Genomic DNA, 56520 nt, shown 5'->3' with positions numbered 1-56520 from the left:
ACCCTCGGCCAGAAGGCCTCGGGTCAGCCCGCCGGGGCCGGGGCCAATCTCAAGCACGTCGCAGGCCGTCAGGTCGCCGGCAAGGCGGGCGATCTTGGCCGTCAGGTTCAGGTCCAGCAGGAAGTTCTGCCCTAGCGCCTTCTTCGCGGCGAGGTCGTGTGTGCGGATCACCTCGCGCAGCGGCGGCAGGCTGTCGATACCGCTCATGCGCGCGCCGCCGCCATCCGCGCGGCCATCCGGATGGCGGCGATCATCGAGGTCGGATCGGCCCGGCCCTGACCGGCAATGTCGAACGCCGTGCCGTGGTCAGGCGAGGTGCGCACGAATGGCAGGCCCAGCGTGACGTTCACGCCGCCCGCGAAATCGAGCGTCTTGATCGGGATCAGCGCCTGATCGTGATAGGCACAGATGGCCACGTCGTAGCAGGCCCGCGCGGCCGGGTGGAACATGGTGTCGGCGGGCAGGGGGCCCGCGATCTCCAACCCCTCGGCGCGCAGCCGGTCAAGCGTGGGAATAATGAGGGCGATTTCTTCGCTGCCCATCCGGCCGCCTTCGCCGGCATGCGGGTTCAAACCCGCCACGGCAATGCGCGGCCGGACAAGGCCAAAATCGCGTTTCATAGCGGCGTCAGTGATGCGGATGGTGTCGGCGAGAAGCGTAGCTGTCAGTGCGGCAGGCACCTCGGCCAGCGGGATGTGGATGGTCGCGGGCACTACCCGCAGGCTGTCGCAGGCCAGCATCATCACCACCCTGTCGATCCCTGCCAGATGGGCGAGAAACTCGGTGTGTCCGGGAAAGGCGAAGTCGGCCCCATCGGCCAGGGCCTTCTTGTTGATCGGCGCGGTGCAGAGCGCTGAGGCCACCCCGCGTCGGACAAGGTCGACGCCCGTGGTGATCGCGTCGATCACGCCTTGCGCATGGGCCGGGTCGGGCTGCCCATGCACGGCTGAAGAGCCGAAATCGCGCAGCAGAACCGGTAATGCGCGCGCGGACAGGGCAGGGGCCTCGGATGGGTCGGCGATGGTCTGCCACGGCGTGTCCTGCGGCAGATGCGCGGGGTCGCCAATCCACAGAACCGGGATTTCATCCCGCAGGGCCGCCCAGGCCCGGGCCGCCACCTCGGGGCCGATGCCGGCCGGTTCGCCGCAGCTGATCGCGACAGTCATCGGCGGCTCATTCGCCGGTGATCACCGCCGCCGCGCGCAACTGCGCGACCATCTGGTCAGAGAATCCCGCCAGTTGCTGGCCGATCAACTGGTTCTTGACGGTGTCGCGGTCGATCGGCTGGGCGGTGGCAGGGGTGCGCTTGCACAGCATCAGGAACATCAGCGACTGGTCATCGGCCGTCGTCAGCGCTGTGGACACCTCGTTGTCGTCGAGATGGGCCAGTTCAAGCGCCACGTCGCGCGGAATTTGCGCAGGCGCAACATCGTTGCGGGTCAGCCTGTCGGCCGGCAGCCCACGGGCCTCGCCGTAAAGATCGTCGCACACTTGCACACGGGCGCGCAGTGCGGCGGCCTCGGCCTGCGTCTGGGGCGTGTTGCCGCCGGGGATGGTGAAGATTGCATAGTCTATGCTGGCGGGCGCGGCCATGGTCTGGGCCACCTCGCGCTTGGCCCGCATCTGGAACAGCGCCACGCCGTTGGTGATGTTGAGCGGCGGTGTCACCTCGCCGGGTTTCAGGCCCAGCAGGATTGCCTGGATCGGCGCGGGGTAATTGCTGACCGGGACCCAGTCCATCCGGCCGCCCTGATCGCGCGAGGGCAGCGCCGAGACCTGACGCGCGGCGGCCTCGAACTCGGCGGTGGTGGTCATCTTGGAAATCTGTTCGGCCGCGGCCATGGCGCGGTTGGCCATGTCGGGATTGTCGGCAGGGGCGGCGATGATGATCTCGTTCATCAGAACCTGCAGCGCGGTTGGGCTACTGCCCATCTGGGCGATGGCACGGTCGATGTCGGTCTCTGTCACCACGACGCGGTTGCGGAACCGGCTGCCGACATAGTCGCGCCAGCTGGCACCGATCGACACGAAATCGCGCAGCGCCTGTCGATCGACGCCCGCCGTCTGCAACTGGGCGTAAAGCTGGTCGAGGGTGACGTTACCACGCTGGGCAAAATCGTTGAGCGCCCTTGTCAGTCCGTCGGGCGTCATGCGCAGGCCGACGCGGTCCATCTCCTGCTTTTTCAGCCGCTCTTCGACAAGTTGCTGGCGTGCGATCTTTTCCAGGTCGCCCGGCGTCCGGAAGGCCTTCAGCAACTTGACCCGCTGGTCGATCTCATAACCGGTCACCGCGGAGTTGTTCACCGTGATCACTGGCGAGAACATGCCTTGCGCCGCGGCAAGGCCGGGCATGGCGAGCGTCATCATCAGGAACACAAGGCGGAGGATCAAGCGCATCGGGGCCTCACTGGCATTCGTCGTCTCAATTCGTGCAGCGGCTTCGAACCGTCTGACCCGACCGCCCGGCGGAAAAGCCGTTAAGCCCGACAGTCAGGCCGACATCGGTCGCTGGCTGCACAGTAGTGGAAGATGTATAGCGGCGCGAGACCGAAAGCTCGACAGTGACGCATTCGTTTTGCCAGCCGATGCCGAAACCCGCCGATGTCGGGCTGCGTGCGGCGATGTCGTATTGCCCGTTGACGTTGACGGACCAGATATCGTTGATCTTGTAATCGCCGTTGAACGTCCATTCCGAGACCGGCGCGCTGCGCGCTTCTGCCGGGTCGGTGGGCAGCCAGACATATGATCCGGTCAGATCGACCCGGCTGTTCTGCCAGTTGATGCGCGCCTCGCTCTTGCCGGGGGTGAACCCGTCATCGAAGAGCGCCCGCCCATCAAGTGCGAAGCCGCGCGGAAGGTCGAACTGACCCGCGACCAGCCAGTCCGAGCGGGTGCCGGACAGGCCCGAGCTGCTGCTGAGATCGGCATTGGCGTCCTGCCGGAAGACCCGCCCGAAGGTCAGCCGCGCGCCCCAGCCACCCGGCGCTTGCGTGCTCCATGCCAGCCCGGCAATGGCGCGCGCGCCTGTCTCAACCCGGTCGTCCCCGGGGAAATGGTTAAGGTCAAAAAGGTTACCCTCGTCGAATTCGACGCGCGTGCTGTCCTCGTTGGCGACATCGCCGCCGATCAGCCGCGACCAACCCAAGGCAAGAACGGGTTCAAGGATCTGGACCGCGCCGCCTGATTGCTGCCGCATCAGCGGCCAGCGCAGCGTCGCGCCAAGGCTGGGGGTCAGGCGGCCGGTCAGCCCGTCATAGGCCGGGTCTTGCGCAGTGCGATAGGCCGCAGCATCCAGCCCGCCATGCAATTCGACAAGCACGCCCGCAGGCAGCATCCAGCTGCGCCGCCAATCCGCACCAAGGCCCAGTCGCGCCACGTCTCGGCCGGCATCGCCGGGCGTGGTGGAGGTACGTACGAAGGCCTCGGCGCCCGCATCGAGCGTCAGCGTCCCGCCAATGGCACCGGGCGTCAGCCGCCTCTGGTAGTGCAAGCTTGTGACCACCGGGGGAAGCGAGGCGTTGACCTCGGTATCGCTCTGGGTCTGGAAATAAAGCGCTTCGGCGGTGAAAAAGCTGTGGTCGGTGACCCTTGTCAGGCCAAGATTGCTTTGCAGCCGATCCAGGTTCGCATAGCCGTAATCAAGCAGGTAGGCCTTGTCAGTCGCACTTTGCACGTCAAAGGACAGCTGCCAGCTGTCGCGCAGTTTGAACGCCCCGTTCGCGAAAAGGTAGCCACGCCAACGGTCCGACAAGATCTGGTCGCGGCTGATCGCGCCCTTCGCTTCCAGCGTGCCATTCGTGAAGGCCTGTCTGTATCGCGCCTCCAGCGTGGTGGTGCGCGGCGCAAGGTAAGGCGTCAGCGTCAGGTCGCGACTGTCGCCCAGCGTAATGAAATAGGGCAGCTTGATGCCGGTCCCGAAAGTGTCGTTGGAGCGGACGGAAGGCACCAGCAGGCCGGTTGCACGTTTCAGCGTCGGGTCCGGCAGGCGCATCCGCGGCACCCACAGCACGGGAATGCCAGCAATCCGGAACTGGGCATCTTCGAAGTAAAGCTGCTGTTCGGCCTGATCATGGGTGACGTGCCGCGCCCTGATCTCCCACAGTGGCGGCCCGCCATTGCAGACCTCGCAGGCTGTGGCGACGACACGGTAAAGGTCGGAATACCGTCCCTCGCTGCGCTCGATACGGTTCGCGGCCAGTTGCAGCTGTTGCTGCAGGATCAGCCGCGCCCCATCAAGGATGCCGTTCTGCAGTTGCGGGTCCAACGTGGCACTGTTTGCCGTCAGCACGGTCCCGTCCGGCTGGGCCACGTAAATCGGTCCCTCGATCAAAAGCCGGTCGGTCGCGGCGTCGTAGCGGATGGCCCCGGCCGACAGCCGCGTGCCCATGTAAAGCACCTCGACATTGCCCGTGGCGATAAGGCGCTGGCCCCCTTCGATACGCACGCTGTCGGCCACCATCGTTGCCGCGCCAGTTTGCGTCTGCGCCGCGGCCAAGCCGGGCAGCAGAGCCGCACAAAGGGCCAGAAGGGCGGCAAACCTGCGCATCAGCCGTCCTCCAGGTGCAGGATCAGGCCAAGCGACAAGCCGATTGCGGCAAGGGGAGGCGCCCAGGCGGCCAGCAGCACCGGCAGTTGTCCGTTCTCACCAAGAGCCTGCGCAAAGTTGCGGATGAAGTAGAGGCCAAAGCCCAGCAGGATGGCCGCCAGCACCATGACGCCGGTATTGCCGCCGCGCTGGTGTCGCATGGTGAATCCCGCCCCGATCAGCACCATCGCGATCAGGAAGGTGGGCAAGGTCAGCTCGCTTTGCAGCCAGACCTCGTGCCGCGTCACCGAAAAGCCGGCTCCGCGCAACTGCGCGATGAAGTTCGGCAGATCCCAGATGGAGATTGACGAGGGCGCGCCGAAGCTGTCGCGGATCTGGTCGGGTGTCAGCGTCGAGGCGATGCGATAGCTCGGGCTGGTGAGCGCGCCGGCCTCGGGGTTGCCGCCGGCCGACAGATCCCAGACCTTGGCGTCGCTTAGCGTCCAGCCGCCGTCGCGCAGGACTGCCGTCTTGGCCTCGACCCGTTCGCGCGGGGCGCCATCGGGGCCGAAGCCGAAAAAGGTCACCCCGCTCAGGCGCGTGCCGTCAAGGTTGGCGCCGGTGGCGCGGATCACCGTTTGCCCGGCTGCACCACCCTGCCGCAGCCACAGCCCGTCACGGCTTATCGACAGAACGTTGTCATGCCCGCTCAGCCGTCCCGCCCGCAGGTCGTACTGGCGCGAGGTGGCAGCGACGATGGGGTTCATCACGGCCACGGCCAGTGTGCCAAGGACCAGTGTCACACCGATCGGTGCGGTCAGCGCGCGAAGTGCCGAACGCCCCGCGGCCCGTGTCACCACCATTTCCGATGACCTTGCCAGTGACAGGAACATCGCAATGGTCGCGAGGATCATGATCAGCGGCAGGATCTTGTAGACCGCGCCGGGCAGGTTCAGCAGGCTGAGGCCGAGGATCGCATCAAAGCTCGCGCCGCTGCCACCGAAGCGGCGCAACTGGTCGATCAGGTCAAGAAATCCGGTCATCACCGAAAAGATCGCAAAGACCCCGGCGAAGGCGAAGAGAAAGCGGCGCGCGAAGTAACGGTGCAGGATCATGCCGCAACTCCGGTGCCGGCCACGGTCCGGCGGCGGCGCAGCAGCCCCGGCCGTGCCGCCAGCGCCAGCAGGGCCCAGACCAGCACGCCGCCCAGTACTGCAGGCAGGTAAACCACCGGCCAAAGTCGCGGATCGCCCGCCGCGACGGCCCCGCCCACCGTCTCGGCGGCCTTGACGAGGATCACCAGGCCGATCGCCGCAAGGATCTGCCGCCAGACGCCAAACCTGCTGAAGCCGCCGACCATCAACGTCGCATGGCCCAAGAGGGCCGCCACCAGCGTCAACAGCGCCTGGTCGGTGCGATCGTGCCCCTCTGCCACCAATTGGCCCGCGCTGCGCCCGGTCTCCTTCTGCAAGGCTGGGGTCGCGGCAAGCAGTTCGGCGGTCGACAGCTCACGGCTGGAGCGGCCACGCGGGCCGGGCGCGGGGACAAGCGCGCCGATGTCATAGGCGAAATCGGCGAAATGGGTCACCGACAAATGGCCGTCCTTCTGGTCGAAGATCTGTGCCATGCCGTTGCGCATCACCAGTTGCGGCCCGGCATCGGTGCGCGTCAGGTAGGCCTTGGCGGCGGTGTAGGTGATCGCCTGCGCAGGATTCCGGCTGTCCGACAGGAAGATATCGAGCAATTCGCCCGCCGGCGTGATCGCCCGGATGTAGAAAGTGATCCCGGCGGTGGGGTTCAGGAACTGCCCCTCGGTCAGCAGGTGCGCACTGGGGTTGCGGGCAATCTCGGCCTGCCGGTCGTTGTAGCTGACGGTCGCTGCGGGGACGAGGACATGGGTCAGCATCAGCATCAGGGCGCCTACGATCACCCCGAAGACCAGCACCGGCCGGGCAATGCGCCCGGGGGGCATGCCGGCCGCCTGCGCGGCGACCAGCTCTGATTCGGATGTCATCCGGTTGGTGACATAGACGCTGGCCGCGAAGGCCGCGATGGGAAGGACCACGCGGATCACGCCCGGCAGCGATAGTGCGGTGAATTCAAGGAAGACGCCGGCGGTCTGCCCTTCGGCGATGAGGTCATCAAACAGGCGCACCGCTTGGTTGATCCAGTAGACCAAAACCAGCACCAGTGCGAAGAATCCGAAAAGCATCAGCAATTGCGACAGCATGTACCTGTCGAATCGCGCCACCCCGTTGTCCCCCTGCGTTGCCCTCTGCGGACCTTGTCAGACCCTATCCCACCTTGGCAGCGGAATGAACAGCAAACTGGTCTTTCGGCGTTGCCCGGCCTAGGTAGAGGGCCTGTTCCAACACCCCAGGAGATCGTCGTCATGACCCAGCCCGTACCAATCGGATTTGCCACGTTCGACGCCGCCGCCCTTGCCGCGCTGCCCGGCCGTTTGGCGGTGTTCGTGACGCCCGAAGGCGGGTTCGACGCGGCGGGTCGGCGGCTGAACACCGCGACAAAACAGGCGCTGCGCCGACTGGTGGACAGCCCGCGCTTTGCCCGTGCCAAGGTTGGCGATGTGCTGGAGCTGGCATTCCCGGTGGGCCTGTCGGCTGAAGCGCTGAGCGTGATCAAGCTGCCGCGCCGGCCCAGCGTGGCAGAGGCACGCAAGGCCGGTGCGGCGCTGGCCCGCACGCTCGGCCCCGAAGGTGTGCAGGTGCTGGCGCCGGCCTTGCGCCGTCCCGAGGAGGTTGCGCTGGGCCTTGCCCTGCGCGCCTACGATTTTCGCGACCATCGCAGTGCCGCGGAGGATGACGCCGCCGAACCGCGCGCTGTCACCCTTCACCTGACCGATCCGGCTGCAGCGGAGGTGGCGTTTGCGCCGCTTGCTGCGCTGGCGCAAGGCGTCTTTTTCACCCGCGATCTCGTCAACGCGCCGGCCAACGTGTTGACGACCGAAAGCTTTGCCGCGTGTCTTCAGGACCTCTCGGCGCTAGGTGTCGAGGTGACGGTGCTGGACGAAACAGACCTTGCCGCGAAATCCATGCGCCTGCTTCTCAGTGTCGGGCAGGGGTCTGCCAGCCCCTCGAAGGTGGTGATGATGCGCTGGAACGGCGGCGAGCAGGCCGCGCCGCTGGCGCTGATCGGCAAGGGCGTGGTCTTTGATACCGGCGGCATCAGCCTGAAACCCGCCGGCGGCATGGAAGACATGACCATGGACATGGGCGGCGCGGGCACCGTGGCGGGCGTCATGAAGGCGCTGGCGCTGCGCAAGGCGCGCGCCAATGTCGTGGGTCTTGTCGGGCTGGTCGAGAACATGCCCTCGGGCACCGCCACGCGGCCGGGCGACGTGGTGACCTCGATGAAGGGCGACACCGTCGAGATCATCAATACCGATGCCGAGGGGCGGCTGGTGCTGGCCGATCTTCTGTGGTTCGCCCAGCAAGAGCTGCACCCCGCCGGAATGATCGACCTCGCCACGCTGACCGGCGCGATCATCGTCGCGCTGGGCCATGAAAACGCGGGCCTTTTCTCAAACGACGACACGCTGGCGGGCGGGCTCTTGCAGGCCGCGCAGACCGAGGGCGAAGGCCTGTGGCGCATGCCGATGGGCCCGGGGTACGACGCGCGGCTGAAAAGCCGGATCGCCGACATGATGAACGTTGGCGGGCGCGAGGGCGGATCGGTGACGGCTGCGCAGTTCCTGCGCCGCTTTGTCGATGATGCCGTGCCCTGGGCGCATCTCGACATCGCGGGCACAGCCTCGCTCAAGACCGAAAGTTCGCTGGCGCCGAAGGGGGCGACAGGCTGGGGCGTGTTGACGCTGAACCGGCTGATCGCCAGCCGCTACGAGGCGAAGGACTGAGGGCGCGATGGGGGCGGCCTTCTTCTATCACCTGACCGAGGCCAGCGCGGCGCAGACACTGGCGATGCTGTTGCCCAAGGCGCTGGCGGCCGGCTGGCGGGTCGAGGTGCGGGGGACCGACCCCGCACGGATCGAGGCCCTCGATATCGCGCTTTGGCAGGGGCCGGACGAGGGGTTCCTGCCGCATGGCCTTGCCGGCGGCCCGCATGACGCGGCGCAGCCGGTGCTGCTCTGCGCCGGGCAGCCCGCCGCGAACGATCCCACCTGCCTGATGGCCGTTGATGGCGCCGAGGTGGACCCGGCAGAGGCCGCCCGGGCCGAGCGCGTCTGCATCCTTTTCGACGGACAGGACGAAGGCGCCGTCGCCGCCGCGCGGGGCCAGTGGAAGCAGTTGACCGATGCCGGTCTGCCCGCGCAATACTGGGCGCAGGAAGGCGGACGCTGGGCGATGAAGGCGCAAAAGGGTGACGCGAATGGCTGAGGTGCGCACCGGCGGTTGCCAGTGCGGCGCGGTGCGGTTCCGCGCCACTGCGCTGGTCGACAATGCCCATGTCTGCCACTGTCGGATGTGCCAGAAGGCGGTGGGCGGTTTCTTTGCCGCGCTGGTGGGCGTGCCCAAGACCGACCTGACATGGACGCGCGGCGCGCCCGCTGTGTTTGAAAGTTCGGACGGGTACGAGCGTGGCTTCTGCGCCGCCTGCGGCACGCCGCTTTTCTATCACGACAAGGCCGGCGCGCATGTCTCGCTTTGTATCGCGGCCTTTGACCGGCCGGCGACCATTCCGCTGACCTTCGAGGCCGGGCTGGAGGCGCGTCTGCCGCAGATCGACCAGCTGGGCCGCATGGACAGCACCAGCACCACCGAAGGGTCGATGCCCGAGGCCGCCTGCGCGATCGCCGCCAGCAACCACCAGCACCCCGACCACGACACGGCAGATTGGCCGCGCTAGCGGGTCAGGATCAATTGGCCGTCCGAAATCTCGATCTTCGAGAAGCGGCCAAGATAACTCATTCCCAGAAGCGAGCCGTCCATCTGACCTGCGTTGACCACCGCGCGCACGTCGCGGTCGCGGATCTGGCCGATCTGGACGGTATCGAGTTTGACGGCTGCCGTCTGCACCTGCCCGTTGGCGGTGCTGGCCGAGCCGAGATAGCGCAGGCTGCCCACGTCGATACCGGCGCGGCGCGCGTCGTCTTGGGTCAGTACAACCTGGCTTGCGCCTGTATCGACGACGAAGTTGATCGGCACGCCATTGATCAGCGCGTTGACGTAGTAATGCCCGTCCGGTTGACGCGGCAGGGCGATGCGCGCGGCGTCCAGCACCTCTTGCCGGGGCATGACGCTACGCTGGATGTCGCCCCACATCCCCACGGCCGCGATTGTGCCAACGAAGATCAGGCCCCAGACCGCGGCATATTGCGCGACCCTGCCCATCTGGTGGCGATTGTTGACGAAAAACCAGCCCGCCACGGCGGCGCCGAGCAGGACGAGGTAGAGGAGGTTCGCGGTTTGGTCGCCTGTCATGCGGGTGGATATAGGACCTGTCCCGCCAGTCCGAAAGAGCGCAGCCCGTCGAGGATGAACTGTACCGCCAGCGCGGCCAGCAGCATCCCCAGAACCCGGGTGACGATGTTGATCCCGGTCTTGCCCAGCACCCGCTCCACGAAGGGGGCGGCCAGGAAGGTCAGCATCACCACGGCAAGGTTGGCGGCCATCACCAGCGCCACCGCGGCGAAATCGGTGGCGGTGCGGGCGTGGCCCGCCAGAAGGATGATCGTGGTGATCGCGCCGGGGCCGACGATCAGCGGAATCGCCAGCGGAAAAACCGACGGGTCGTCCTGATGCTCGGCAGCGCCGTCGGCGGCGTTTTCCTGCCGCCGCTGTTGACGGCGCTGGAACAGCATGTCGAGCGCGGTCAGAAACAGCAGCACGCCGCCCGCGATGCGGAAGGCGGGCATGGTGATGCCGATGAAGCCCAGCACCGCCTCGCCCAGAAAGAGGAAGGCCAGCATCAGCACGCCCGCGGTGATGCAGGCCCGCAGGCCGATGCGGTGGCGCTGCGCGGCGGGCATGCCTTGGGTCAGCGCGATATAGACCGGCGCGAGACCGGGCGGGTCGATCACGATGAAAAGCGTGGTGAAGGCGCTGATGACGGCGGCAAGGTCCATGCGCCATCTGGACTGTCCGCGCCGCGCTTGTCAAACGGCCGCCGGCGCATCCGGGGGCAGGATGAACGGGGTCAAACCATCTTGCGGGTCGGGGGCGGTCCGTCGAGGTGCCAGAACTCGACCGCGCCCGCGGGGAAGGTGGCTAGCAGCGCGTCAAGCGCTGCCTGGTCGACATGGTGGCGCAGGGCAAGCGCCGTGGCGGCGATGCAGTTGTCCGGCGTCAGGTTGTGATGCGGGCGCAGCGCTTGCGCCTCGGCCGTCAGCGCGGCACGGTCGGCAAAGGGCAGGGGCGGGGCGACTTGCCAGTCGGCCACGAAGATGGCCCTGACGACACTGGGCAGCAGCCCCGCGAAATCCAGCGCCTGTTGCACCGTCAGGCGGCGGCGGAAGCACAAAAGCACACCCTGCACCGCCGTATAGGCCGAGTTGTCGCTGACAAGCTCCATTTCCTCGCGCGCATCGGCAAGGAACGAGGCGAATTCGCGGCTGGCGTGGCGATAGGTCCATGGCATCGGCATGACGTCAGGTTAGGCGCCGGCCTGTAGCCTGCCAAGGCTCAGGCAGCCTCGGCCTTTTCCAGCTTGTCGAGTGCGGCCATCCACATCGCTTCGGCCCGTTCCAGCGCCTCCATCACCTCGGCATACTTGCGGTTCCAGGTCTCCAACTCGCCGCGCCGTGCCTCTTCATAGAGGGCGGGATCGGCCAGTTTTTTCGCCAGCCTGTCCCGCATGTCGTTGATCTTGTCGACACGTTCTTCGCATTTTCGCGCCTCGGCCCGCATCGCCAGCAGCACCTCGCGGGCGGGGCGGGCAGGTTTTGGCGCGCCGGATTTTTCGGTGGATTTGTCGGCCGGCCTATCGACCGACAGCAGCATCGCGCGGTAGGCCTGAAGGTCATCCTCGTAGGGTTTGACCCGGCCGCCCTTCACCAGCCACAGCCGGTCCGCCACCATCGACAGCAGATGCATGTCGTGGCTGACGAGGATCACCGCGCCGGTATAGGCGGTCAGCGCCTCGACCAGCGCCTCGCGGCTTTCGATGTCGAGGTGGTTGGTGGGTTCGTCGAGGATCAGCAGGTGCGGCGCGGGCAGGGTGGCCAGCAAAAGCGACAGCCGCGCCTTCTGGCCGCCCGACAGCCGCCCGACCTCGGTTTCCGCCTGCGCCGCCATCAGGCCAAAGCCCGCCAACCGCGCGCGCAGCTTCGCCTGCCCCTCTTCGGGACGTTCGCGCAGCAGGTGCTGCAGCGGGGTTTCCTCGACGCGCAACTCGTCCACCTGGTGCTGCGCGAAAAAGCCGATGCGCAGCTTCGAAGAGGCCACCAGATTGCCCCGCGCAGCATCAAGTCTGCCAGATAACAGCTTGGCAAGGGTGGATTTTCCCTCGCCGTTGCGGCCCAGCAGCGCGATCCGGTCGTCCTGATCGATGCGCAGGTTCAGATCGTGCAGCACGATGTGGTTGCCGTAGCCCACCGCGACGCCTTCGGTCGCGATGATCGGGGGTGATAGTTCCTCGGGTTCGGGGAAGGTGAAGACGGTGCGCGCGGCATCCTCGGGCACGCGGATCGTCTCCATCTTTTCCAGCATCTTGACCCGGCTTTGCGCCTGCTTGGCCTTGCTGGCCTTGGCCTTGAAGCGGTCGACGAAGGATTGCAGATGCGCGCGCCGCGCGTCCTGCTTCTTGGCCGCGTTGACCATGAGCGCCCGTTTTTCAGCACGTTGGCGGGCGAAGTTGTCGTAATTTCCGGTGTAGTAAGTCAGCTTCTTGTCTTCGAGGTGCAGGATGCCGCCGACCGACCGGTTCAGAAGCTCGCGATCGTGGCTTACGATGACCACGGTGTGCGGGTAGCGCACGAGGTAGGCTTCGAGCCAGAGCGCGCCTTCAAGATCGAGGTAGTTGGTAGGCTCGTCCAGCAGCAGCAGATCGGGTTGCGAGAACAGCACCGCCGCCAGCGCCACGCGCATCCGCCAGCCGCCCGAGAAGGCCGAGCAGGGCATGCGCATTTCCTCGTCGGTAAAGCCCAACCCCTTGAGGATGGTCGAGGCGCGCGCCTCGGCCGACCAGGCGTCGATATCGGCCAGCCGGGTCTGGATCTCGGCGATGCGGTGCGCGTCGGCGGCCTCCTGCGCCTCGGCCATCAGCGCGGCGCGCTCGGTGTCGGCGGCAAGCACGGTGTCGAGCAGGTTCACCTCGTTGCCCGGCACCTCCTGGCTGACGCCGCCGATCTTCCAGCCGCGCGGGATCGCGACATCGCCGGTATCAAGGTGCAACTCGCCCCGGATCAGCTTGAAGAGCGTTGTTTTGCCGGTGCCGTTGCGGCCGACAAGGCCCACCTTGTGCCCGGTCGGGATGACGGCCGTGGCGTGGTCGATCAACAGCCGTCCTTCGACGCTGTAAGAGATATCATTGATGCGCAGCATGGGGGGGCTTTGCCCGATCCCGCCCCCATCGTCAATGCTGGCGTCAATCGCGGCTTTTCACCGCGAGAGCGCCATGCTAGGGCACCGCCAATCCGTCAACCGGGGCCAAGACGCGCCCCTTCCAAGAAAGAGGCCCGCCATGGCGACCGAACGCACCCTGTCCATCATCAAGCCCGATGCCACCAACCGCAACCTGACCGGCAAGATCAATGCCAAGTTCGAAGATGCCGGCCTGCGCATCGTCGCGCAAAAGCGCATCCACCTGACCATGGCGCAGGCTGGTGCCTTCTATGCCGAGCACAAGGAGCGCGGGTTCTACGGTGAACTGTGCGAGTTTATGGCCTCGGCCCCGGTCGTGGTGCAGGTGCTGGAAGGCGAAAACGCCATCGCCAAGAACCGCGAAGTGATGGGCGCGACCAACCCCGCCAATGCCGACGCGGGCACCATCCGCAAGGAATTCGCCCTCTCGGTCGGCGAAAACTCGGTCCACGGCTCCGACAGCGCCGCCTCGGCCGCGCGCGAGATCTCGTTCTTCTTCTCGGGTCTCGAAATCGTCGGCTAAGCCGGTCTTTACGCCTGACTGCTGCCGCCCGCGCCATCTGGCCGCGGGCGGTTTGCTTTTCGGGGGGCGATCACCCCGATCTGGTCAAGCGCGCGCTCCAGCGCGGCGCGCCCGGAATCGAAACTGCCGGCCTTGAGCGCGTCGAAGCGGGCGCGCAACGCCTTCTTCTCCTCGCCCTTGCAATCGTTCCAGGGCCGGCCCTGCAACGCCATGTGCAACACGTAATAGCCGATGAAATGCGGCTGGGTGCCGGTTTCCATCAGCCGGGCATAGGCCGCGGCCGCGCCCATGTCGCGCAGCGTCTCGGCATCCGGAATACCCGCGCGGATCAGCGCGGCCTCGGTCGCGGGGCCAAGATTGGGGATGGTCGAGATCGCGGTCATGTGCCGAAGCCTAGCACGAGCACGAAAAAGGGCCAGTGGGCGCGGCGCCCGGGAGGAGGAGTGGCGCCGTCGCCCGCTGGCCTGCGAGGTCCGGCCGATGCGGCGAGGGAGGACGCCGCGGGGCCGGTCGTTCAGATGCTGGCGTAGTCCTTGAACACCGGTTGCGCCGGCGCGGGCTGCTGGCCCTGTTGCGGCGCCTTGACCGGCGGAGTTGATTGGGTTTGCTGCTGCGATGCCATGGGTCTGGTCCTTGGTCTTGGCCTGTGTCGATGCTGCCTGAGTGGCCTCTTTTCGGGCCTAACTTTCAATATAGCGGATGATTCCGTCCCTGCCGCGGCGCAATTATGTCGGAAACATGACGGGTTCAACGGTTCTTTGGGCCGCCCGGCCTGCGCGGCGGCTGATCTCCGCTTTTCGTGATCCGGGGACCGCCATGGCGCGCTGGTTTGGGTCCCGGTTTCTGGCCCGGCTTCTGCCCCGGAGGCGTGAAGCGACGCGACGTATCGGCGGCGTTGGGCGCAGTTTTCGGGGCGTGTTTGGTGTAAGGTTTGCCGGCTGGCTTGTCGCCGTTGTCGCGCGCAGGGCGGGCATCGCCGCGTCCATAGGCAGAGACCGCGCCGCCACGGGTCGGGTCCTGCGGCCTGCCGCTCTCTGCCCCTTTCGGCTTGCCGTGTGATTTGAAGCCCTCGGCGCGGCCCTTGCCGGCGCTGTCGGCTCCCTTGGGTTTGCCGTGGGACTTGAACCCGGCCGACTTCGGCCCGCCCCTTTTCGCGTCATCCTTGCTGAAGGAGCCGGCGCGCGGTTTGCGCGTTGTGTCGTTACGCGGGCGATTGGCCGGCGCGTCTGCCGCGTCCTTCGGGCCGTCCCATGCAGGGGTGCTTGCGGCGCGGGGCGGCTTGGCGTGGCGGGGTTTGTGCGGCGCCTCGGCGGGTTCGTCCGCCTGCGCCGGCACCACCGGCGCGGCTGCCGGCGGCAGGATGGCAGGCTCTTCCGGCGCAAGCGAGGGCGGCGGTGCGGCCTCGGCCTGCGGTGTCTTGCGATGGGGCTTGGGCGCGCGCTGCGGGCCGAGGTCGGGGGGCGTGTCCAGCGGGCTCAGCACCGCGCCGCCTTCCAGCTTCATCTCCGGGCCGAGTGCTGCGAGAAATCCGCTGGCTTGTGCCTCGGAGATTTCGACAAACGTCTCGCCCGCGCGGATGCGGATCGCGCCGATCGCGTCCTTGGATACATCGCCGGCCTTGCACAGAAGCGGCAGGAGCCAGCGCGCCTCGACCCGGTCATTCTTGCCCGCGTTCAGCCGGAACCAGCGCGACGGGCCGAATGTCGGGCGCGGCGGCGGCGGCGCGCCGGGATCGGCCAGATCCTCCGGCGCGGAATGGCGCCCGGCATGCAGCCGCAGATAGGCGGCGGCGATGACATCAGGCGAATAAAGCTCCAGCAGGCGGGCGGCAAAGCCGGTTTCGGCCTCGGTAAAATCGTCGGTCCAGACCGGATCGGTAAGCAGCCGTTCCTCGTCGCGGCGCAGCACCTCGTCGGCGGACGGGGGCGCCGCCCATTCGGCGGTCACGCGAGCGCCCTTCAGCAGCATCTCGGCCTTGCGGCGCATCTTCGGCGGCACGATCAGCGCCGACACACCCTTGCGCCCGGCCCGGCCCGTGCGGCCCGAGCGGTGCAGCAGCACCTCGGAATTCGACGGCAGGTCGGCATGGATGACCAGATCGAGGTTGGGCAGGTCGATGCCGCGCGCGGCCACGTCAGTGGCCACGCAAACCCGCGCGCGCCCGTCGCGCATCGCCTGCAGGGCATGGCTGCGCTCGGTCTGGCTAAGTTCCCCCGACAGCGCCACCACCTGAAATCCACGGTTCGACAGGCGCGTCGTCAGCCGGGTCACGGCGGCGCGGGTATTGGCAAAGACGATGGCATTGGGCGCCTCGTGAAAGCGCAGCACGTTGATCAGTGCGTTCTCGGCATCCTGCGGCGCGACGTTGAGCGCGCGATAGGCGATATCGGCATGCTGGCTGCGCTCGGCCACCGTTGAAATACGTTGCGCGTCTTTCTGATAGCTTTCGGCAAGCCGGGCGATGGCGGCAGGCACGGTGGCCGAGAACATCAGCGTGCGGCGGCTTTCAGGTGCGGCAGCAAGGATGAATTCGAGGTCTTCACGAAAGCCCAAGTCCAGCATCTCGTCGGCCTCGTCCAGCACCACCGCGCGGATGGCCGACATGTCCAGCGTGTTGCGCATGATGTGGTCGCGCAGGCGGCCCGGCGTGGCCACCACGATATGCGCGCCGCGTTCCAGCGTGCGGCGTTCGTCGCGCATGTCCATGCCGCCCACGGTCGAGGCCAGCACCGCGCCGGTCTGCGCGTAAAGCCAGGCCAGTTCGCGTTTCACCTGCATCGCCAGTTCGCGGGTCGGCGCCACGACCAGCGCCAGCGGCGCGGTGGCGGGACCGAAGACCGTGTCGTTGCCCAGCAGCGTCGGCGCGATGGCCAGACCGAACCCCACTGTTTTGCCAGAGCCGGTCTGCGCCGAGACCAGCAGGTCGGCGTCGCCCAGCGCGGGGTCGGTCACGGCCTCCTGCACGGGCGTCAGCTGGTCGTATCCGCGTTCGGCAAGGGCGGCGGCAAGGGTCGGGATCATCAGGATGGCTTTCGCGGGCGGGGTGGGGGGATCAAGCCCCGGCGCATAGGCGCTTCACCGGCGGAAGTATAGGGCGAATTGCGCGTTCAGGCCGCCGCGGCAAAGACCGGCCCAAGGCCCACGGGGCATAAATCATCCCCCTCGCGCAGGATCATGAGCGCGCTCAGCCCCAGACCCGCGGCCAGCGATCGGCCGCTTTCCGGCCCCAGCACCATAAGCGCCGTCGCCCATGCATCGGCGTCCATACAGGTCTCGGCCATCACCGTGGTCGATGCCACGCCGTTGTCCAGCGGCCCACCGCGCTGGGGGTCCATCGTATGCGCCAGCCGCTTCGGCCCGACCTGCACCCAGTGCCGGTAATCGCCCGAGGTTGCGACGGCCGCGTCCTGCAGTGTCACCGCGCCATAGGCCGCGCGGGCGGCATAGTCGGGCCGCTCGACGGCGACCGTCCAGGGCGCGCCGTCGGCATCCACGCCGCGCGCGCGCAACTCGCCGTCAAGACCCACCAGCGTGTTGCCAAAGCCCATCTCGCCCAGAATGTGATGCATCCGGTCCACGGCAAAACCCTTGGCGATGCCGGACAGGTCGAGGGCCACGGGCGCGGTCTTGCGTAACCGCGTGCCGTCCTCATGCAGTTCCAGCACCTCGTAGGCAGGTGGCGCGGGTTGGGCCAGCGCCGCCCTGATCCGGTCGGTATTTACCGCCTCTGGGCCAAAGCCCCATGCGTTGACGGTCTCACCTTGCCCGATATCGAAGGCGCCGCCCGAAATCCGGCCAACTTCCAGCCCGCGGCGGATCACCGTCATCAGGTCGGCGGGCAGGTCTACCCACTCGCCGGCCGGGGCGCGGTTGAACCGCATCAGGTCGCTGGTGTCCTTCCATGTCGACATCGCGGCATCGACGGCATCGACGGCCTTCTGCAGGGCCGGGCGGGCAGTCTCGGCGCCGGCGGCGTCCGTGATGACCACCGCGCTCCAGCGGGTGCCCATGGTGGCGCCGTCCAGCGTATGGCGGCTCGGATCAGTAGACATCTTCTGCATAACGTCCTTGTGCCTTCAGGGTTGCGGGGGCCAGCCCGACGGGGGCCAGCACATCGGCCAGCGCTTCCATCACGCCCGCCGCCATTTCCCGCCCGCCGCAGACCATGATCTGCGCGCCTTGCCCGATCAGGTCACGCAGGGCGGCGGCGTCTTCGCGAATGCGATGCTGGACATAGGTCCGCTCGCCCACCCGGGAAAACGCCGTGGTCAGCCGGGTCAGCCGTCGGTCCTGCAGCCATGTCTCAAGCTCGCGGTGATAGAGGAAGTCCGACTGCGGATCGCGCCCACCGAAATAGAGGTGCATGTCGCGCGCGGCGGTATTGGCGCGGATGAAGCCGGCCAGCGGCCCCACGCCGGTGCCGGCGGCAATCAGGATGACAGGTGTGCGGCCCCGGCGCGGCCGGAAATCGGGGTTGGCCTTGATGAAGGCGTCGATGCTGTCACCGGGTTGCAGATCGTGCAGCTGGGCCGAGCAAAGACCGCCCGGATGCTTGCTCACGCAGATCTCCAGAATGCCGTCTCGCATCGAGGAGGCCAGCGAGTAGTAGCGCGGCAGGGGGCTGCCATGCGGCACGACGCCAACCAGATCGCCGGCGGCGAAACGGGGAAAGCCGCGTCCGGTCAACCGCGCCCAGAGCGAGGAATGGGGCAGCGCAAAGCGCAGGATCGCGGTGGGCGCCTGTACTTCGGCGCCGTAATCGACCCGCTCGATCAGTTGCAGGCCCTGCGTGCGCGGCAGCACCGGCTGATGCACGAGGTCCAGCGGCTCGCCCAGGACCTGGCCAAGCGCAGTGCCCCATGCGGCGAAATCCTGGCTCGATTGCCGGTCGATCTGACGCGTCGGCATCAGGCAGCGCCAGCCCGCGCGGGCCAACGCATCCTCGACCTCTACGGCGTATTCGCAGAACTTGGGGAACTGCCGGTCGCCGAAGGCAAGGATCGCCACCGGGAAGGTTGGCGCAGCCACCTCGTTCACGCGCTTGAGAAAGCCGCGGGCCGAGGCAGGTGCGGCGCCGTCGCCATAGGTGGCGGCCATCACGATCATGCGTTCCGCCACGGGATATTGCGCGGCAAGGCTGTCCATCGCGGCGGTGTGCACCTTGTGCCCGCCAGCCACCAAAGCGTCGTGCAAGGTGCGTGCAAAGGTCCAAGTGGCCCCGCCCTCGCTGCCCACGAGGATGATCGTGTCGGCATGGGAGGCGCCGCTGTTGTGGGCAATCTTGGGCCGCGTGCTTTGCCGCCGTGCCCAAACTATGGCACCCGAGACGCCCATCACCGGCACCGTCAGCGCCATCGCGCCAAGGATCAGGCCCAGCCACCACAGGCCCGCACCGGTATGCAGCGCATAGACCCACTCATAGGCGCGCCCCGCCAGCCCGTGATCGGTGAAGTTCAGCCATTGGCCCGTGGCCTGGTCGATGCTGCCGTCGCCGGTCGCCGTCGTTACGGTGAAGACGTCCGTGGGATCGCCCTGGTAGGGGAAGGTCAGCTCGCGCAGTTGAGGGATCCTGATGTCCTGCAGTGCGGTCAGGTCGGCCACCGGCAACGGCGTGCCGCCATCGACCGTTGGAGGCGGCGGCGGATACATCGGGTTTCCGTCCGAAACGAACCCGAAGATGACTGCCGTGAGATAGAGCGATGTCGTGGCCGACAGCATCAGCCCCGCCACGGCAAAGCGGCCCAGCACGATGTGAAGCCGTTGCACGCCCGGCCCGCGCGCGCGGCCGAAAAACTGCCGCCAGCCGCCCATCCGGCGCGCCAGCATCGTCATCCCCGAAACCGTCAGCAGTAACATTGCCGCCGCGCCAAGCGCGGTCGCGATCCGGCCGTTGTCGCCCAGAAACAGGCTGCGGTGCAGCTCCGTCATCCAGCGCACGAAGGGTTGCGGAGAATAGTCGGACACCGCCTTGCCCGTTGCCGGATCAACGACCGAGGCCACCGGCGTGTTGCCGTCGTAGTAGTAGGCCACGATCTGCCCCGAGGGCATCCGCCGGATCTGGTCGATCGAGGGATAGGCGGCGGCCACGCGGCCGGCCAGTTGCGCCACGGTCTCGGTGGATGAGACCGCCGGCGTGGCCGCGCGGTTCAGCGCGGGCACGACCGAAAGCACCGCTCCGCTGAGCGCGAGGAAGGACACGAAGATCGCGGCGACAAGGCCAGCGTAGCGGTGGAGGCGGCGCAGCATCAGCGGCTCCTTACATGTTGTAGGCGAAGGCGTGGATGTAGCCGCGGCTGGTCTGCACCTGATTGGCGTTGGCCGAGGTGAACGGCATCGTGATCTCCGACGGCATTTCGCGGAAGTTCTGTGCCGCCGCGTCGATATGCAGGGTATAGCCCGCGTCGATCAGCGAATCCGCCACGTCGACGGTCACCTGCAGCAGCCCGCCCGAGCCGATGCTTGCGCCGGTGATACCCGACAGGCCCCGATAATCGCCGTTCGACAGGCGCATCCAGTCGCCAAGGTGGCGGTAGTAGCGGGGCCGCCCGCCTGCCATGTAGATCGTCTTGACGTAATTGCCTTTCGCGTCGGTCAGGTAGAAGGCGAGGTAGGCGCCGTCACCGCCGTAATTGGTCAGCCGGGCGGCGAGGGTCACAGGCCGCGCTTGCGCCATCGCGGGGATGGTCAGTGCGGTCGTCAGTGCCAGTGCGGCGATACGAGGGATCATCGTTGGTCTCCTTGGGAAAATGACAAAGGCGGCGGAACTTCAATGCGAGGGCTTCTCGTCTCCGTCGCGCCAGTTGAGGTCGAGAATGGCCAGGGTCGCGGGGTTCAGGCGCACGTCAAAGACGCGGCCCGAAGCATCCTGCCCGTGGATGATGTAGCAGCCGTCATGAGCCTTCAGGCGCAGTACCGTCCAGCCTTGCTGGGCCGCCATCGCCTGCACGGCGTCGCGTGGCTGCCAGCGGGACATCGGGATGTAGCAATCGTCATCGGCCAATGCGGGGCCGGTGCCAAGCACCAGCGCAAGCAGGGTGGGAATCAGGGGTCTTTTCAATGTGCTCTTGCTCCGTCTGGCCGGCTTGGCCACACTGATCTAGGCAGGCTGCCTGACGCGCCCCTGACGGCGGGGCGAAAAGACCTTCAGCTTGCCGTCAGGTTCGTCCCCTAGCTGGATTGAAGGGACAAACGGAAAGGACGAGGCCGCCAATGCGGGTTCTGCTGATCGAGGACGATGCCATTCTCGGCCCCGCCGTGCGCGACCAGATCGCGGCCGATGGGCATTCCGTGGACTGGGTGACGCGGCTGGACAACGCGGCAGATCACCTGCGCGCTGCCAGTTATGACCTGATCCTGCTGGACCTGATGCTGCCTGACGGGCGCGGCGTGCCGTTCCTGCGCGCGCTACGCAAGCGTGGTGATGTGACGCCTGTCATTATCATGACCGCGCTCGACCAGATATCGGACCGGATCGAAGGGCTTAACGCGGGCGCCGATGATTACATGGTAAAGCCCTTCGACCTTTCGGAATTGTCGGCGCGGCTGAACGCCGTTGCACGCCGCTATTCTGGCAACCCCAACCCGCTGATCGAGATCGGCGCGCTGGAGATCGATCTGGCGGCGCGTGGAATCTGGCGCGAGGGACGCAAGGTGCAACTGACCGCCCGCGAATGGGTGCTCTTCGAATGCTTCGTCCAGCGCCCCGGCCAGTTGATGTCCAAGGCGCAGCTTGAAGAACGGCTTTATGCCCTCTCGGACGATGTCGAAAGCAACACGATCGAGGTGCATGTCAGCCGGTTGCGCAAGAAGCTGGGCCACGACGCGATCGAGACGGTGCGGGGCATGGGCTATCGGCTGGGCCCCGCGCAGGGCGCCGCGTCGTGACGGTCCCGCGCAGCCTGCAGGGGCGGCTGTCACTGGTTTTGGGCCTCGGTCTGACGCTGCTTTGGCTGGGGGCTGTGGGGGTGTCGTCGCATTTTCTGCTGCGCGAGATGAACGAGGTTTTCGACGCCGCGATGGAGGAAACCGCCCAACGGGTGCTGCCGCTGGCCGTGCTCGACGTGATGGGGCGCGATGATGACGGCCTGACCCAAAGCGTGGCCTCGTTGCGCAACCGGGATGATTTCTTCACCTATGTCGTGCGTGACCGCACCGGGCATGTCGTGCTGCAATCGCATGGCGCAAATCCCGACGATTTTCCCCCTTATCCCGGCCCCGGTTTCGTCGATACCGCCAAGGACCGCATCTATTTCGATGGCGCCATGCATGACACGGTGACCATCGCGCTGGCCGAGCCTATGGAGCACCGGCGCGCGGCTGCGACCAAGGCGTTGCTGGCGCTGGGCCTGCCGCTGGCGCTGCTGATCCCGCTCAGCCTGCTGGGTGTGTGGCTGGCCGTGCGGGGCGCGATGGCACCGCTCAGAGGGTTCCGCGCGGCCATCGGCGCACGCGGCGCCAATGACCTGACCCCCATCGATGCAGTCGCGCTGCCCTCCGAAGTTGCCCCGATTGCCAGCGCGGTAAACCGCCTGCTGGGCCGCCTCGGCCGTACGCTGGAGGCCGAGCGGGCGTTTACGGCCAATGCCGCGCACGAGCTCAGGACCCCGGTTGCCGCGGCACTCGCCCAGACCCAGCGGCTGATCTCGGAAACCGGCGATCCTGACGCCCGCGCGCGGGGCGCGCAGATCGAGGCGGCGATGCAGCGACTGGCGCGTCTGTCGGAAAAGCTGATGCAACTGGCGCGCGCCGAGGGCGGCCGGTTGCAGGCCGTACAAAGCGCCGACCTTGGTCCGATCCTTGGCCATGTCGTGGCCGAGCTTGACGCCGGCAAGGGCCGGGTAAGGATCACCCCGCCGGACTGGCCCGTGCGATCGGACATCGACCCCGACGCCTTTGCCATTCTGGCACGCAACCTTATCGAGAACGCGTTGAAACACGGGCAGGCCGACGCGCCGGTGGAGGTTGCGCTGGAGGCAGGTGGAGGGCTTCGGGTGACCAATGGCGGGCCCGTCGTGCCCGCAGAAGACCTTGCGCGCCTGTCGCAGCCGTTCGAGCGGGGCCAGACATTGGCCGGTGGTGCCGGGCTGGGTCTGGCCATTGCCAAGACGATTGCGGCGGGTTCGGGTGGCGCGCTGCACCTTGCCTCGCCCGCGCCGGGCCGCGATGACGGCTTCGAGGCGCGCTTTATCCCCGCGCCCGCAGCCACCCCGATGGCATAAGCGACAGGCCGTTACTGGCCCTCCAGCGCCTGCGCCGCGGCAACCATCGCCTGGCCCAGCGCCAGCCCGCCATCACCGGCGGGCGCGGTGCGGTGGGTCAGCACCGACACGCCCGCCAGTTCGTCAAGGCAGGCCCGTAACAGCACCGTATTCTGAAAGCAGCCACCCGACAGCGCCACTGCGACAGCCTGTCCACGCTGCACCAGCTCGCGCGCGACGCCGCAAAAGGCCCGCGCCAGCCCGGCGTGAAACCGCGCCGCGATCATGGCGGGGTCAATGCCAGCGTCAAGATCGGCCGCCATCGCGACAAATAGCGGCGCCGGGTCTATCACGCCGTCGGTTTCGGTCATTGGATAGGGTGGGGCGGGATTGTCGGCCGCGCGTGCCAGCGCCTCCAGCCGCATTGCCGCCTCGCCCTCGTAGCCTTGCGCGCCGGTAACCAGACCGAGTGCCGCTGCCACCGCGTCGAAGAGCCGGCCGGCCGAAGATGAGAGCGGCGCGTTGATCCCGGCCGCCACGGCCTGCCGGATCAAGCCGCGCGGCACGTCGGGCAAAAGCGCATCGGCCAACCCGGCAAGCCCCGCGGCATCCAGCCGGACTAGCAGGTTGCGCCACGGTTCGCGTTGTGCCGCAGCACCTCCGGGCAGCGGCGCGGGCGCAAGGTGTGCCGTGCGGATGACACCGGCATAACTGCCCAGCAGCACCTCTCCGCCCCAGATCGTGCCGTCCTCGCCCAGTCCCAACCCGTCCAGAATTATGCCCGCGACCGGCCCGCCGTCGCGCGCCCACAGGTTGTCGGCCAGGCAGGCCGCCAGATGCGCGTGGTGGTGCTGCACGTGCACCACGGGCAGCGTCCCGGCCTGCGCGTGGCGCGTCGTGGCGAAATCGGGGTGCAGGTCGCAGGCCACGATCGACGGTGCCGTTTCCAGCAACGCCCGATAGTCGGCTTCGGCCTGCAGAAAGGCGGCCCAGCTTTCGGCTTCGTCAAGATCGCCAAGGTGATGGCCCAGCAGAGCTTGCCCGTCCTTGAGAAAGCACAAGGCCCCCTTCATCTGCCCGCCAAGGGCCATCACCTGCGGCGCGTCGGCAAACCCCTCGGGCAATGGCAACGTCGCCGGGCAACGCCCACGGGCGCGCCGCAACACCATGGGTCCGGCGGGCCCCAACCGTTCGACGCCATCATCCAGCCGCCGCAGGATGTCACGGTCATGCAGCAGCAAAGCGTCCGCAATGCCGGTCAACTGCAACCGTGCCTCGTCATTGTCGGTGACCATCGGCGCGCCTGACACGTTGCCCGAGGTCATCACCAAAGGATGCCCGGCCGCGGCAACCAGCAGATGGTGCAACGGCGTCGATGGCAGCATCCATCCCAGCGTGTCGAGACCGGGTGCCAGCCCGTCAGGCAAGGTGCCCTTGCCCTGCAACAGCAGGATCGGCGCGGCTGAATCGGTTAGCACTGCCGTTTCGTCCACCGACAGGTTCGCGTGCGCTGCGATCATGTCGAGGCTGCCCATCAAGGCAAATGGCTTTGTCGGGCGGTGCTTGCGGGCGCGCAAGGTGGCGATGGCATCGGCATTCGTCGCGTCGCAGGCCAGGTGAAAGCCGCCCAAACCCTTGACGGCCACGATCTGCCCCGCCCGCAACCGCATGGCGGCAAGGGTGACGGCATCACCCGGCACCTCTCGCCCGTCGACCTCCAACCATGCGCGGGGCCCGCAGGCCGGGCAGGCGATGGGCTGGGCGTGAAAGCGGCGATCGGCCGGATCGGCATATTCGGCACCGCAATCGGGGCACATGGCAAAGCCAGCCATGCTGGTATTGGCGCGGTCATAGGGCAGCGCGGCAAGGATCGAGAAGCGCGGCCCGCAATGGGTGCAATTGGTGAAGGCATATCCAAAGCGCCGCGCGGCCGGGTCGGCGATCTCGGCCAGACAGGCAGGGCAGGTTGCGGCATCGGGCGTCACCCGCGTGGCTGCGACGCCACCGCCGCTGGGCGCAATCACGAAGTCCTTGGGCGGCAGGGTGAACAGGTGGTCCCTGACCTCGATCGCATCGATGCGTGCCAGTGGCGGCGCGTTGTCGCGCAGGGCTGCGACGAATGTGGCATGATCCGGCCCAGCAACGCGGATCAGCACGCCGGCAGCATCATTGAGCACGTCGCCCGCCAGCCCCATCCGGCGCGCCAGTTGCCACACGAAGGGGCGAAACCCCACACCCTGCACCTGCCCGCGCACACGGATTGCCTTGCCTTCCCGATAACTGTGCGCTCGACTGCCCATGGCCGCAGGTTAACCGCGGTCGGGCGGCCTGTCTTGACGCAGATCAAGGCCGCGCGCAGGCCCGGCTGAAAGGCTGGACCGGTGGAAAGGGGCGCGAATGATCGAAGATGCGACCGTCGTGCTGGAGGAAGGGCCGCTGGGCCTGGTGGCCCGGATCGTTCCGGGGCGGGAACTCGCGCTGGCCCAGCTGGTGCGCAACCGCCCGGCGGAAGAGGTGGCCGAATTGTTGCCGCGTATCTTCGCGGTCTGCAGCGCGGCGCAGGCGCTGGGCGTGCGCATGGCGCTGGGCCTGCCGACGCCGCCTGTTGATACCTTGCTGGCCGAGACGCTGCGCGAACACCTGACCCGGCTTTGTCTGACATGGCCCGACAGGCTGGGGCTGCCGCCCGGCCGTTTGCCTCATGGCTGGCAGACTGGTGCGCCCGATACGATCGAGGAGGTCATCGGCGCCCCGGGCCTGCCACCGCCGTCAGAGTTTGCAGGCTGGCTCCGCGGCGGGCAGGGGACCGCCGCAGTCCTTGCCGCCATCGACGCGGCCTTCGCCCCCTTCGAGGCGGTGGCCGACCTGCCCGCCGTGACGGCCGAGACCGCGCCTGTGCTGCGGCCCTGTGATAACTCGCTGGCCGCGCGCCATGCCGGGCACCCGCTGATGGCCCATGTCGCGGAGACACGGGGCAAGGGGCCGCTCTGGCGCGCGCTTGGCCGGGTCGTGGACCTTGTCGCGGCCGCGCGGGGCGATCTGCCGGCGCCGGTCCTGCGCGCCGACGGCTGGGCCATCGTGCCAGCCGCGCGCGGTCTTTATGCGGTGCGGGGGCGGGTGGTGCGTGACCATGTCTCGGGCTTCGAGCGCCGCACGCCGACCGACCATCTTCTGGCCCCCGGCGGGGTGCTGGAGCAAAGCATTGCCTCGCTCTCGCCGGTGCGGGCCGCACTTGCGCCCCTGCTTGTCGACATCCTCGACCCCTGCATTGAACTGGACCTGAAGGGGATGCATGATGCATGAAATGGCCCTTGCGCAAAGCATCCGCGGCATCGTCGACGATCAGGCCCGCGCGCAGCATTTCAGCCGGGTGAAGGTCGTGCGGATGGAAATCGGCCGCTTCGCCGGGGTCGAAAAGTCGGCGTTGGTCTTCTGTTTTGACGTGGCGATGCAGGGCGGGCCGGCCGAGGGCGCGCGACTGGAGATGATCGACCTGCCCGGCCGCGCGGCCTGCCTGGGCTGCGGCGAGATGGTGGAAATCGACGACCGGCTGGACCCGTGCCCCTTATGCGGCAGCGGGCAGATTTTGCCGCGGGGCGGTGACGAGATGCGGATCAGGAACCTGGAGGTAGAGTGATGTGCACGGTTTGCGGATGTAACGAGGGGGCGGTGATCGAGGGCGCGCAGGAACACGGCCATTCCCACGATCACCCTCACGATCATCACCACGATCACGATCACCACCATCACGGCCACGGCCCCGCCGGCGTCAGCGTGCCGGGGATGACCCAGGCGCGGCTGGTCGAGGTCGAAACCTCGATCCTTGCCAAGAACGACGGCTTTGCCGCGTCGAACCGGCGGGTGCTGACTGCGCTGGGGGCCTTCGCGGTCAACCTTGTCTCGTCGCCGGGATCGGGCAAGACGACGCTGCTGTGCAAGACGATCGCGGCGCTGGGGGACATGCCCCTTGCGGTGGTCGAGGGCGACCAGCAGACCAGCAACGATGCCGACCGCATCCGCGCGACCGGCGCGCGGGCGATCCAGATCAACACCGGCAAGGGCTGTCACCTCGATGCCCACATGGTGGGCCACGCGATGGACGAGCTTGCGCTGAAACCGGCCTCGCTTCTCTTCATCGAAAACGTGGGCAACCTGGTTTGTCCCGCCGCCTTCGACCTGGGCGAGGATGCCAAGGTGGCGATCCTCAGCGTGACCGAGGGCGAGGACAAGCCATTGAAATACCCCGACATGTTCACCGCGGCAAAGCTCGCGATCCTTAACAAGGTCGATCTTGCGCCCCATTGCGACGCCGATCTGGACGCCTACGAGGCGAACCTGCGCCGGATCAACCCGGTGATCGAGATCATCCGCCTGTCGGCCCGCACGGGCGAGGGGATGGAGGCCTGGGTCGACTGGTTGCGCGCGGGCCTCGCGGGCAAGGCCAGGGTCTAGGGGAGGGCGGGCGCATGTGTCTGGGCATACCGGGGCGGATCACCGCCATCACCGATGCCGGCCGCCAGATGGCGCTGGCCGAGGTCTCGGGCGTGCGGCGCGAGGTCAACCTTGCCTGCGTGGCCGACGACGGGCCGCTGGAGGCGCTGGTGGGACAATGGGTGCTGATCCACGTGGGCTTTGCCATGGCGGTGATTGATGCCGACGAGGCGGCGCGCACGCTCGACGCCCTGCGCGAACTGGGCGAGGCGCAGGAGGCGGTCGAGGCGATGGCGGCGGGCCAGCGCGCACTGGAGGCGGGGCGATGAAATATGCCAGCGAATTCCGCGACCCCAAGGCCGCCCGCGCCCTTCTGGCCGAGATCGCGCGCGTGGCCGACGGCCTTGGCGCGACCAGGGCCAGGCCCGTTGCGATCATGGAGATCTGCGGCGGGCACACGCATTCGATCTTTCGCTACGGCCTCGACAAGCTGATCCACGAGGGCGTGGAGTTCATCCACGGCCCCGGCTGCCCGGTCTGCGTGCTGCCGATGGCGCGGGTGGACGAGGCGGTGCAGATCGCCGAAAGGCCGGACGTGATCTTCACCACCTTCGGCGACGCGATGCGGGTGCCGGGGCATGTGAAATCCTTGATGCAGGCCAAGGCGAGCGGGGCCGATATCCGCATGGTCTATTCGCCGCTGGACGCGCTGGAGCTGGCGCGCCGCAACCCCGACCGCGAGGTGGTGTTCTTCGGCCTCGGCTTCGAAACGACGACACCCTCGACCGCGCTGTCGATCCAGCAGGCCGCGCGCGAGGGGGTTCGCAATTTCAGCGTGTTCTGCAACCACATCACCGTGCCGGAGCCGATCAAGGCGCTGCTGGATGATCCGCATATGCGGCTGGACGGGTTCATCGGGCCGGGCCATGTCAGCATGGTGATCGGCATTCATCCGTATGATTTCATCGCGCGCGATTACCACAAGCCGATCGTCGTGGCGGGGTTCGAACCGACCGACCTGCTGCAATCGGTGCTGATGGTGCTGCGCCAGATCGCCGAAGGGCGGGCGGAGGTGGAAAACCAGTATGCCCGCGTGGTGCCCGAGCATGGCAACAAGGTCAGCCTCGCCGCGATCGCCGATGTCTATGAAAAACGCCCGAGCTTCGAGTGGCGGGGCCTGGGCGAGATCGACGCGAGCGGGCTGCGCATTCGGGACCGCTATCGCGCCTTCGACGCGGAAGAGAAGTTCGGCATCGGTTATGCGGCGGGCCCGCGGGTGCATCCCGAGCCAGAGGGCTGTGCCTGTGGCGCGGTGATGACGGGACGGATCAAGCCCACCGCCTGTCCGCAATTCGGCAAGGGCTGCACGCCGGAGATGCCGCTTGGGGCGCTGATGGTCTCGTCCGAAGGGGCCTGCGCGGCCTATTGGCAATATGGTGGCGCGCGCGCGGCGGCGGAGTAGGGGGGCGCTGCCCCCCTCGCCCTTGCGGGCTCACCCCCCGGAGTATTTCAGGCCAGAAGAAGAGGCAGAGGCATGTTGCGCGACACCCATGTGACGCTGGCCCATGGCGGCGGCGGCACCGCGATGCGGGACCTGATCGAGGAGGTGTTCACTGACGTCTTCACCCCGCCGGGCATGGAAGATCAGGCCCGGCTGATGGAGGCCGCGCTGCAGGAGCCGGGCGCGCGGCTGGCCTTCACCACCGACGCCTTCGTGGTGACGCCGCTGGAATTTCCCGGTGGCGATATCGGCACGCTGGCTGTCTGCGGCACCGTCAATGACCTTGCGGTGGGCGGCGCGCGGCCGCTTTGGCTGTCGGCGGCCTTCATCATCGAGGAGGGCTGCGAGGTGGCGCTGTTGCACCGCATCGTGGCCAGCATGGCGCGGGAGGCGGCGGCGGCCGGCGTGCGGATCGTCACGGGCGATACCAAGGTGGTGGGACGGGGTGCGGCAGATGGCCTTTTCATCGCGACCTCGGGCGTGGGCGTGATTGCACCGGGCCGAGAGCTTGGCGCGACACGATTGCGGCCGGGCGACGTGATCCTTGTCAGTCACTGGCTGGGCGATCATGGCGCGACGATTCTTGCCGCGCGGGGCGATCTGGCGCTGGAGGCCGATCTGCAAAGCGACTGCGCCGGGCTGGGCCATCTGATGGCCGACGTTCTGGCCGCCGCACCCGGTGCCAAAGCCGCGCGCGATGCCACGCGGGGCGGACTGGCCGCGGTCCTGAACGAATGGGCGGGGGCGGCGGATTGTGGCATCGAGATCGAGGAAGAGGCGCTGCCGCTGCGTGACGCGGTTCGGGGGATTTGCGAGATCCTCGGCCTTGACCCGCTTTACCTTGCCAACGAGGGCACGCTGGTTCTTGCGGTGCCCGAGGCCGAGGCACCCGCCGCATTGGCCGCGATGCGCGCCCGTCCCGAAGGGCAAGGGGCCGCGGTCATTGGCCGGGTTGTCGCCGGACCGCAAGGGCAGGTCAGGATGCGCACACCCTTTGGAGGTGCGCGCATCGTCGACATGTTGGTGGGCGAACAGTTGCCGCGCATCTGCTAGGCCGCGACACGGCCCGTCTCTGCTGTCTCCTGCCAGCCGCCGGCAGAGTAGCGCCATGCCATGCGCCCGGTATCATCGAGCGCGAAGAGCGCCAGCCAGCCATTGTCGAAGAGCGCCCGCACTTGCGGCGCAGCGTCGAGCACCTGCCCGATTGCCTCGGGCGGGGCGGCGACGGCCACGGTCAGGCGCAGCGGGTCATGCATCGCCTTTGCACCGTCATGCACCGATTGCCAGGCAGGGCCCGCGCGCAGGGTGCCGCCATTGCCCTCGACCACGCCGATCCCGCCGGTGACATTGTGGATCAGCTTGTTGCCCGCTCCGAACAGCGCGGGCGCGGTCGTGGCGCCGTGGTATTGCAACGCGATCCAGCTGGCTACCACGACGGGGGCGGTCAGGATCGTGGTCAGGACCTTCCACTCCGGGTCGGCCCGCCAATCGTAGCTGTGCAGGAAGGCCTGTCCGCCCAGGCTGCGCCCCCTTGTCATCTCGCGTGGCGCGGCGATGAAGGCGTTGCAACCGGCCAACGCCCATTCCGGCCGAAGCTGCGCCCAGTCCTGGCCGCGCCGGTCCGCCGGGGTGGCAGCGGCAGTCTGCGGCAGGCGCAGCGCGCGCTCGGTCCGCGTCACCGCCGTTGCCGCCGCGAGCGCCTTTTTCAGCCGGGCCACGGCGGTGCCGTCGGGCGCGGCATCGGGCGCGATCAGCCGCACCTCGTCGCTGACGGTGTCATGAAGGGCGCCGATGAAATGTGTGCCTTGCGGGATCTCGACGCCCTCGGCGGCAAGCCCTTTGCGCACCTCGGCCTCGTTCAGCAGCCCGGCAAGCAGCGCCGCGTTGACATCGCCCGCATGGCCGCCACAGGCGCCGCATTGCATCAGGCTGGCCTGCGGCGCGTTAACCACGTGCGAGCCGTGGCCGACAAAGACCACCAGCGGCGCCAGCCGCCCGGCCAGGCCCATGCCCACCAGCGCGCCCTTGGCCATCGCCACTTTCTCGGACAGCGGCAGGTCGAGGCGCGGCGCGGCGGGGCTGGCCGTCCGGTCATGCCCGCGGCCGAGGCTGTCGCGGATCAGCTTGGCGGCGTAGAGCAGCCCGGCGGATTCGACGAAGGCGAAGGACGACACGGCCGCGATGCGGAACCGGCCCCAGGCCCGGCTGGCGCGCCGGTCAAGCCGTAGCGCGCCGTCCTGCGTCGCGGTCTCGCCCGCGTGGCTGTGCAGGGCAGGCTCCAGCAGCACCGGCGCGCGCGCCTCCGTCAGGTCCGAGGCCAGCGCCTTGTGCGACAGCGGCAGGCCGAAGAAACCCGCGAAACCGAAGGTGGCGATGCCGGGATCGGCCCCCTCCAAGGCGCGCCGGAACGGCTCTGACCGGACGTCGATACAAAAGACCGCCTGCACCTGAGGTGCTTTGGCCGTGGCTGCCGCCGGAGCAGCCGTTTCAATAGAAAGCCGCTCGGCCAGCCGCCGCTCGGCGGCGCGGTTGGCGGCCTCGTGCAGCGCAAGGTCGAGGGCGAGGTCGGCATCGGGCAGCGGTGGCGCGGCATGGGCGGCGCGCAGGTCGGCCCAGGCGGGGGCGATCCGTTCGCGCAAATGGGCCAAAAGCGCGCTTTCCCAGACCAGCCGGATCGTCAGCAGGTCGGTGGTGCCGCTGTCGCTTTCGCCGGCCCGTTCGGCCGGCCAGCCAAGTCCGCGCGCCAGCTGCGCCCAGCCGCCCATGTCCGCCAGCAGCCGGTGATAGACCGATTGCGCGCTGGCCGGGTCGAGGCCAAGCGCATGGCTGGCCCCGCTCAGCGCTTCGCGCGCCGTGACCGGCTGACCCGCGACATGGGCGGCAAAGCCCTTCAGGCCGGCGATCTCGGGCGTCAGGTCGTGCTGGGCATGGCTGCGCCAGCTGGCCCAGGCGCCCAGCGGCGGCGCGGGCCAAAGCGCCTGACCCTGATCGAAATGCCCCGCGGCCCAGTGCCCGATCCGTTCGGCGACAAGGCCAGGCCAGTCGGTGCCGGTAATTTCGGCGGCGAGGTCGGCCAGCGTGGCCAGCGGCCTCGGCGCGGCAGGGGCCGGCGCGGTCTGCAGGATGTGCCAGGCCTGCGCGGCATCGGTGGGCAGCAGCGCGGCAAGGTCGGGATTGGCGCGCAAGGAATCTAGGGCGGAGGTCAGATCTGCCCGCGTGATCTCGCCCGCCGCGGCGCGGGCCATCATCTGGTCCCGCGGCAGTGTCAGCCGGGCGCCAGTAGTGCGCGCCAGAAGGGCCGCGGCATGGGGGAGCGGCAGATCGGACTGGCCGAGGAAAGGGTTGACCGCGACGGCGGCGTCAAGCGGGAAGGCCGGCGGGATTGCCCGTGCGGCAGCCTCGGCGGCGGCGGCGAAGGCCAGCGTCTGGGCGGGCGCGATGGCGGGGGTCATCATCATGATTGTGCCTTTCGGGAAACGGGATCAGGGACTGCAGGTGGGGGCAGGGCCGGGCTGGCGGGGGGCCGTCAGGCCCGGCCCTTTCGCTCCCAGCCGCCGGTCCAGCGGTCGAACACCGCGTTGAGGTAGAGGCCATTCATCAGGTGCACCCGCAGCCCCGCCACGGCCGGGTGTCCGGCCCAGAGCGGGAAGGTCAGCTGCGCCAGCGCGATCAGCGCGAAGCTTCCCAGCGCCAGCCCCAGCAGCAGCCATTCCAGCGGGCCGGGCGCGGGCGGCATCGGCAAGGTGCCGTGTGTGATCGCGGCCATCGCGGCCTGCGCCAGCACGTAAGACAGCGCCGCGCCGGCCGCCATCGGCATCAGCCGCAGGGTCAGGCCGCGCGGCGCGGCCCCGGCCAATCCTTGCGCCACGAGGTAGGCCAGCCCCATCACCACGATCAGCCCCAGCGCCAGCGCTTGCGGCGCTTCGTGCCAGATGCCCACCAGGCTGCCTGCCACCGCGAAGAGCGCCAGCGACAGGGCGAGGCTGCGGCCGATATCGGCCATTCCGGGCACCGCAACCGGGCCGGGCCGCCGGTTGGCCACCGCTGCCTCGACTGCGCCGCCCGCGCCAAGGAAGGCATGCGCCTTGTAGAAGGAATGCGCCACGATGTGCAGCAGCGCCATGCTGAAAAGGCCGAGGCCGCACTGCATCACCATGAAGCCCATCTGCGCCAGCGTCGACCAGGCCAGCGCTGTCTTGACCGCCGGTTGCGTCAGCATCACCGCGCCGCCCAGTGCCGCGCTGAAGCCGCCGAGGATCACCAGCGCGGCCATCGCGCCGGGCGAGGTCAGCAGAACGTCGGCAAAGCGGATCAGAAGGAAGCCGCCCGCGTTCACGATGCCTGCGTGCAACAGCGCCGACACCGGGGTGGGCGCCTCCATCACCTCGGTCAGCCAGCCGTGGCTGGGGGCCAGCGCCGATTTCAGCGCGGCACCGAGGGCCAGCAAGGCTGCTGCGACGAAGACCGCGACGGGTTGCGCGGCGTGGCTTGCCGACAGGATGGTTGCGATGTCGGTGGTGCGGTAGGCCGCGGCAAGGCAGGCTGCCGCGACCAGCACCGCCGCCGATGAGGCCAGCCCGGTCAGCGATTTCTTGCGCGCCGCGCGCCGGGCTGCGGGCCGGTCGGGGTAGAACAGCAGCAGCCGGTTGACCACGGCACCGATTGCCACCCAGGCGATGACCAGTTGCACCAGATTGCCCGCACTGACCAGCGCCAGCACCGCGGCCAGCGCAAGGCAAAGCCTGCCCATGAAGGCGCTCTGCCCCGTCTCGCCATCGGTATAGGTGGCGGCGAAGCGCGTGACGGCCCAGCCCATGAAGCTGACCAACAGGCCCATCACCATGCTCACCGGATCAACTCGAACCGACAGTCCCACGCCACTCCCGCCGATGAGGGCCGACGTAGCCGGACCGTTCAGCACGAGGCCGACCGTCGTCACGGCAAAGCCGACAAGGCTCGCCAGCGAGACCCATTCCGGCAGGCGCAGCCAACGGCTGGCCCGCGGTACCGGGCGCCCTATCAGCGCAAGGCCGGTGAGGATCAGCAGGGCAGGGCCGAGGAGGGGAAGCAGGGTCATCGCGCATATCCTTTCGCAGCGGGCGTGCGGCATCAGGTAGGACAGCGACGGGGGGGAGAAAAATATATTGTTTGTGCGTTAACGTTCCAATAAATGAAACGATATGGAGCTGAACTATCATCACCTGCGCTACTTTCGCGCCGTCGCCCATGACGGCAACCTGACGCGCGCCGCGGCCAAGCTGAACCTGTCGCAATCCGCGCTTTCGGTGCAGATTCGCGCGCTGGAGGACCGGCTGGGCCAGCCCTTGTTCGACCGGCGCGGGCGGCAGTTGCACCTGACCGAGGCGGGGCGCATCGCGCTCGACCATGCCGATACGATCTTTGCGGCGGGCGACGATTTGCTGAGCGCGCTCAGCGGCGTCGGGGCCGCGCGGCAGACGGTGCGCGTGGGGGCACAATCGACGCTCTCGCGCAACTTCCAGCTGGGCTTTCTGCGGCCGCTTCTGGGGCGCGACGATACCGGCGTTGTGCTGCGCGCGGGCAGCACGCGCGAATTGCTGGACGGGCTGGAAACGCTGGCACTGGACGTGGTGCTGACCAACGTCGCCCCGGCGCAGGACCGCATGTCGCCCTTCGTCGTGCATCCGCTGGGCGCGCAGACGGTGGGGCTGTTCGGCACGCCTGACCGGCTGGCCGCGCCCGACCTTGCCACGCTGCTGGCGCGCGAGCCGGTGATCCTGCCCACCGAAAGCACCATCCGCGCGGGGTTTGACAGCCTTGTTGCGCGCCTTGGCCTTTCGCCCCGCATCGCCGCCGAGGTCGACGACATGGCGATGGTGCGCCTTCTGGCGCGAGAGGCGGCCGGGCTGGCCCTTGTGCCCGCCGTCGTGCTGCGCGACGAACTGGCGGCGGGCCTTCTGGCCGAGGCGCCGTTCCCGCTCGACATCTCGGAAAGCTTCTATGCCGTCACCATCGCGCGCCGTTTTCCCAACCCGTTGCTGCGCGACCTTCTGGAAAACGCCCGCACTGCCGAGCGCCGGGCGCGAAGCCTTGCGGGGGCAGGGCGCGGCGGCTAGGGACAACGTCATGCCCGCCACGTCCCAGCCCCTCGGTTCCCGATGACCCCCGCCGCCCGCGTCGCCGCCGCGATCGAGGTGCTGGACGAATGGCTGGGCGGCATGCCCGCTGAGCGCGCACTGTCCAACTGGGGCCGCCGGTCGCGCTATGCCGGGGCCAAGGACCGCGCCGCGCTGCGCGATCTGGTCTATGATGCGCTGCGCTGCCGTCGCAGCCTTGCCGCGCTGGGCGGGGCCGAGACCGGGCGCGGCCTGATGATCGGGGCGGCGCGGGCCGCAGGCATATCGCCCGAACAGTGGTTCACGGGCGAAGGGCACGCCCCCCCGCCGCTGACCGAGGCCGAGGCCTCCGACCCGCCCGCAGATCTGCCCGATCCGGTGCGCCTGGACTGCCCCGACTGGCTGTGGCCGCGGCTGGGCGAAAGTCTGGGCGAGGCCGGACGCGCGCAGATGTTGCGCGAGGGGCAGGCCCGTGCCCCCATCTTCCTGCGCGTCAACACTGCCCGCGCCAGCCGCACCGATGTCATCGCCCGGCTGGCCGCCGAGGAGATCGGCGCGCGGCCGCATCCCGAGGTCGAAACGGCGCTTGAAGTCACCGACAACCCCCGGCGCATCGCCCGCTCCGCCCTGCTGGAGGCCGGTGAGATCGAGGTGCAGGACGCCGCCTCGCAGGCCGTCGTCGCGGCGCTGCCGTTGCCGCTTGGCGCGCGGGTGTTGGATTACTGCGCCGGCGCGGGCGGCAAGGCGCTGGCGTTGGCCGCGCGCGGCGCGAAAGTGACCGCGCATGACGTGGCCCCGGCCCGTATGGCCGATCTGCCCAAACGCGCGACCCGCGCAGGCGTGCACATCCCCCTCAGCACGACGGCCGCGTTAAGGGGTCAGAGTTTTGACCTTGTCTTCTGCGATGCGCCCTGTTCCGGCAGCGGCACCTGGCGGCGTGACCCCGAGGCGAAATGGCGCCTGACCCCAGACGCGCTTGCAGAGCTTGTGCGGACCCAGGCCGAAGTGCTGGATGCCGCCGCGCCGCTGGTGGCTCCGGCAGGTTCGCTTGCGTATGTCACCTGCTCGGTTTTGGCCGAAGAGGACGAAATGCAGGTTGCCGCCTTCCTCGCCCGCCATCCCGGCTGGACCTGCGCCGAGACGCGGCGTTGGCCTGTCGGTCCGTTCGGAGACGGATTTTACCTTGCCCTCCTGTTGCACCCTGATCACCCCTGACGGGCAGGATTCATGACAGTGCAACTATAGATTGCATTCCTCGATGCCACCTCGCAGGATTGCCGAGACTTAACCGAACGTTAACGCTTGCCGGGCTAGGCTGCCGCAACGCAACGACGGAGGGGCCGGTGGCGGCGGGACTTATATCGTCCGGGCCGAAGGGGACGCGCCTGCCGCGCGCGGGTCAGCAGGTGATGCTGATCCTCGTGCTGGGCGTGGCTGTCGTCGCTGTCGCACAGTGGTTGGCCGATCCCCGCCAACGGCTGGGTGCCGAGATCGGCGGCGCCATCTTCCTTCTGGTGGGCATCTTCACGCTGCTGCGGCAACTGGCCGCGCGGCGTGCGCAAGGCCACATGCTGAGCGCGGTTGCCGGATTCGTCGCGCAAGAACCGATGCCCAGTTACATCGCCGATCTGGACGGGCGCATTGCCTATCGCAATCCCGCCGCGGGCCCTGCGCCCGATGACCCGGCAGACGATACGCTGGCCGAGGCGTTTCGTGACATCTTTGCAAACCCCGCCTCGATCCTGTTTCGCCTGCAGAACCGGGTGATGGCCGTGGGCAGCACCCGCGAGGATATTGCCACCCGGCGCGGGCATTTGCGTATTGCCGTTCATCAGGTCGGCCCGTCACAACTGCTTTGGCGGATCGAGGACATGGGCGAGCGGGTCGACGGCCGCCCGGCCGACCGGCTTAGCCTGCCGATGCTGACCGCCGGGCCCTCCGGCACGATCCTTTACATGAACGCGGCCTGCCTGCGTTTGCTGGGCGAGCGGGCGAAATCGCTTGACCGGGTGGTGCGCGACCTGCCGCTCGCCTCGGGCCGGGTGCACCAGATTGATACGGTCAACGGCCCGGTTCGCAGCCTTGTTGCGGTGGTGGCGGGGGCGGGCGGGCGCAAGGAAATCTACCTTCTGCCCTCGGCCAGTGCCAGCGCCACGCCGCTCAGCGCGGACTGGGACGCGATCGAGGATCTGCCGGTCCCGCTGCTGAAGATCGCGCCAAGCGGCGAGGTGTTGGCCTCCAACCGCGAGGCGCGGCTGTTGTTGCGCGCACCGATGGATGCGGGCACCCGCCTGTCGGACCTGCTGGAAGGGCTGGGACGGCCGATCGTCGACTGGCTGCAGGACGTGGCCAGCGGCCGTGGCAGCGCGGCCCCGCAATTCCTCTGCGGCCGTGGCAACGATCAGGACATCTTCGTGCAGGTCTCCCTCAGCATCGCGGGCCATGCCACCGGACCGGCACTGATCGCCGTACTCAACGACGTGACAGAGCTGAAATCGCTGGAAGCGCAGTTCGTGCAAAGCCAGAAGATGCAGGCGATTGGCCAGCTTGCCGGTGGCATCGCGCATGATTTCAACAACCTGCTGACGGCGATCTCGGGGCATTGTGACCTGCTGTTGCTGCGCCATGACCAGGGCGACGGCGACTATGGCGACCTGCAGCAGATTCACCAGAACGCCAACCGCGCCGCCAGCCTCGTCGGCCAGCTTCTGGCCTTTTCGCGCAAGCAGAATCTGCGCCCCGAGATCATCGATCTGCGTGACACGCTGGCCGACCTGACCCACCTGCTCAATCGCCTCGTCGGTGAGAAGGTCAAGCTGACGCTTAACCACGATCCCGAGTTGCAGGCGATCCGCGCCGACAAGCGGCAACTGGAACAGGTGATCATGAACCTCGTGGTCAACGCGCGCGATGCGATGCCCGCGGGCGGCGAAATTCGCGTCGAAACCGAGAACCTCACCTTGGCCTCTCCGGTTGAACGTGACCGCGCGACCCTGCCTGCCGGCCACTACGTCCTCGTCAAGGTTATCGACGAGGGGCATGGCATCGCCCCCGAGAAGGTTGGCAAGATATTCGAGCCATTCTACACCACCAAGCGCACGGGCGAGGGGACGGGCCTTGGTCTGTCAACCGCCTATGGCATCGTCAAGCAGACCGGTGGCTTCATCTTCGTCGACAGCGAGGTGGGGATTGGTACCGTCTTTACCCTTTACTTGCCCAGCTATGACAAGCTGCCCCTGACGGAGGTCCCGGCACCCGTCCGTCCGGCGCCGCCGCGTGCCAGCGGGCCTGTCTCTGGCGTCGTGCTGCTGGTTGAAGATGAAGCGCCCGTGCGGGCCTTTGCCAGCCGGGCATTGCGCCTTCGCGGCTATACCGTGCTGGAGGCCGACAGTGCCGAGGCGGCGCTGGCGCTGCTGTCCGATCCAGAGCTTGTCGTCGACATCTTCGTCACCGATGTGATCATGCCCGGCAAGGACGGACCGACCTGGGTGCGCGAGGCCCTGCACGCGCGGCCTGAAACGCGGGTGGTCTTCGTTTCGGGCTATGCCGAGGATGCCTTTGGCGAGCATCAGGCGCAAATCCCGAACTCTGTCTTTCTGCCCAAGCCGTTTTCCCTGCGCGATCTGACCGCAACGGTTCAGGCGCAGTTGGACGATGCCGGGCCCGATGCAACCGTCGCCATGGCGACAGCTGTTAATGGCGAAGAAATGGAAACGGCGCTTCCCCGCCCGATTCAGTCCGTCGCAAATGGCCAGCCTGCGCTGGCCTTGCCGCCATCGGTCGGCGTGGGACCCGGCGACGGGGTGGCCCGCGCTGCCGCCGAGGCCAGCCAGGTCATGGCAGCCGTTCGCGACCATCTGCGTGCGACCGAGACCGCGCGCCCCGATGATGGCAATCAGGACAGCGCCGGCGCAGGGTAAGGCACCGATCAGGCCGCGAAGACGCCGGTCCGATATCCAACAAAATCGCGTTCCGGCGGCGGGATGATCAGCCCTGCAAACCGGCGAGATAGGCTGCCGATCCGGTCAGGGCGGCGTAATCATCCTCGACCACGCTGACCGCGAAATTGCCCATGAATCCCGCGAAACGCCCCTTGTCGCGGAACGCCTCGGCAAAGCCGAAGCGGGCAAGGTAGGGCGCGAAGGCGCGCGAGACCCCGCCCACGAGGTAGACGCCGCCGAAGGGCAGGTGGATCAGCGCAAGGTTCCCCGCGACCGTGCCCAGCATCCGCGCGAAAATCTGCGCGGCCTCCAGCGCGCGCGGATCGCTTTCGTCCGCGCAGCCCTGCATGATCGCCTGCGCCGAGGCCTCGCGCGGGTCGTCGGCCTCGATCCCCAGCCAGGCGTAAAGATGCTCCAGCCCGCGGCCCGACAGCACGTCCTCGACCGAGGCAAAGCCATGCGCCGTCGACAGGTAGCGCATCAGCCGCAATTCATCCTCGCTGCGGATCGGCAAGTTCGCGTGCCCGCTTTCGGAGGCAGCGACGAAACGCCCCGCCGCGAGGTCATGAACCGGCGCGGCGTTGAACCCGGTGCCCACCCCGATCACCAGCTTAGAGGCGTCGTCGGCCGGGTCGGCCGCCCCCTCGACGATGCCGCGCACAAGGGCAGGGTCGATATGGCCGATCGCGTGGCCCTGCGCCTGCAAGTCGTTGAGGATCGCCACGGTTTCGGCCCGTGTTGCCCGGGTCAGCGTGCCGCCGTCGATCGTCCAGTCGAGGTTGGTCATCGCCGCGCGGCCGTCGCGCACCGGTCCGGCCACGGCGACGCAGGCCGCGGCCACGTCAACCTCGTCTTCGGCGGTGACATAGGCGCGCAACACACTTTCCAGCCCCGGATAATCGGCGTTGTGATAGCGCCGGATCGTCTCGGGCATCACGCGCCGGCCCTCGGCCAACGCAACGCGCGTGTTGGTGCCGCCGATATCGGCGACAAGCGACAGGGTGTTGGAGGGGTGGGACATGGCTGCCTCCGGCCTAGCGGGCAAGCGCCGCAGCGAATTCGTGATAGGATGATTTCGGCGTGCGTTTCAAGCTGTCGAAGTCGACGTGGACAAGGCCGAAACGCTTTTCATAGCCAAAGGCCCATTCGTAATTGTCCAGCAGCGACCAGTAGAAGAACCCGTTCACGTTGGCCCCGGCGGCGATCGCCCGGCGCACGGCGCCGAGGTGATCGGCGAGGAAGGCCGCGCGCTCGGGGTCGTAGACCGCACCGTTTTCCACCACGTCGGGCCATGCCATCCCGTTCTCGGTCACGAAAAGCGGCATGTCGCCCACGTAGTCGCGCGCCATGCGGGTCAGGAACCCTTCGAGGCCCGCGGGGTAGATCTCCCATCCCATCTGGGTTTTGGGCAGGTCACCCGGCACGTCGCGCAGGTGCGGCCAGGGCTGATCGGGCGCCGCGCCGGCGAAATGGCGGGTGTAGTAGTTCACGCCCAGCCAGTCGATCGGGCGCGAGATGGTGGCCATGTCGGCCTCCCATCCCTTGGGCATGTGCGGGGCCAGCCCTTCCAGCGCCTCGGCCGGGTAGCTGCCCTTGGCGATGCCTTCGATGAACCAGCGATTGAAGATGGCATCTTGCCGGGCCGCCGCCGCGACATCGTCGGGCGCGTCGCTGGCGGGCATGGTGTGATCGAAGTTCAGCACGATGCCGATGTTGTCCTGCCCCAGCGCGCGCAGGCGGCCCACCGCCTCGCCATGGGCCAGAAGGACATGATGCATCGCGCGGGCAGTGGCGCGGATGTCGCGCAGGCCCGGCGCGTGGTGGCCCAGGAAATGCGACAGGAACGACACGCACCACGGCTCGTTGATGGTGGCGACGGCGGCGACCCTGTCACCGATGCGGCGCGTGATGACCTCGACGAAATCACCGAACCAGCCGGCGACATCGCGGTTCGTCCAGCCCCCCAGATCAGCCAGCGCCGAGGGCATTTCCCAGTGATAGAGCGTCTGGAACGGCTTCAGCCCGCGCGCCAGCATCCCGTCGACCAGCCGGTCGTAGAAATCGAGACCTTCCTGGTTCACCGCGCCGCGCCCCTCGGGCATGACACGCGCCCAGGAGGTGGAAAAGCGGTAGGCGTCAACCCCTGCATCCTTCAGCAGGTCAAGGTCGGCCTCCCACATGTGGTAATGATCGCAGGCCAGCGCGCCGTCCTCGGCACGCACGACGTTGCCGGGTACGGCGGCGAAGGTATCCCAGTGCGTCGATCCCGCACCGCCGAAACGATGCCCCTCGATCTGGTAGGCGGCCGTGGCGGCCCCGAAGAGGAATCCCTCGGGGAAGTCTGATCTGGACAGGTCCATTGGCATTCAATCCTTTGCGGTGTCGAACATCCTGGCAAGGGCGGGCGCCGGCCCCGTCGATTCGCCGACGACAAGCTCCGCCTCGAGCAGGATCTGCCGGGGCGATGTGACATCGCCGCCGATCTGCTGCAAGAGCATCTCTGCGGCCAGACGACCGGCCGTATGTACCGATGAACGGGTCGCGGTGAAGATCGGCGTCGCGCCACCGTTGCGCAGATACGACAATTCGTCGTCATGGGTGACGATCGACAGGTCGCGCCCGACGCGCAGTCCGGCAGCCTCGGCCGCGCGTCGGATGCCCAGCGCACTGATGATCGAGGCGGCAAGAAAGGCTGTTGGCGGGGCAGGGCCCGCCAGCATATCGCGCGCCGCCTCAAAGCCCAGCGCCTCCGTCATCTCGCCGCTGCGCATCAGTGCGGGGTCGGGGGTAATGCCACGTGCGGCCAACCCCTGTTCATAGCCACGGCGCCGCCGATGGGCGAAATCCATGGTTTCAAGCCCATTGACGAGGCCGATCCGACGATGCCCGAGGTCGAGCAGGAACGTGGTGGCGCGCACGAAGGCCCGGCGGTTGTCGACATCGACCCAGCTATAGCCTGCGGTTTCGTCGCTGGACCGGCCATGCACCACGAAGGGAAGGCCGATATCGGTCAACAGCGCGATGCGCGGTTCGCGGATCTGCGGCGAATGCACTACAACGCCATCGACAGCGGCGCGCGCACGCAGCGCGCGATAAACCTGCGCCTCGTTGCTGTCGTCGACGACGGTCAACACCATCTCGTAGCCGGCGCGGGCATAAACCTCGCCGGCGCCGGCAATGAAATCGCCAAAGATCGGGTTGACGATTTCGTGACGCGTGGAGACAGGAATCACGTGGCCGATGGCCATGGATTGCCCCGTCGCAAGGCCCTTGGCCCGCGTGTTGGGGCGATATCCATGCTGCTCTGCAGCACGCAGGACGCGCGCGCGGGTTTGTTCGCTGACCTCGGGATATCCGTTGAGCGCGCGGCTGACCGTTGTCTGGCTCAGCCCCAGCTTGCTGGACAATTCCTTGAGATTCATGACTTCAACGGGTCCAAAGCGCTTTCAAATTCCCATTGAGCCTAGCCGTAGTCGGCCAAAGCGTCAAAGCCTTCGTCGGCAGTCAAGAATGCTGCAGATGCGAAATACTCATATTTTTCTCATGCTTGCCGCGAGGCGATTGACACGCGCGTGATGATGGGCGAGGCTAAAGGCTCTCCAAAGCGCTTTGAGGCGGGTCCCCAAGGCGCAGCAAGGGTTTGTTCCGCGCGGCGACGCGCGCAAGGGAGGATATTCCATGAAGAAGACACTGTTTGCCTCAGTGGCGGCGGTCGCGATGGTGGCCGGAACGGCGCACGCCGATCCCACCGCACTGAAATTCCCCATTGGCGAGGGGGCGTTTAACTGGGACAGCTACAACGCGTTCAAGGCGGCACATGACCTGTCGGGTCAGGAAGTCACGATCCTTGGCCCGTGGCTTGGCCCGGACCAGGAAAACGTTCAGAACATGCTGAACTACTTCGAGGCGGCCACCGGCGCCAAGGTGTCCTACGTGGGCTCCGACAGCTTCGAACAGCAGATCCGCATCGACACGCAGGCCGGTTCGGCCCCCAACCTCGCGGCCTTCCCGCAGCCGGGCCTGATGGGCGACCTCGCCAAGCTGGGCTACCTGACCCCGCTGCCCGACGGCACCGCCGATTGGGTCAAGAACAACTACGCGGCCGGCCAGTCCTGGGTTGACCTCGGGACCGCGCAGGGCGCCGACGGCCAGAACCACCTTTACGGGTTCTTCTACAAGGTCGACGTGAAATCGCTGGTCTGGTACGTGCCCGAGAACTTCGCCGACGCGGGCTATGAAGTGCCCAAGACGATGGAAGATCTCAAGGCGCTGACCGAGAAGATGGCAGCCAACGGCGACACGCCGTGGTGTATCGGCCTGGGTTCGGGTGCTGCGACCGGCTGGCCCGCGACCGACTGGGTCGAGGACTTCATGCTGCGCACGCAGTCGCCGCAGGACTATGACGCGTGGGTCAAGAACACGCTGCCCTTCAACGATCCGAAGGTCATCGGCGCGATTCAGGAGTTTGGTTGGTTCGCCAAGAACGACGCCTATGTTGCCGGCGGTTCGGCCGCTGTGGCCACGACCGACTTCCGCGACAGCCCCAAGGGCCTGTTCTCGTCGCCGCCGCAGTGCATGATGCACCGTCAGGCCTCGTTCATCCCGGCCTTCTTCCCCGAGGGCACACAGGTGGGCACGGACGTGGATTTCTTCTACTTCCCCGCCTATGCCTCGAAGGATCTTGGCAAGCCGGTTCTGGGTGCAGGCACCGTCTGGTCGATCACCAAGGACAGCCCGGCGGCCGAGGCGTTCATCGCCTGGCTTGAAACCCCGATCGCGCACGAGATCTGGATGGCCGAAAAAGGCTTCCTGACCCCCTACAAGGCGGTCAATCCGGAACTGTTCTCGGACCCGACGCTGCGCAAGATGAACGACATCCTGCTGCAGGCCACCACCTTCCGGTTTGACGGTTCCGACCTGATGCCGGGTGCGATTGGTGCGGGCGCGTTCTGGACCGGCATGGTCGACTATGTCGGCGGCAAATCGGCCAAGGACGTTGCCGATGCGATCCAGGCGGCCTGGGACGCCATCAAGTAATCAGGCACTTTCCTGAACGACATGGGGTGACGCGGAGCGATTTTCGCGTCACCCTGACCAGACGAAAATACATGGCTTTCGGGGGAGGGGACCATGAATCCGGCACTACAGGGCCTGATCACTATCATCGTCGGCGTCGGTGGATGCCTCGGATATTTCTACTTCTCCAACGTCGTTCTGGACAAGGTGATCTTCCCCGCGAAAGGGGAACATGCCGGGCGCAATATCAACCGCGCCAACCTTGTCCGTCCTTGGCTTTTCCTGCTTCCAGCGATCTGCGCGCTTGGCCTCTACCTTGCCTATCCGGTGGTCGAGACACTGCGCCTGTCGCTGAGCGAGCAGGTGCCGGGCGGCTACCGCTTCGTGGGCCTTGCCAATTACCAGAGGATGTTCGGCGAGCCGAAGTTCTGGGAGGCGCTGAGCAACAACATGCTCTGGCTGATCGTCGTGCCCGCCTCGGCCACGGGATTCGGCCTGCTGGCGGCGCAGCTGACTGACCGCATCCGCTGGGGTCAACTGGCCAAGTCGTTGATCTTCATGCCGATGGCGATTTCCTTCGTCGGCGCCTCGGTCATCTTCAAGCTGGTTTATGACACTCGCCCCGTCGGCACCAACCAGATCGGTGTGCTGAACGCGGTCTGGCTGGAGTTCCACGGCGGCTGGGGATCGTTCCTGTTTCTCAAGCTGTTGCCGGCGATCATCCTGGTCGGCTTTGCGGCTATCGTCGCCTATATCGGCTGGCTCATGCTGCGGCCCTGGCTGCGGCGGGGCGAGCGCAAGGTGCCGCCGCTGGTCGCACCGCTGCGGGTGCTGGCGGCGCTGGTGGCGGCTTGGTTCGTCTGGCTGTCGCTGAGCAACGCGGTGGCCATCTTCTCCTTCAAGTTTCCCTATGGCGAGCCGGGCAACTGGCTGACGATCCCGTTCTGGAACAACTTCTTCCTGATGGTCGTGCTGATCTGGATTCAGACCGGTTTTGCGATGGTCATCCTTTCGGCCGCCCTGCGCGGCATCCCCGAGGAAACCATCGAGGCGGCGATCGTCGACGGAGCCAACCCGCTGCAGATCTTCTTCTCGATCAAGGTGCCGCAGATCCTTGGCACCATCGTGGTGGTCTGGACGACGATCACGCTGGTCGTGCTGAAGGTCTTCGACATCGTCTTTGCCATGACCAACGGCCAGTGGAATACGCAGGTTCTGGCGAACTACATGTTCGACAAGCTGTTCCGGGCCAATGACGTGGGCGTCGGCTCGGCCAGCGCGATGGTGATCATGGTGCTGGTCACCCCGATCCTCGCCTGGAACGTCTACAACGCCCGCAAGGAGATGCGCTGATGGACAATATCGCTGGCAGCAAGTCGAGCCTTGGCTGGGCCGTCAACCTTTCGGTTCTTGTCCTTGTTCTTGTATGGCTTTTCCCGACGGTGGGCCTGTTCGTGTCGTCTTTCCGCACGGCTGACCAGATTTCCGGCTCTGGCTGGTGGCAATCGTTGTTTCCGCAGGAACAGAACCTGACGCTGCGCACCGATGAACTGGACAAGGCGGTTCTCAAGGACGGGCTATATGTTCTCGACGGCGATCTCTTCAACGGGCAGAAGGGTGGCAAGATCTCGCATTGGGGTATCTCGTCGCGCGCTATTGACGCCTACAAACCGGGCGAAACGGCCGAGTTGAACAATGGCGCCAAGCTGACCGTTCAAGCAGACGGGAAATACCATCTGACCAGCACAGACCAGATGTCGGGCCGTGGTCAGCGCACTTTCGTCACGGCGACGACGCCACCGGAATTCACCCTTGGCAACTACAACACGGTGCTTTTCTCGGGCAACGCCACCGACAGCATGCTCAAGGCGTTCTTCAACACGCTGACGGTCACGATTCCCGCCACGATCATTCCCATCGTGGTCGCGGCCTTTGCTGCCTATGCGCTGGCCTGGATGGATTTCAGGGGCCGTGCACTGTTGATCGCGGCCATCGTGGGCCTTTTGGTCGTGCCGCTGCAGCTGGCGCTGATCCCGCTCTTGCGCTTCCACCTCGCGGTGGGCATCGGCAAGGGCTACCTAGGCGTCTGGCTGGCCCATACCGGGTTCGGCCTGCCGTTGGCGATCTACCTGCTCAGGAACTACATGGTCGGCCTGCCGCGTGACATCATCGAGAACGCCAAGGTGGATGGCGCGACGGATTTCCAGATCTTCACCAAGATCATCCTGCCGCTGTCCTTCCCGGCGCTGGCCTCTTTCGCGATCTTCCAGTTTCTGTGGACCTGGAACGACCTGCTGGTGGCCAAGGTGTTCCTCATCGACTCGACGGGTCAGACCACGGTCATGACCAACCAGATCGTCGAGCTGCTGGGCACCCGCGGCGGCAACTGGGAAATTCTTGCCACGGCCGCGTTCGTCAGCATCGCGGTGCCGCTGATGGTGTTCTTCGCGATGCAGAAATACCTCGTGCGCGGCCTGCTGGCCGGATCGGTGAAGTAAGACATGACTATCCAGATGAACAAGGATTGGTGGCGCGGCGCGGTCATCTACCAGATCTATCCGCGCAGCTACCAAGACAGCAACGGCGACGGCATCGGCGATTTGCTGGGCATCGTTCGTCGGCTGCCTTACATCGCCTCGCTTGGCGTTGATGCAATCTGGATCAGCCCCTTCTTCACCTCGCCGATGAAGGATTTCGGCTATGACGTCAGCGATTATTGCGACGTCGATCCGATGTTCGGCACGCTGGCCGATTTCGACGCGGTGGTCGAGACGGCGCACAGCCTTGGCGTGCGGGTGATGATTGATCTTGTCCTCAGCCACACCTCTGACCAGCACCCGTGGTTCAAGGAAAGCCGCGCCAGCCGCGACAACCCCAAGGCCGACTGGTATGTCTGGTCCGACCCCAAGCCGGATGGCACGCCACCCAACAACTGGCTGTCGATCTTTGGCGGCTCAGCCTGGCAATGGGACAGCCGGCGCCAGCAGTATTACCTGCACAATTTCCTGACCTCGCAGCCCGACCTGAACTTCCACCAGCCTGCCGTGCAGGAGGCCCTGCTGGAGGTAGAGCGGTTCTGGCTGTCGCGGGGCGTTGACGGTTTCCGTCTTGATACCATCAACTTCTACATTGCCGACAAGGAGTTGCGCGACAATCCTCCACTGTCACCCGAGGCGCGGAATGCCACAATCGCGCCCTCGGTCAACCCCTATAACCACCAGTTGCACATCTACGACAAGAACCAGCCGGAAAATCTTGAATTTCTGAAGAAATTCCGCGCAGAGATGGAGCCCTTCGGCGCTGCCGCCGTGGGTGAGGTGGGCGATGCTCAGCGCGGTCTGGAAATCATGGGGGAATATACCTCGGGCGGCGACAAGATGCAGATGTGCTACGCCTTCGAATTCCTGTCCCCGACCCAGCCAACACCCCAGCGCATCGTCGACGTGATGGCCGAGGTTGATCGCGTCGCGTCCGAGGGTTGGCCCTGCTGGGCGTTCTCCAACCACGACGTAATGCGCCACACGACGCGCTGGCATCTCAGCCCTGCCGCGCAGCGGATGTTCTGCACGCTTATCATGTGCCTGCGCGGGTCGGTCTGTCTTTACCAAGGCGAAGAGCTGGGTCTGCCAGAGGCCGATGTCGCCTTCGAGGATCTGCAAGACCCCTACGGGATCGAGTTCTGGCCCGAATACAAGGGCCGCGACGGCTGCCGCACGCCGATGGTCTGGGAACAGGACAACCTTAACGGCGGGTTTTCCAATGGGCGTCCGTGGCTGCCCGTCTCGTCCGAGCATCTGCGCCTTGCCGTTTCTGCCGAAGAGGCCGATCCCGGCGCGATGTTGCATCACTACCGCAAGGCGATCGGCTTTCGCCATGTCCATGCAGCATTGAAGGAAGGCAGTCATGACGGGCTAAAGGCCGAGGGCGATGTGATATATTTCACCCGCCACCACGCGGACGAAACGATCCTGTGTGCCTTTAACGTCTCCGACACGCCGTCGGAGTTTCACATGCTCGCGGGGGACTGGCTCTCGATCGGGGCAGAACTGGGCAGCGCGCAGGTTCCCGAGGACGGACAACTGAATTTGGGGCCGTGGCAGGTCTGCCTCGCGCTGAAACGGAACTGAGGGAGGGGAAGCATGGCCGGATTGAAACTGACGAATGTCGCCAAGACCTACGGCGGCACCGTCGATGTGCTCAAGGATATCAACCTCGACATCCAGCAGGGTGAGTTGATCGTCTTCGTCGGGCCTTCGGGCTGTGGCAAATCCACGCTTTTGCGGATGATCGCGGGGCTGGAGAAGATCACCGGTGGCACGCTGGAAATCGACGGCACCGTCGTCAACGATGTGCCGCCCGCGCAGCGCGGCATCGCGATGGTGTTCCAGTCCTACGCGCTTTACCCGCACATGACAGTGCGCGAGAACATGTCTTTCGCGCTGAAGCTCGCCAAGAAGTCGCCCGAGGAAATCGAAGAGGCCGTCGCCAAGGCCTCGCGCATCCTGCAGCTTGAACCCTATCTCGAACGTCTGCCCAAGGCGCTGTCGGGCGGGCAGCGGCAGCGGGTGGCGATCGGCCGGTCGATCGTGCGCGATCCCAAGGTCTATCTTTTCGACGAACCGCTGTCGAACCTCGATGCCGCGCTGCGTGTGGCGACCCGGATCGAGATTGCGCAGCTCAAGGAATCGATGCCCGATTCCACGATGATCTACGTCACCCATGACCAGGTCGAGGCGATGACGCTGGCCACCCGCATCGTGGTGCTGGCCAACAAGGGCATCGCGCAGGTGGGCACGCCGTTGGAGCTTTACGAGCGGCCCGAGAACGAATTTGTCGCCCAGTTCATCGGCAGCCCCGCGATGAACCTGCTGCCCGGCGAGATCGTCGAGACCGGCGCCGAGACCAAGGTCAAGCTTGATGGCGGCGGCATGGCAGTGTCGGCGGTGGCGACGCAGGCCTCCGACAAGGGCGCGCGCGTCAACGTGGGCGTGCGGCCCGAGGACATGGTGGCGGCGCAGGGCGACGGCTTCATCTACGAAGGCAAGGTTGATTTCACCGAGGCGCTCGGCGAGGTCACGATCCTTTATTTCGAGATGGTGGGCGATTCCAGCCCGGTGCTGGCCAAGCTGCCCGGCATCCATCAGGACGTCCGGGGCACCACCGTGAAACTGACGGCCGACCCCAAGAAGGTGCAGGTCTTCATGAACGGCCGGTCCCTCTGGTATCGCTAGACGCTTGCCGCCGCCCGGCCCTTGGCTAGGGTGGCGGCATGAACATCCTTTTCGCGTCGATCGAGGATCTTAACGACTGGGTCGAACCGCTGGGCGGCCACCCGCAGGTCCAGACGCCCAACATCGCGCGGCTGGCGGCGCGGGGGCTGGTGTTCACCCAGGCCTATGCCGCCGTGCCGGCCTGCTCACCCTCGCGCACCGCCACGCTTTTCGGGCAGGCACCGTGGGAGACGGGCGTTTATTCCAACGCCGAGAAATGGCCTGATGCCTATCCCAAAGGCCAGCGTTTGTCGTTGCCCGGCGTGATGCGCGATGCGGGCTATCATACGGTTGGGGCGGGCAAGATCTTTCACCTCGATGTCCGCGGCTATGACCCGGAAGACTGGGACGCCTATGCCGGCGACATCCATCACAAGCGGTTCAACCGGATCAGCCGCGCGGTGCGCGAGAACGCCCTGCCGATGGGCAGCGATTTTGGCGCGGTGCCGGACCAGCAGGGCGATTTCGACGCGCGCAACACCAACTGGATCTGCCGCAAGATTGCCCCCGGACTCGACAATCAGTTCTGGGGGTTCGGCCTTTACCGCCCGCATCTGCCCTTCATCGTGCCGCTGGCGTATTTCGACCTTTATCCGCCTGTCGTGGATCCGCCGCCGGGCCTGAAATCCGGCAACTTCCGCGCCGGCGACAAGTCTGTACTGGACGGGCTGCCGCCCGAAAGCGCCACTTTCGCCAACCGCCGGCTGGGCTGGATCCTGCAACGCTTCGGCGAATACAACGACTTCGTGCGCGCCTACCTCGCCTCGATCTCTTACGCCGATGCGCTGCTGGGCAAGGTCCTCGACCGGCTGGAGGCCACCGGGCAGATCGACAACACGCTGATCGTGCTGTGGTCCGATCACGGCTGGCAGTTCGGCGAAAAGCTGGCCTTTCGCAAGTTCACGCTCTGGGAGCGCGCGCTGCGGGTGCCGCTGATCATGGCCGGGCCGGGTGTGCGGCAAGGCCGCGAGGATACGCCCGTCTCGCTGCTCGACATTTTCCCGACGCTGTGCGCGCGCACCGGGGCAGCGCCCAAGCACCGGCTGTCAGGTGTGGACCTGTCGCCGCTGCTGGATGGCAGCGGCGGCATCGGGCGCGATCATGTCCTGTCGGTCTGGGGTGACTGGCCAGAGCCGGGCGAGGGCAACATGGCCTTCTCACTGCGCTCGGCCGCGCATCGCTACACCGTTTACTGGGAGGGCGGCGAAGAGCTGTACGACAGCGCCGCCGACCCGTTCGAGCATGACAACCTGATGGTGCGGGGCGGCGAGAACGTGCAGGCCATCGCCGCGCATTACCGCGATCAGCTGAGCGCCGATATCACCGCCATCGCCCCTCGTCGCGCGGCCGCCCATCCCGGCGGCGGCGATGACTGACACTGTCCGAAAGGCCCCCACGATGCCCACCAATTCCCTGAAAACCGCGTTGGCCGCAGGCCGTTTGACCCGTGGCGTCTGGCTGACGCTTGCTAGCCCCAACGTGGCCGAAATGGCCGGGCTGGCCGGGTTCGACTGGTGCCTGATCGACGGCGAACACGGGCCCAATACGCTGACGACCATCCAGGCGCAGTTGCAAGCGCTGGCAGGCACGCCCGCGCAGGCCGTGGTGCGGGTGCCCGTGGCAGAGGCGTGGATCATCAAGCAGGTGCTGGACCTTGGCGCGCAGACGGTAATGGTGCCGATGATCCAGTCGGGCGAGGGCGCGCGTGATGCCGTCGCGGCCATGCGCTATCCGCCGCAGGGTATCCGCGGCATGGGCGCGGCGCTGGCCCGCGCCTCGGGCTATGGCGGGCAGGCCGAATACGTGGCCCGCGCCAATGACGGTGTCGCGCTGATCGTGCAGGTGGAAAGCGCCGCGGGCATCGCCGACATCGACGCCATCGCCACGACCGAAGGGGTGGACTGCATCTTTATCGGCCCGGCGGACCTCGCCGCCGACATGGGCCACCCAGACGATCCCGGACACCCGGAGGTGCGCGCGGCGATCGACCATGCGCTGGCCCGCATCGCCGCGGCGGGCAAGCCCTCGGGCATCATCGCCCTTGCCGAAGGCGAGGCCGCGCACTGGTCTGCGCGCGGCGTTGCCTTCATCGGCGTGGCCAGCGACAGCCTGCTGCTGGCCTCGGCACTGCGGCGGCTGGCGAAAGCCTAGCCGCGCGCGCGTCGCCCGGTCCGCGCCCGGCCTTCACCAGCAGCGACAGGTGCGCGGTTGAACTTGATCCACTCGCCGCCCGACGGGTCGTTGTTGGTCAGGAAGTTGGCGGCGCGGATCGCCTCCATTTCCTTGCCTGCAACGGGGCGGGTGGAGCCAAGGCCGAAGAGCTTGCAAAACGCCTCGTCATCCATTTCAGGCAGGACCACTCCGGCGGCCTCCACCTCGGCCCGCTTCTCGGCGATCTTGCTGGCCGGCACCGGCAGGGCGATGGGGTTCATGATCGCGCTGGTCATGCCTGCGACCATCGCCATCGGCAGGAAGGCGTTGTTGATGCCGTGGCGGTTGGGCAGGCCGAAGCTGATGTTGGACGCGCCGCAGGTGGTGTTGACGCCCAGTTCTTCGCGCAGGCGGCGGACCAGGGTGAAGACCTGCAGCCCCGCCGTGCCCATCGCGCCGATCGGCATCACCAGCGGGTCGACCACGATGTCATGCGCCGGGATGCCGAAATCGGCCGCGCGCTGGACGATCTTCTTGGCCACGGCGAACCGCACCTCGGGGTCTTCGGAAATGCCGGTGTCGTCGTTCGAGATCGCGACGACCGGCACGTTGTATTTCTTGACCAGCGGCAGCACGCGTTCCAGCCGTTCCTCCTCGCCGGTGACCGAGTTCAGCAGCGGCCGGCCCTTGGCCGCGGCCAGCCCGGCCTCGAGCGCGGCGGGAACCGAGCTGTCGATGCACAGCGGCACGTCGACGATCTCCTGCACCCGCTCGACCAGTTCCTTCATCAAGGGCGGCTCGACAAAGTTGTTGTCGGCATAGCGCGGGTCTTCGGCCATCTTGTTGGAAAAGACCGCACCCGAGTTGATGTCGAGCATCGTTGCCCCGGCGGCGACCTGCGCGCGGGCATCGGCCAGCACGGTGTCGAAATTGCCGGCCTCAAGCTCGGCGGCGAGCTTCTTGCGGCCGGTGGGGTTGATGCGCTCTCCGATCACGCAGAACGGCTGGTCGAAACCGATGATCGCGGTCTTGGTGGCGGATTCGACGATAGTGCGGGTCATGTGAAGTCCTTATTCTTGCGCGGCGGGAACGCCCGAGGCGCCGCCGTTTCCAGTGATCCATGTGGCATTGGTCTTGATACCGCCCAACGGGAAGAAGTGCACCCGCTCGATCCCGAAATCCGGGTTCGCGGCCTTGTAGGCAGCCAGTGCGCCGACAAATTCGTTGGGCTCGTAGGGCATCAAAAGCTTGGTGACATCCATCGCGCGTTTCTGCAGCACCTTCAGCGAGGGGCCGACACCGCAGGCTATGGCGAACTTGATCAACGTCTGAAGTTTCGCGGGGCCGGCCACGCCAATATGGATCGGCAGATGGATGCCCGCATCGCGCAGCGCGTTGGCCCAGGCGATGACCGGACCGGCCTCGAAGCAGAACTGCGTCGCAAGCGCCATCTGCGCATCCGTCGTTTCGCTGAACTTCTGCTTCCAGCGCAGTGCGTCCATGACATTGCGGTCAGACCCGTCGGGGTCGATGTCGCGGTTGCCCTCGGGGTGGCCTGCGACGTGCAGACGTTTGAAATCGCCGAAAAGGCCCGTTTCCATCAGCTGCATCGAAGCATGGAAATCGCCCACCGGGGCCGAGACGCCGCCTGCCAGTAGCAGCGCCTGGTCAACCCCGGCCTCGCCCCGATAGCGTGCGATCCAGTCGGCCAGCGTCGCCTTGTTGGCGATGATCCGCGCCGGGAAGTGCGGCATCACGGCAAAGCCTTCACCGGCCAGCCGTTTCGCGGTCGCCACCATGTCCTCGATCGGCGTGCCTTCGATATGGGCGATGTAGACGCGTGTCTCTTGCGGCAGGATCGCACGGAAGCTTTCCACCTTTTCGGCGGTGCGCGGCATCACCTCGATGGAGAAGCCCTTCAGAAAGGCCTCAAGCGCGTTGCTGGCACCATCCGTGGGGACGGCGGCCTCTTTCTTCTTCATGAACGGGAGCAGGGACACGACAGCCTCCTTGATGCGGGCGGGAATGGGGGGACGTGAGGGGCCGCGCGGCGTGCTCACGCGCGGCCTTCATTGGCGATGAGCTCCCGCAGGCGCTCGGGCGTATAGGTGGCATCAAGGCGCGCGACCTCTGCCGCGGCCACGGCGGCATCGCTGTCGCCTTCCACCTCGACCGGGCGCGCCTTGCGCCATTCGGCGAGGTAGTCATCGGTGCCCGCCGCGCCCGATTTCATCGCGGCACGGTCGATCGCCTGCTCGAAACGTTCGGGCAGCGGCGCCTTCACCCCCCGCCGGCCCTTGCCGACGATGACCTGCGCGGGGATGTCGCGCCAATAAACGATGGTAACCTCGGGCATGATCGATTCGCTTTCTCGGGTCGCTCTGGGCATCTCTACGCGCATCGCCACGACGCGCGGGGTCGGATTTCGACATCGCGGACGCGCGCAGCGACGGCCGTTGTCGTCGCATCGTGGCACCTGCATTGCAAGGTTGCGGGCGGACGACCGGGTCGGCGTTTGCGAACAATGTCGCATGTCATCGGGCTTGCACGGTAGAGCGCCGCGTCCTACCTTCAAGACAACTCGAAATGGAGGGCGTGTGATGGCGCCCAAGCGCTCCGATGGTGCGGGCGCGTTCCCGAAAGCGGTCGAAAGCCCCGCGCCGCAAGCCCATGATCCTGCCACGCTTTACGCGGCGCTGGATCTGGGAACCAACAGTTGCAGGATGCTGATTGCCCAGCCGAAGGGCAGCCAGTTTCATGTCGTGGACAGCTTTTCCAAAGCCGTCCAGCTTGGCCAGGGCCTTGAGGCGTCTGGCAGCCTTGGTCGTGCCGCGATGCACCGGACCATTGCGGCGATGCGCATCTGCAAGCAGAAGCTGGACCGTCACGGCGTGCGCCACATGCGCCTTGTGGCGACCGAGGCCTGCCGGCGTGCCAAGAACGGCCCGGCCTTCATCGCGCAGGTCCGTCGTGAGACAGGGTTGCAGCTGGAGGTGATCGAGCCAGAGGAAGAGGCGCGGCTGGCAGTCATTTCCTGTGCGCCACTGGTTTCGGTCAAGACCCGGCAATTGCTCGTCGTCGATATCGGCGGCGGCTCGACCGAGCTGGTCTGGATCGACCTGACAGCGGTGCCGCGGCGCGAACGTCCGCGCGCCATCATGCGGCTTCACCGTGGTTTTGTGCAGGATCCCGGCCCCTTTGCCGCCGCCCGCGTGGTCGACTGGATTTCGGTGCCGCTGGGGGTGGCGACGCTGCGCGACCAGTTTGCCGATGTCGAAGATGATTCGGCCCGCTTTGCGTTGATGAGCTGGTTCTTCGAGGAGAACCTTCAGAAATTCGCGCCCTATACCGGCGAGCAAAGCCGCGACGGGTTCCAGATCATCGGGACCTCGGGCACCGTCACCACGGTTGCGGCCAGCCATCTGGGATTGCGCCGCTACGATCGCGCCAAGGTGGACGGGCTGCGGATGACCTCGGACCAGATCGACGCCGTGATTCGCACCTATCTTGCACTTGGTCCGGTCGGGCGGCGGGATGACCCGCGGATCGGGCGCGACAGACAGGCGCTGATCATGTCGGGGGCGGCGATCCTGCAGGCACTGATGCGGATTTGGCCAACCGACAGGTTGTCCGTTGCCGACCGTGGCCTGCGCGAGGGGCTTCTTTACGCGCAAATGTCGGCGCATGGGGTTCTGGAAGACGCGCCGTTCTGATATCGGGCGGCTTTCGGAGGCGGGCGAGGCATGGCCAAGACACCGGGCAAGAACACATCTGGCCGTGGCCAGCGCGACCTGCAGGTCAAGGTCAAGACCGCGCGCGGGCGCACGACCTCGTCCACGCGTTGGCTACAGCGCCAACTGAACGACCCGTACGTCAAGCGCGCCAAGGCCGAAGGCTATCGCGGGCGCGCGGCGTACAAGATCCTCGAGCTTGACGACAAGTACCGCTTCCTCGTCCCCGGCGCGCGGGTGGTGGACCTTGGCTGCGCGCCCGGCGGCTGGTGCCAGGTTGCCGTCAAGCGGGTCAATGCGCTGGGGGAACGGGCCAGCAAACGGTTGGGCCGCGTTCTTGGTGTCGATCTGCAGGAGGTGGACCCGATCGTGGGCGCCGAGATCCACCAACTGGACTTCATGGCCGACGATGCCGATCAGCAGGTCAAGGCATGGCTGGGTGGCACGGCGGACGTGGTGATGTCCGACATGGCCGCGGCGGCAAGCGGCCACAAACAGACCGACCACCTGCGCATCATCGCGCTTTGCGAGGCGGCGGCACATCTGGCCTTCGACGTGTTGGAGCCGGGCGGCACTTTCGTTGCCAAGGTGTTGGCGGGCGGAGCCGAGGCTGGTCTGCAGCAGTTGCTGAAGCAACGCTTCGAGAAGGTCGCCAACGTCAAGCCGCCGGCCTCGCGCGCCGACAGTTCGGAGAAATTCGTCGTCGCGACCGGCTTTCGTGGCCGGCCCGAGGAAGAGGCGGAGACGGAGGCCAGTTAGCCCCCGCGCTCCATCTCTCGACGGATGTCATCCTCGGAGATCGGGCGCTGGACATAGACCGCCCAGCCGTGGATTGCCACGCCGATGCCCCAACCGGCCATCGCGTAGGCTGGCCAGAACGAGCCGCGTCCGCCCATCGCCCAGATCACCACGAGAAGCAGGTTCACCAGCAGGTAGACGACAAGGTGAATGGAAAATCCGCGCTTGGCCTCCAGCCGCTTGCGCGCCGCCAGTCTTTCGTCCGCTTCAGTACTCATCACGACACCATCCATAAACTACGGATGGCGCGGATTTTGCGAGCGTTGCCGGCCCGTCGCCTTGATTTGGCTCAAGCGGGGCTGACTGCCCCGGCGCGCGCGGCGGCAAATCGCAACAGCCGTCCCAGTGCATCCTCGAACGCCGCATCATCCACCGTCAGCGCGACGCGGACATGGCCCGCCGCGGCCGCGCCAAAGCTTTCGCCCGGCATGACGGCCACTCTTTCGGCATCGAGAAGCGCATTGGCAAAACCCTCGCCGCTGAGGCCCGTGGCGCGGATATCGAGCATGGCATACATCGCGCCCTGCATTGGTGCCGCGCGCACCACGTTCTGCCCTGCGACCAGACGTGCGGTAATCGCGCGGCGGCGCCGGAACGGGGCCGCAACCGCCTCTTCCGGCGTTTCGCCCTGGCCCAGTGCGAAGGTCGCCGCGTCCTGGATGTAGCCCGGCACGCCGTAGGTGGTGTGAGTTGCAAGGTTGATCATCTCGACGATGATCTCTTCGGGGCCGCAGACCCAGCCGATCCGGCTGCCGGTCATCGCGTGACTTTTCGACATCGACCCGACAACAAGCGTCCGGTCGGCCATGCCGGGCAAGGCGCGCGGGCTAAGGTGCTCGCCTT

At 67.0% G+C, this 56520-nt stretch carries 51 protein-coding genes (2 of these 51 only partly in view); 24 read left to right on the top strand and 27 right to left on the bottom strand.

The window, feature by feature from the left end:
• The 6 genes in view from rsmA to lptF are tightly spaced (at most 25 nt apart) and all read right to left on the bottom strand, a layout consistent with a single transcriptional unit that may run on beyond the window.
• Positions 1 to 207 carry the start of a 16S rRNA (adenine(1518)-N(6)/adenine(1519)-N(6))-dimethyltransferase RsmA gene (rsmA, locus tag GC146_RS13905; protein WP_291839824.1) on the bottom strand. 633 nt of this gene lie to the left of the window's left edge, so only the first 207 of its 840 coding nucleotides appear in the window; the start codon lies at positions 205 to 207; its stop codon lies beyond the left edge, outside the window.
• A complete protein-coding gene (gene pdxA, locus GC146_RS13900) occupies positions 204 to 1166 on the bottom strand; it encodes a 4-hydroxythreonine-4-phosphate dehydrogenase PdxA (RefSeq protein ID WP_291839821.1) in 963 nt (320 codons plus the stop codon). Before pdxA ends, rsmA begins: the two co-directional genes overlap by 4 nt.
• Positions 1167 to 1173: 7 nt before the next feature.
• Positions 1174 to 2397: a peptidylprolyl isomerase gene (locus tag GC146_RS13895; RefSeq protein WP_291839818.1), complete on the bottom strand. Its 1224-nt coding sequence runs from the start codon at positions 2395 to 2397 to the stop codon at positions 1174 to 1176.
• Between the two features lie 25 nt (positions 2398 to 2422).
• Positions 2423 to 4546 carry an LPS assembly protein LptD gene (gene lptD / locus GC146_RS13890; protein ID WP_291839815.1) on the bottom strand — a complete coding sequence of 708 codons (2124 nt, stop codon included), beginning with the start codon at positions 4544 to 4546 and terminating at the stop codon, positions 2423 to 2425.
• Positions 4546 to 5640, bottom strand: a complete 1095-nt coding sequence (gene lptG, locus GC146_RS13885) for an LPS export ABC transporter permease LptG (protein WP_291839812.1) — start codon at positions 5638 to 5640, stop codon at positions 4546 to 4548. Before lptG ends, lptD begins: the two co-directional genes overlap by 1 nt.
• Positions 5637 to 6776 carry an LPS export ABC transporter permease LptF gene (gene lptF / locus GC146_RS13880; protein ID WP_291839809.1) on the bottom strand — a complete coding sequence of 380 codons (1140 nt, stop codon included), beginning with the start codon at positions 6774 to 6776 and terminating at the stop codon, positions 5637 to 5639. The genes lptG and lptF overlap by 4 nt, the downstream gene beginning before the upstream one ends.
• Before the next feature lie 141 nt (positions 6777 to 6917).
• Here lptF and GC146_RS13875 point away from each other — a divergent pair, with 141 nt between their 5' ends.
• Genes GC146_RS13875 through GC146_RS13865 form a run of 3 tightly spaced genes read left to right on the top strand, consistent with a single transcriptional unit; the run spans position 6918 to position 9349 of the window.
• The gene (locus GC146_RS13875; RefSeq protein WP_291839805.1) at positions 6918 to 8399 is read left to right on the top strand and encodes a leucyl aminopeptidase; all 1482 of its coding nucleotides are present in this window, start codon (positions 6918 to 6920) and stop codon (positions 8397 to 8399) included.
• A gap of 7 nt (positions 8400 to 8406) precedes the next feature.
• A complete protein-coding gene (locus GC146_RS13870; RefSeq protein WP_291839802.1) occupies positions 8407 to 8880 on the top strand; it encodes a DNA polymerase III subunit chi in 474 nt (157 codons plus the stop codon).
• Positions 8873 to 9349: a GFA family protein gene (locus GC146_RS13865; RefSeq protein WP_291839800.1), complete on the top strand. Its 477-nt coding sequence runs from the start codon at positions 8873 to 8875 to the stop codon at positions 9347 to 9349. Before GC146_RS13870 ends, GC146_RS13865 begins: the two co-directional genes overlap by 8 nt.
• Here GC146_RS13865 and GC146_RS13860 read toward each other — a convergent pair.
• The 4 genes from GC146_RS13860 to GC146_RS13845 form a co-directional block, all read right to left on the bottom strand.
• On the bottom strand, positions 9346 to 9924 hold the full coding sequence (locus GC146_RS13860; RefSeq protein ID WP_291839797.1) for a TIGR02281 family clan AA aspartic protease: 579 nt from the start codon (positions 9922 to 9924) through the stop codon (positions 9346 to 9348). The two genes, GC146_RS13865 and GC146_RS13860, sit on opposite strands and share 4 nt — an antisense overlap.
• Entirely contained in the window at positions 9921 to 10568 is a 648-nt protein-coding gene (locus GC146_RS13855; protein ID WP_291839794.1) for a MarC family protein, read from the bottom strand. The genes GC146_RS13860 and GC146_RS13855 overlap by 4 nt, the downstream gene beginning before the upstream one ends.
• A gap of 71 nt (positions 10569 to 10639) precedes the next feature.
• Positions 10640 to 11086 (bottom strand): DUF2267 domain-containing protein, encoded by a 447-nt coding sequence (locus tag GC146_RS13850; protein ID WP_291839792.1) that lies wholly within the window; start codon positions 11084 to 11086, stop codon positions 10640 to 10642.
• A 38-nt stretch (positions 11087 to 11124) separates the two neighbouring features.
• Positions 11125 to 12984, bottom strand: coding sequence for an ATP-binding cassette domain-containing protein (locus tag GC146_RS13845; RefSeq protein ID WP_291839791.1), 1860 nt, complete (start codon positions 12982 to 12984; stop codon positions 11125 to 11127).
• A gap of 139 nt (positions 12985 to 13123) precedes the next feature.
• Here GC146_RS13845 and ndk point away from each other — a divergent pair, with 139 nt between their 5' ends.
• Entirely contained in the window at positions 13124 to 13546 is a 423-nt protein-coding gene (ndk, locus tag GC146_RS13840; RefSeq protein ID WP_291839790.1) for a nucleoside-diphosphate kinase, read from the top strand.
• A gap of 8 nt (positions 13547 to 13554) precedes the next feature.
• Here ndk and GC146_RS13835 read toward each other — a convergent pair whose 3' ends face one another.
• The 6 genes from GC146_RS13835 to GC146_RS13810 form a co-directional block, all read right to left on the bottom strand.
• The gene (locus GC146_RS13835) at positions 13555 to 13929 is read right to left on the bottom strand and encodes a TfoX/Sxy family protein (RefSeq protein WP_291839788.1); all 375 of its coding nucleotides are present in this window, start codon (positions 13927 to 13929) and stop codon (positions 13555 to 13557) included.
• 364 nt (positions 13930 to 14293) lie between these two features.
• Positions 14294 to 16567 (bottom strand): DEAD/DEAH box helicase, encoded by a 2274-nt coding sequence (locus GC146_RS13830; RefSeq protein WP_291839785.1) that lies wholly within the window; start codon positions 16565 to 16567, stop codon positions 14294 to 14296.
• Between the two features lie 86 nt (positions 16568 to 16653).
• A complete protein-coding gene (locus tag GC146_RS13825; protein WP_363241617.1) occupies positions 16654 to 17598 on the bottom strand; it encodes an FAD:protein FMN transferase in 945 nt (314 codons plus the stop codon).
• Positions 17588 to 19792 (bottom strand): PepSY domain-containing protein, encoded by a 2205-nt coding sequence (locus GC146_RS13820; protein ID WP_291839779.1) that lies wholly within the window; start codon positions 19790 to 19792, stop codon positions 17588 to 17590. Before GC146_RS13820 ends, GC146_RS13825 begins: the two co-directional genes overlap by 11 nt.
• 10 nt (positions 19793 to 19802) lie before the next feature.
• On the bottom strand, positions 19803 to 20273 hold the full coding sequence (locus GC146_RS13815) for a DUF2271 domain-containing protein (protein ID WP_291839776.1): 471 nt from the start codon (positions 20271 to 20273) through the stop codon (positions 19803 to 19805).
• Between the two features lie 39 nt (positions 20274 to 20312).
• Complete coding sequence (locus GC146_RS13810) at positions 20313 to 20603, bottom strand: PepSY domain-containing protein (RefSeq protein WP_291839773.1); 291 nt, start codon at positions 20601 to 20603, stop codon at positions 20313 to 20315.
• Positions 20604 to 20755: 152 nt separating this feature from the next.
• Here GC146_RS13810 and GC146_RS13805 point away from each other — a divergent pair, with 152 nt between their 5' ends.
• Together GC146_RS13805 and GC146_RS13800 are read left to right on the top strand one after the other, a co-directional pair.
• Positions 20756 to 21430, top strand: a complete 675-nt coding sequence (locus tag GC146_RS13805; RefSeq protein WP_291839770.1) for a response regulator transcription factor — start codon at positions 20756 to 20758, stop codon at positions 21428 to 21430.
• Positions 21427 to 22764 carry an ATP-binding protein gene (locus GC146_RS13800; protein ID WP_291839768.1) on the top strand — a complete coding sequence of 446 codons (1338 nt, stop codon included), beginning with the start codon at positions 21427 to 21429 and terminating at the stop codon, positions 22762 to 22764. Before GC146_RS13805 ends, GC146_RS13800 begins: the two co-directional genes overlap by 4 nt.
• Positions 22765 to 22775: 11 nt before the next feature.
• Here GC146_RS13800 and hypF read toward each other — a convergent pair whose 3' ends face one another.
• Entirely contained in the window at positions 22776 to 25043 is a 2268-nt protein-coding gene (gene hypF, locus GC146_RS13795; RefSeq protein ID WP_291839765.1) for a carbamoyltransferase HypF, read from the bottom strand.
• 97 nt (positions 25044 to 25140) lie between these two features.
• On the opposite strand from hypF, the gene GC146_RS13790 reads away from it, so the two are divergent.
• From GC146_RS13790 to hypE, 6 genes are all read left to right on the top strand, one after another.
• Positions 25141 to 26046 carry a hypothetical protein gene (locus GC146_RS13790; protein WP_291839762.1) on the top strand — a complete coding sequence of 302 codons (906 nt, stop codon included), beginning with the start codon at positions 25141 to 25143 and terminating at the stop codon, positions 26044 to 26046.
• Entirely contained in the window at positions 26039 to 26380 is a 342-nt protein-coding gene (gene hypA / locus GC146_RS13785) for a hydrogenase maturation nickel metallochaperone HypA (protein WP_291840739.1), read from the top strand. The genes GC146_RS13790 and hypA overlap by 8 nt, the downstream gene beginning before the upstream one ends.
• The gene (hypB, locus tag GC146_RS13780; protein ID WP_291839759.1) at positions 26380 to 27195 is read left to right on the top strand and encodes a hydrogenase nickel incorporation protein HypB; all 816 of its coding nucleotides are present in this window, start codon (positions 26380 to 26382) and stop codon (positions 27193 to 27195) included. Before hypA ends, hypB begins: the two co-directional genes overlap by 1 nt.
• A gap of 14 nt (positions 27196 to 27209) precedes the next feature.
• On the top strand, positions 27210 to 27503 hold the full coding sequence (gene hypC / locus GC146_RS13775; RefSeq protein ID WP_291839757.1) for a HypC/HybG/HupF family hydrogenase formation chaperone: 294 nt from the start codon (positions 27210 to 27212) through the stop codon (positions 27501 to 27503).
• The gene (hypD, locus tag GC146_RS13770) at positions 27500 to 28636 is read left to right on the top strand and encodes a hydrogenase formation protein HypD (protein WP_291839754.1); all 1137 of its coding nucleotides are present in this window, start codon (positions 27500 to 27502) and stop codon (positions 28634 to 28636) included. The genes hypC and hypD overlap by 4 nt, the downstream gene beginning before the upstream one ends.
• A gap of 72 nt (positions 28637 to 28708) precedes the next feature.
• Entirely contained in the window at positions 28709 to 29728 is a 1020-nt protein-coding gene (gene hypE / locus GC146_RS13765) for a hydrogenase expression/formation protein HypE (RefSeq protein WP_291839749.1), read from the top strand.
• Here the strand turns inward: hypE and GC146_RS13760 are convergent.
• Both GC146_RS13760 and GC146_RS13755 read right to left on the bottom strand, forming a co-directional pair.
• On the bottom strand, positions 29725 to 32133 hold the full coding sequence (locus tag GC146_RS13760; RefSeq protein WP_291839746.1) for a DUF2309 domain-containing protein: 2409 nt from the start codon (positions 32131 to 32133) through the stop codon (positions 29725 to 29727). The genes hypE and GC146_RS13760 overlap by 4 nt on opposite strands.
• A 68-nt stretch (positions 32134 to 32201) precedes the next feature.
• Entirely contained in the window at positions 32202 to 33752 is a 1551-nt protein-coding gene (locus tag GC146_RS13755; protein WP_291839743.1) for a proton-conducting transporter membrane subunit, read from the bottom strand.
• A gap of 103 nt (positions 33753 to 33855) precedes the next feature.
• On the opposite strand from GC146_RS13755, the gene GC146_RS13750 reads away from it, so the two are divergent.
• From GC146_RS13750 to GC146_RS13740, 3 genes are all read left to right on the top strand, one after another.
• Positions 33856 to 34770 carry a LysR family transcriptional regulator gene (locus tag GC146_RS13750; RefSeq protein WP_291839741.1) on the top strand — a complete coding sequence of 305 codons (915 nt, stop codon included), beginning with the start codon at positions 33856 to 33858 and terminating at the stop codon, positions 34768 to 34770.
• A gap of 42 nt (positions 34771 to 34812) precedes the next feature.
• Positions 34813 to 35985, top strand: coding sequence for an RsmB/NOP family class I SAM-dependent RNA methyltransferase (locus GC146_RS13745; RefSeq protein WP_291839738.1), 1173 nt, complete (start codon positions 34813 to 34815; stop codon positions 35983 to 35985).
• A 194-nt stretch (positions 35986 to 36179) separates the two neighbouring features.
• A complete protein-coding gene (locus tag GC146_RS13740; protein ID WP_291840737.1) occupies positions 36180 to 38690 on the top strand; it encodes an ATP-binding protein in 2511 nt (836 codons plus the stop codon).
• A 67-nt stretch (positions 38691 to 38757) separates the two neighbouring features.
• Here the strand turns inward: GC146_RS13740 and GC146_RS13735 are convergent, their stop codons facing one another.
• From GC146_RS13735 to GC146_RS13725, 3 genes are read right to left on the bottom strand one after another with little or no spacing between them, the layout of a single operon-like run.
• On the bottom strand, positions 38758 to 39732 hold the full coding sequence (locus GC146_RS13735) for an ROK family protein (protein ID WP_291839735.1): 975 nt from the start codon (positions 39730 to 39732) through the stop codon (positions 38758 to 38760).
• Positions 39733 to 39745: 13 nt separating this feature from the next.
• Positions 39746 to 41071: a GH1 family beta-glucosidase gene (locus tag GC146_RS13730; RefSeq protein WP_291839730.1), complete on the bottom strand. Its 1326-nt coding sequence runs from the start codon at positions 41069 to 41071 to the stop codon at positions 39746 to 39748.
• A 6-nt stretch (positions 41072 to 41077) separates the two neighbouring features.
• Entirely contained in the window at positions 41078 to 42133 is a 1056-nt protein-coding gene (locus tag GC146_RS13725; RefSeq protein ID WP_291839727.1) for a substrate-binding domain-containing protein, read from the bottom strand.
• Between the two features lie 256 nt (positions 42134 to 42389).
• Here GC146_RS13725 and GC146_RS13720 point away from each other — a divergent pair, with 256 nt between their 5' ends.
• From GC146_RS13720 to GC146_RS13690, 7 genes are all read left to right on the top strand, one after another.
• Complete coding sequence (locus GC146_RS13720) at positions 42390 to 43748, top strand: ABC transporter substrate-binding protein (protein WP_291839725.1); 1359 nt, start codon at positions 42390 to 42392, stop codon at positions 43746 to 43748.
• 93 nt (positions 43749 to 43841) lie between these two features.
• Positions 43842 to 45080: a sugar ABC transporter permease gene (locus tag GC146_RS13715; protein ID WP_291839723.1), complete on the top strand. Its 1239-nt coding sequence runs from the start codon at positions 43842 to 43844 to the stop codon at positions 45078 to 45080.
• Entirely contained in the window at positions 45080 to 46225 is a 1146-nt protein-coding gene (locus tag GC146_RS13710; RefSeq protein ID WP_291839720.1) for a carbohydrate ABC transporter permease, read from the top strand. The genes GC146_RS13715 and GC146_RS13710 overlap by 1 nt, the downstream gene beginning before the upstream one ends.
• Positions 46226 to 46228: 3 nt before the next feature.
• Entirely contained in the window at positions 46229 to 47854 is a 1626-nt protein-coding gene (locus GC146_RS13705; protein WP_291839717.1) for an alpha-glucosidase, read from the top strand.
• Between the two features lie 12 nt (positions 47855 to 47866).
• Positions 47867 to 48958: a sn-glycerol-3-phosphate ABC transporter ATP-binding protein UgpC gene (gene ugpC, locus GC146_RS13700; RefSeq protein ID WP_291839714.1), complete on the top strand. Its 1092-nt coding sequence runs from the start codon at positions 47867 to 47869 to the stop codon at positions 48956 to 48958.
• A 38-nt stretch (positions 48959 to 48996) separates the two neighbouring features.
• On the top strand, positions 48997 to 50373 hold the full coding sequence (locus tag GC146_RS13695) for a sulfatase (RefSeq protein WP_291839711.1): 1377 nt from the start codon (positions 48997 to 48999) through the stop codon (positions 50371 to 50373).
• Positions 50374 to 50395: 22 nt separating this feature from the next.
• Positions 50396 to 51148, top strand: coding sequence for an HpcH/HpaI aldolase/citrate lyase family protein (locus GC146_RS13690; RefSeq protein ID WP_291839708.1), 753 nt, complete (start codon positions 50396 to 50398; stop codon positions 51146 to 51148).
• Here the strand turns inward: GC146_RS13690 and GC146_RS13685 are convergent.
• From GC146_RS13685 to GC146_RS13675, 3 genes are all read right to left on the bottom strand, one after another.
• Positions 51145 to 52209 carry a methyltetrahydrofolate cobalamin methyltransferase gene (locus GC146_RS13685; protein ID WP_291839705.1) on the bottom strand — a complete coding sequence of 355 codons (1065 nt, stop codon included), beginning with the start codon at positions 52207 to 52209 and terminating at the stop codon, positions 51145 to 51147. The two genes, GC146_RS13690 and GC146_RS13685, sit on opposite strands and share 4 nt — an antisense overlap.
• Positions 52210 to 52218: 9 nt before the next feature.
• Positions 52219 to 53130, bottom strand: a complete 912-nt coding sequence (locus GC146_RS13680) for a methylenetetrahydrofolate reductase (protein WP_291840734.1) — start codon at positions 53128 to 53130, stop codon at positions 52219 to 52221.
• A gap of 74 nt (positions 53131 to 53204) precedes the next feature.
• A complete protein-coding gene (locus GC146_RS13675; protein ID WP_291839703.1) occupies positions 53205 to 53504 on the bottom strand; it encodes a virulence factor in 300 nt (99 codons plus the stop codon).
• Between the two features lie 244 nt (positions 53505 to 53748).
• Here GC146_RS13675 and GC146_RS13670 point away from each other — a divergent pair, with 244 nt between their 5' ends.
• Complete coding sequence (locus GC146_RS13670) at positions 53749 to 54861, top strand: Ppx/GppA phosphatase family protein (protein WP_291839701.1); 1113 nt, start codon at positions 53749 to 53751, stop codon at positions 54859 to 54861.
• Positions 54862 to 54891: 30 nt separating this feature from the next.
• On the top strand, positions 54892 to 55638 hold the full coding sequence (locus tag GC146_RS13665) for an RlmE family RNA methyltransferase (protein WP_291839698.1): 747 nt from the start codon (positions 54892 to 54894) through the stop codon (positions 55636 to 55638).
• On the opposite strand, the gene GC146_RS13660 is transcribed toward GC146_RS13665, so the two are convergent.
• Both GC146_RS13660 and GC146_RS13655 read right to left on the bottom strand, forming a co-directional pair.
• Positions 55635 to 55895, bottom strand: a complete 261-nt coding sequence (locus GC146_RS13660; protein WP_291839695.1) for a 2TM domain-containing protein — start codon at positions 55893 to 55895, stop codon at positions 55635 to 55637. The two genes, GC146_RS13665 and GC146_RS13660, sit on opposite strands and share 4 nt — an antisense overlap.
• Positions 55896 to 55966: 71 nt before the next feature.
• Positions 55967 to 56520 carry the 3' end of an aminotransferase class I/II-fold pyridoxal phosphate-dependent enzyme gene (locus GC146_RS13655; protein WP_291839691.1) on the bottom strand. It continues 634 nt past the right edge of the window, so the window shows 554 of its 1188 coding nt (coding positions 635-1188); the start codon falls outside the window, past its right edge; it ends in the stop codon at positions 55967 to 55969.

The organism is Limimaricola sp., assembly GCF_016125575.1.
Classification (GTDB): Bacteria; Pseudomonadota; Alphaproteobacteria; order Rhodobacterales; family Rhodobacteraceae; genus WGLM01.
The sequence above is the reverse complement of the archived record's forward strand: the minus strand, read 5'-3'. Positions and strand labels throughout refer to the sequence as shown.

Excerpts from the sequence above, each read along its gene's own strand:
- pdxA (WP_291839821.1), bottom strand. The coding sequence starts at position 1,166 with ATGACTGTCGCGATCAGCTGCGGCGAACCGGCCGGCATCGGCCCCGAG.
- GC146_RS13895 (WP_291839818.1), bottom strand. The coding sequence starts at position 2,397 with ATGCGCTTGATCCTCCGCCTTGTGTTCCTGATGATGACGCTCGCCATG.
- lptD (WP_291839815.1), bottom strand. The coding sequence starts at position 4,546 with ATGCGCAGGTTTGCCGCCCTTCTGGCCCTTTGTGCGGCTCTGCTGCCC.
- lptG (WP_291839812.1), bottom strand. The coding sequence starts at position 5,640 with ATGATCCTGCACCGTTACTTCGCGCGCCGCTTTCTCTTCGCCTTCGCC.
- GC146_RS13875 (WP_291839805.1), top strand. The coding sequence starts at position 6,918 with ATGACCCAGCCCGTACCAATCGGATTTGCCACGTTCGACGCCGCCGCC.
- GC146_RS13870 (WP_291839802.1), top strand. The coding sequence starts at position 8,407 with ATGGGGGCGGCCTTCTTCTATCACCTGACCGAGGCCAGCGCGGCGCAG.
- GC146_RS13865 (WP_291839800.1), top strand. The coding sequence starts at position 8,873 with ATGGCTGAGGTGCGCACCGGCGGTTGCCAGTGCGGCGCGGTGCGGTTC.
- GC146_RS13860 (WP_291839797.1), bottom strand. The coding sequence starts at position 9,924 with ATGACAGGCGACCAAACCGCGAACCTCCTCTACCTCGTCCTGCTCGGC.
- GC146_RS13855 (WP_291839794.1), bottom strand. The coding sequence starts at position 10,568 with ATGGACCTTGCCGCCGTCATCAGCGCCTTCACCACGCTTTTCATCGTG.
- GC146_RS13850 (WP_291839792.1), bottom strand. The coding sequence starts at position 11,086 with ATGCCGATGCCATGGACCTATCGCCACGCCAGCCGCGAATTCGCCTCG.
- GC146_RS13845 (WP_291839791.1), bottom strand. The coding sequence starts at position 12,984 with ATGCTGCGCATCAATGATATCTCTTACAGCGTCGAAGGACGGCTGTTG.
- ndk (WP_291839790.1), top strand. The coding sequence starts at position 13,124 with ATGGCGACCGAACGCACCCTGTCCATCATCAAGCCCGATGCCACCAAC.
- GC146_RS13835 (WP_291839788.1), bottom strand. The coding sequence starts at position 13,929 with ATGACCGCGATCTCGACCATCCCCAATCTTGGCCCCGCGACCGAGGCC.
- GC146_RS13830 (WP_291839785.1), bottom strand. The coding sequence starts at position 16,567 with ATGATCCCGACCCTTGCCGCCGCCCTTGCCGAACGCGGATACGACCAG.
- GC146_RS13825 (WP_363241617.1), bottom strand. The coding sequence starts at position 17,598 with ATGTCTACTGATCCGAGCCGCCATACGCTGGACGGCGCCACCATGGGC.
- GC146_RS13820 (WP_291839779.1), bottom strand. The coding sequence starts at position 19,792 with ATGCTGCGCCGCCTCCACCGCTACGCTGGCCTTGTCGCCGCGATCTTC.
- GC146_RS13815 (WP_291839776.1), bottom strand. The coding sequence starts at position 20,273 with ATGATCCCTCGTATCGCCGCACTGGCACTGACGACCGCACTGACCATC.
- GC146_RS13805 (WP_291839770.1), top strand. The coding sequence starts at position 20,756 with ATGCGGGTTCTGCTGATCGAGGACGATGCCATTCTCGGCCCCGCCGTG.
- hypF (WP_291839765.1), bottom strand. The coding sequence starts at position 25,043 with ATGGGCAGTCGAGCGCACAGTTATCGGGAAGGCAAGGCAATCCGTGTG.
- GC146_RS13790 (WP_291839762.1), top strand. The coding sequence starts at position 25,141 with ATGATCGAAGATGCGACCGTCGTGCTGGAGGAAGGGCCGCTGGGCCTG.
- hypA (WP_291840739.1), top strand. The coding sequence starts at position 26,039 with ATGCATGAAATGGCCCTTGCGCAAAGCATCCGCGGCATCGTCGACGAT.
- hypB (WP_291839759.1), top strand. The coding sequence starts at position 26,380 with ATGTGCACGGTTTGCGGATGTAACGAGGGGGCGGTGATCGAGGGCGCG.
- hypC (WP_291839757.1), top strand. The coding sequence starts at position 27,210 with ATGTGTCTGGGCATACCGGGGCGGATCACCGCCATCACCGATGCCGGC.
- hypD (WP_291839754.1), top strand. The coding sequence starts at position 27,500 with ATGAAATATGCCAGCGAATTCCGCGACCCCAAGGCCGCCCGCGCCCTT.
- hypE (WP_291839749.1), top strand. The coding sequence starts at position 28,709 with ATGTTGCGCGACACCCATGTGACGCTGGCCCATGGCGGCGGCGGCACC.
- GC146_RS13760 (WP_291839746.1), bottom strand. The coding sequence starts at position 32,133 with ATGATGATGACCCCCGCCATCGCGCCCGCCCAGACGCTGGCCTTCGCC.
- GC146_RS13755 (WP_291839743.1), bottom strand. The coding sequence starts at position 33,752 with ATGACCCTGCTTCCCCTCCTCGGCCCTGCCCTGCTGATCCTCACCGGC.
- GC146_RS13750 (WP_291839741.1), top strand. The coding sequence starts at position 33,856 with ATGGAGCTGAACTATCATCACCTGCGCTACTTTCGCGCCGTCGCCCAT.
- GC146_RS13745 (WP_291839738.1), top strand. The coding sequence starts at position 34,813 with ATGACCCCCGCCGCCCGCGTCGCCGCCGCGATCGAGGTGCTGGACGAA.
- GC146_RS13740 (WP_291840737.1), top strand. The coding sequence starts at position 36,180 with ATGCTGATCCTCGTGCTGGGCGTGGCTGTCGTCGCTGTCGCACAGTGG.
- GC146_RS13735 (WP_291839735.1), bottom strand. The coding sequence starts at position 39,732 with ATGTCCCACCCCTCCAACACCCTGTCGCTTGTCGCCGATATCGGCGGC.
- GC146_RS13730 (WP_291839730.1), bottom strand. The coding sequence starts at position 41,071 with ATGGACCTGTCCAGATCAGACTTCCCCGAGGGATTCCTCTTCGGGGCC.
- GC146_RS13725 (WP_291839727.1), bottom strand. The coding sequence starts at position 42,133 with ATGAATCTCAAGGAATTGTCCAGCAAGCTGGGGCTGAGCCAGACAACG.
- GC146_RS13720 (WP_291839725.1), top strand. The coding sequence starts at position 42,390 with ATGAAGAAGACACTGTTTGCCTCAGTGGCGGCGGTCGCGATGGTGGCC.
- GC146_RS13715 (WP_291839723.1), top strand. The coding sequence starts at position 43,842 with ATGAATCCGGCACTACAGGGCCTGATCACTATCATCGTCGGCGTCGGT.
- GC146_RS13710 (WP_291839720.1), top strand. The coding sequence starts at position 45,080 with ATGGACAATATCGCTGGCAGCAAGTCGAGCCTTGGCTGGGCCGTCAAC.
- GC146_RS13705 (WP_291839717.1), top strand. The coding sequence starts at position 46,229 with ATGACTATCCAGATGAACAAGGATTGGTGGCGCGGCGCGGTCATCTAC.
- ugpC (WP_291839714.1), top strand. The coding sequence starts at position 47,867 with ATGGCCGGATTGAAACTGACGAATGTCGCCAAGACCTACGGCGGCACC.
- GC146_RS13695 (WP_291839711.1), top strand. The coding sequence starts at position 48,997 with ATGAACATCCTTTTCGCGTCGATCGAGGATCTTAACGACTGGGTCGAA.
- GC146_RS13690 (WP_291839708.1), top strand. The coding sequence starts at position 50,396 with ATGCCCACCAATTCCCTGAAAACCGCGTTGGCCGCAGGCCGTTTGACC.
- GC146_RS13685 (WP_291839705.1), bottom strand. The coding sequence starts at position 52,209 with ATGACCCGCACTATCGTCGAATCCGCCACCAAGACCGCGATCATCGGT.
- GC146_RS13680 (WP_291840734.1), bottom strand. The coding sequence starts at position 53,130 with ATGAAGAAGAAAGAGGCCGCCGTCCCCACGGATGGTGCCAGCAACGCG.
- GC146_RS13675 (WP_291839703.1), bottom strand. The coding sequence starts at position 53,504 with ATGCCCGAGGTTACCATCGTTTATTGGCGCGACATCCCCGCGCAGGTC.
- GC146_RS13670 (WP_291839701.1), top strand. The coding sequence starts at position 53,749 with ATGGCGCCCAAGCGCTCCGATGGTGCGGGCGCGTTCCCGAAAGCGGTC.
- GC146_RS13665 (WP_291839698.1), top strand. The coding sequence starts at position 54,892 with ATGGCCAAGACACCGGGCAAGAACACATCTGGCCGTGGCCAGCGCGAC.
- GC146_RS13660 (WP_291839695.1), bottom strand. The coding sequence starts at position 55,895 with ATGAGTACTGAAGCGGACGAAAGACTGGCGGCGCGCAAGCGGCTGGAG.